The organism is Streptomonospora arabica, from assembly GCF_039531585.1.
Classification (GTDB): domain Bacteria; phylum Actinomycetota; class Actinomycetes; order Streptosporangiales; family Streptosporangiaceae; genus Streptomonospora; species Streptomonospora halophila.
The window spans coordinates 1-55211 of sequence record NZ_BAAAQI010000016.1 but is presented as its reverse complement, the minus strand read 5'-3'; the positions used below and the strand labels follow the sequence as shown (position 1 = coordinate 55211).

The window sequence follows — 55211 nt, the reverse complement described above, 5'->3', positions numbered from 1 at the left end:
AGACGGCGTCGGGAAGCGACCCGGACCCCGACCGGATGGTCGCGGAGGTGGCGTTCAAGGTGGCCGGCCGGTGGGGAGTGCCCGTGCGGGCCGCGTTCAGCTGCCCGGAACCGCGCACCGTGGCCATGCACATCATCGAAGGCGAGGGCGAGGGGAGCGTGGTCGAGACCCACGCGACCCCCTTGGGCGTTCGCGGCGGTGTCCCCACGACAGCGGTCGTCGAGGCCACCATCGCCTCCTCCGAGCGGCCCGGTTTCGCCCTGGCCGCACGTGCCGCGCCGGTGGTGCGCCCCCTGATGCGCGCGGCCGCCCGGCGCCTGTGGCGCGACGACATCTCGTATGCGGAGCGGCGCTACGCGCTGCGGACGTCGGGCCACTGGCCCGGCTGAGCCCCGGCGCGCCCCCAGCGGGCCAGCGCCCGCATCGGCGCCCAGCGACCCCGGCTGGGCACGCTCCACAGCCGGTGACCGGGCAGTCCCCAGCCGGCGAGCAACTCGTTGGCGGCCATCAGCCCGCTGGTCGCGGCGCGCTCCATGAGGGCGACCGGGAGGTCCACACGGACGTGGTCGCCCGCTACCACCAGCCCGGGGTCGGGGGTGGCGGGGGCCAGCCGGTGCTCGTAGCCGCCCGGTGGGAAGAGGGCGCAGTCCGCGCGGAGTTCGTGGCGCTGGTCCACGACGCCCGCCCGCGCGGTCTCCGGGAAGACCCGGTGCAGTTGGGCGATCAGGCGCTGCTGCTCGACGTGTACGTCGCAGGATTCCGGCAGCGCGTAGGCGTGCAGCTCCACGACCGAACCGCCGGTGCGCCGCGCCCACTGGGCGGCCTCGTCCTCGAAGCGCTCCAGCACGCTGATGTTGTCGAGCGTGGGGTAGCCGGCGGTCCCCAGAAAACCGGGGCGTTCGGCGCGTACAGGCCGGTCCAGCCACAGCCGGCTCACCAGGAAGGGCGGGGCGCTGGGCGCGGCGAGGACGCGGCGGCGCCAGTCCTGTGCGCCCAAGGCGGGAGAGCCGGCGGTCAGCCGCCGCAGGCCGGCGATGTCCGTGGCGAGGACGACGGCGTCGAACTCCTCGGCGGCCCCGCCCTCCGGGTGGACGGCGAAGCGGCGCCGGATTCCCGGAGCGATCTCGGAGACGGGTGTCGAAAGCCGCTGCCCCACCCCGCGGCGTGCGAGGTAGGAGGACCAGGGATCCCAGAGGGCCTGGGGATAGGGCGCGTTGGCGACGTCGAACAGCAGGCCTTCACTGGAGCCGAGGAAGTACACATGGAACATGACGGCGAGCTCGGCCGCCGAGAGCCGCGCAGGGTCGGCGAAGAAGCTGCGCGAGAACACCTCGAAGGCCAGGTGCCGGGCGCGCGGAGGGAAGCGGATCGCCTCCAGCAGCGCGGGCGCGTCCCGGTGGTCCAGGCGCCGGTAGACGCCGGGGACGTCGACGTCGAGGAGCTGGAGGGCGGCGGCGAGGTTGACCCGGGCCAGTTCGCGGGCGGGAAAGCTCCGACTGCGCACCGCCAGCGCGAATGCGTTCAGCGGCGGGGAGGCCGGAAGCCCGGTAAAGCCGTCGCGGAGGCCGTTCGCGTGCACGAGCGGATAGTCGGGCAGAGGGCTGAGCATGCCCAGGGCGGGGTCCAGGCGTGCCAGCAGCGCCCGCAGGTTGTAGTACTGGCGGAAGAAGGCGTGGAAACCGCGGCTCATCGTCGCTTCGCTGCCGTCGCCGAGGGTGGTCGGCCACCCCCGCAGGCGCCCGCCGAGGCCGGGTTCGCGCTCGAAGACGGTGGTCGACACGCCGCGTTCGGACAGTCCCGTGGCCGCGGCCAGTCCCGCGATGCCGCCGCCCACGACCGCCGTTCTCGGAGCGGTTGCGGGCCGTGCTGCCCGGGGAGCGGCGGGGGCGACCTCCTCGGCCCGGGGGTCGGCCGGAGCCCACATCACCGGGAGCCGGAGGGAGCGGGCGCCGTGCCGGCGAAGGTGTGCACGATGCCTCGCTGCCAGCCGCCCAGCGCCTGGGTGCGGACGTTCTCCAGTCCCGCCTCGCGCATCCGTCGACGCAGGCGCGCGGCGCCGTCGAACTCCAGGACGCTGCGCCACAGGTAGCGGTACAGCGCGGACCGGCCGGTCGCGACGCATCCGAGGGGGATGATCACCCCCCAGCAGACCAGCGACCACACGCAGCGCGCCGCCACCGAGTCGGCGACGGAGTACTCGTGCAGCACGATTCCGCCCCCGGGCTTGAGCAGGTCGCGCACCGCCGCCAGAGCGGCATCGGTGTCGGGGCAGTTGCGCAGCAGGTAGGCGGCGAAGACCGCGTCGGAGGGGCCGCCCAGGGCGCCCGCGGCCAGGTCTTCGGCGCGGGCGTGCACGAAGCGGACCCGGGGTCCCCAGCGCTTGGCGCGGGCCCGGGCGAGCATGCCCTCGGACGCGTCAACACCGATGATCTCGGCACGGGGGTACTCGCGGGCGAGGGCGGCGGTGGAGGCGCCTGTTCCGCAGCCGAGGTCGAGTACGCGGAGCCCCTCCCCGCCCCGCGGGAGTCCGAGCCTGCGCGCCGACGCGCGCAGGTGCCGGTGGTACCCCGGGTTCGCCGCGACGAGCAGGTCGTAGGCTGCGGCGGCGCGGTCGAACTCGTCCCCCACCCGGCCGGCCTTCATCGCGCGGACCGTCTTTGCCATGATCCTCCGAGCCGAAGCGAAAGGAACCGGTCTTTGTGCCAGGCTAACCGCCATGCGGGTATTCGACTTGCTCATCGTCGGTGCCGGCGCGGCCGGCCTCAGCCTGGCCCACGCCGCCGCGGGGATCGTGCTGCCCGGCGTCGGCACGCCGCAGATCGCCCTCGTCGAACCGCCGGCGGGAGCGCCGCGTCCGAACGAGCGCACGTGGTGCTTCTGGGAGCACGGCGCCGGCCCGTGGGACGAGGTCCTGGCCGCCCGGTGGGACACCCTGTCGGTCGTCTCGCCCACGGGCGCCCGGCATGGGCAGTCGATCGGTCCCCAGTCCTACAAGATGCTCCGCTCCCGGGACTTCGAAGACCACGTCCGCGGGCGCATGGGGCCCGGCGTCCACGAGTACGCGGCGACGGTGGAGGCGATCGACGACGGTTTTGACCACGCGACGGTGCACGCGTCGCGAGCCGACGGTTCTCCGCTCTCGCTCACGGCGCGCCGGGTCTTCGACTCCCGCCCGCTGACTGCTCCGCCCGCCGCCCGCACGACGCTGCTGCAGCACTTCCGCGGATGGTTCGTGCACACCGGGCACGACGCCTTCGACCCCGGCTCCGCCGTGCTGATGGACCTGCGCACCGCCCAGCCGCGGCGCGGCGTCTCGTTCGGCTACGTGCTTCCGCTCTCTCCCCGGGAGGCGCTGGTGGAGTACACGGAGTTCACCCGCCGGGTCCTCGACGACGCGGGCTATGAAGCGGCTCTGCACCACTACACCGCGGAGGTGCTCGGCTTGGAGCGGTTCACGGTCTCGGCCTCCGAGCAAGGGGTCATCCCCATGACGGACGGCGGCTTCGCGACGCGGGCGGGGCGGCGCGTCTTCCGCATGGGTGCGGCCGGCGGTGCGACCCGACCGTCCACCGGCTACACCTTCAGCGGCATCCAGCGCCAGGTCGCCTCGGTGGTGCGCTCTCTGGAACGCGGCCGCCTGCCCCTGCCGCCGATCCCGCACAGCCGTCGGCACCTGGCCATGGACGCCGTGCTGCTGCGCGCCCTGGACTCCGGGCGCCTGGACGGCGCGGCGTTCTTCGCCCGGCTCTTCGCACGCAACGACATGCGCGACGTGCTGGACTTCTTGGATGGGCGGTCGGGGTTGGGGCGCGAGCTGCTCGTGGGGGCGACGGCCCCCGTCGTGCCGATGTCGGTGACGATGCTGGAGTGCGCGTTCCGTTCCCCGCGCCCGATGCGCAGTCCACCCTGACGGCGCGCCTTGCGGAGCGTGCACCGATGCCGCGCGCGGATGCCGACCGCCCAGGCGGCCACGCGACCGCCGGCTACGCGGGCTCCTCACCCAGGTAGAAGGCGGTGGTGCGGTCCGCGGCCGCGGCGGCGTCCTCCCGGGGTGTTCCGGTGCGCACCGACGCCTCGCCCCAGCGCTCGCTCGCGGCACGGATGAACCGCCGGACGGGCGCGGTCCGGGCGAAGGCGTCGGGATCGTCGGGGCGGTCCTCCCCGGCGACCAGGTGCAGCACCAGACCCAGCAGGGCGAGGTCCCAGCCCACCCCTGTCGCGCCCGGTCCGAAGCGGGCCCAGAACGCGGAGTCGGCGTCGCCGGTGTGCTGGTGCTCCAGGGTGAGCCGTACCCGGTCCCCCTCCGGGGCGAGGTGCACGGCCACCTGGCTGGACTCCCCGGCGAACTCCCACGTCACCGTGAAGGACCGCGGCGGATCGCAGGCCACCACCTCGCCGGAGGCGTTGTCCTCGACCTGGTAGCGGCCTCCCAGCCGCAGGTCGCCGCTGACCGGTGCGAACCAGCGCCCGAGCCGGTCGGGCTGTGTGCAGGCCTCCCACAGGTCCTCCAGCGTGGTCGGATAGGACTGGCTGATGGTCTGAACCGTGTGCTGCCTGTTCCCCTCGCGATCGACGGCGAGGTCGCGGCGCACCTCCTCCGCCTGCGAGGCGATGATCTTGTCGGACGGCCCGGTCATGGCTGCTCCTCGTCGTCGGACGGCGCCGGCGTGGCGCCGTCTCGTCGTGCCTTCTTGCCGCGGGCGATCTCGGTGCCGAGCGCATCCAGGCGCGGTGCCCAGAATCGCCGGAACGGATCCAGCCACTCGTCGACGCTGCGCAGCGGCTCCGGGTCCAGCGAGTACACCCGGTGGGTCCCCTCGGCCCGCATGTCCGTGAACCCCGACTCCCGGAGCACCTTGAGGTGCTGGGACACCGCCGGCTGGCTGATCCCGAACTCTTCGCCGATCACGCGGACGACGTCGCCGGCCGGCATCTCGCCGCCGGCCAGCAGCTCGAGGATGCGTCTGCGGACAGGGTCACCGAGAACGTCGAAGGCGTGCACACGACCAGAATAAGCACCGCCCAATATAAGTCAAGGGTGATATTTCTACGCTGCGCGCGCCCGGCGGCCGCTCCGGGGCGCCGCGGTGGGATCTGCCCTGTTCAGCGGTGGCCGGCGCCCGCGGTGGTGCCGGACCCCGGCTGGGGCGTCGGGTCGAGGACGGCCCGCGACTCGTCGACCAGGCCGGTCAGGTGGGCGACCTCGGCCTCGGTCAGGTGCTCGGCGACCTCTGCGGCCGCGACGTTGGCGCGCAGATGGTCGGGGTTGGTCGTGCCGGGGATGGCGACCACGGCATCGGAGCGGCGCCTCCAGCGGTCCGCCCGTCCGGGGGTTCCGCGTTCCGGTCGGGAGGAGCGCGGCCGTGCGCGGCGCGTGACGAGCGCGGGCCGACCGGAGAACCGGACGGCCCGCGCCGCGGAGAGGCCGGGCGGAGGTCACACGGCCAGTTCTTCCTTGGCCGCCGGGCTGGAGTCGGGGTCGTACCGGCGCAGGCCGACCAGGACGAGTGCGCAGGTGGCGACCACCATGGCGGCACCGACGTAGAGCTGGGTCGCCGAGGCGCCGGCGTCGTTGAGCATGCCCGCGACGGTCGGGGACAGGATGGCTCCGATGCGCCCCATCCCGAGCGCCCAGCCCATGCCGACGCTGCGGATGTTGGCCGGGTAGAGCGCCGGGCCGACGGTGTACGCACCGGCGATGCAGCCGTTGATCAGGGCGCCGACGACGACGCCGATGCCGAACCCGAGCCACAGAGTCGAGGTGCTCAGGATGAAGACGACCATCATCGCGGCGGAGAGCAGGGAGAACCCGATCAGCACCACCCGCGGCGTACGCATCCGGGCGGCGACTCCGTAGAGGATCGAGCCGACGGTGCCGCCGATGGAGATCGCCATCCCGGCGGTCACGGCGGCGCCCTCGGAGAGGCCTTCCTCGACCAGCAGCGTGGGTGTCCAGCTGTTCACGAAGTAGAAGCCGAACATGATCGTGATGAAGGTGATCCAGAGCAGAACGGTCGGGGGCAGCCGCTGCTTGAGCCACCCCGAAGCGGCCCGCTCGCCTCCCGTGCGGGCGGCGGCGGCCTGGTCGAGGTCGGTGTCGGTGAGGACCTCCATCCGCATCCGGGCCAGTGTCCGGTTGATCCGTGCCAGGGCGCCGCTCGGGCGCTTCTGCTCGAGGAAGGCGACCGACTCGGGAAGGATGGCGGCGATGACGACCAGGGCGAGCAGGGTGCCGAAACCACCGGCGTAGAAGACGATCCGCCAGTCACCGCCGACCGCGGCCTTCGCGACCAGGCTCGCCACAGTGGCACCGATGCCGTACCCGGCGGTGTAGATGCCGATGGCCAAACCGCGGTTCCTGGCGTTGGAGAACTCGCTGGCCATCACGTTCGTGCTGGCCAGGATGCCGCCGACACCGATGCCGGTGACGAGGCGGAAGACGCCCATGACCGTCACCGAGGGCGCCATCGCCGCGCCGAACATGCCGATCGTGCCGAGGGCGAGGCTGAGCAGGATCAGCGGGCGCCGACCGACCAGGTCGGCGAACGGAGCGAGCAGCATCGAGCCGATCGCCATCCCGATCAGACCGACCGAGACCAGCAGCCCGAACTGCGATCCGGTCAGCCCGAACTCCTCGGTGACCGAGGGCCCCGTGAAGGCGACCGCCATCACGTCGAAGCCGTCCAGGCAGTTCATGAAGGTACAGAGGGCGATGATCAGCCATTGGTAGCCGCTCATCGGTGTCTGCGATATGCGTGCGGTGATGTTCATGGGGTGTCCAGGTGGTGGGGGTCCGGGTGCAGGCGGCGGCGCGCCGGGTCAGGTGAGGTGCAGGGAGAGGACGGCGGGACGGGCCTGGCCGCTGCCGGCCGCCGCCCGGGAGACGCAGAGGCACAGGCTGCTCGAGCGCTCCTTCTGGGACTCGCTCAGGAAGATGTCGCGGTGGTCGATGGTGCCGGTCGAGTTGACCACCTTGGCCAGGCACAACCCGCACTCGCCCTTGCGGCAGTCCGAGAGCGTGTCCACGCCGGCCGCCGCGAGGGCGTCGAGGATCGAGGTGTCGGGTGCGACGGTGATCTCCCGGTCGAGCTGGGGGAGGCGTACCACGAACTCCTCGGCCGGGTGCCGGCCGCTGGAACCGAACGTCTCGAAGCGCAGGTTGGTCGTCGGCAGGCCGTGCTCGGCCCAGGTCCGCGAGACGGCGTCCATGAGCCCGATCGGACCGCACATGTACAGCTCGGTGGTCGCGGCGGCGGGCGCCTGGGCGATCCCGGCGACGAGGCCGCCGACCGCCAGCGAGGTGCCCTCGTCGTCGACGTGGACACGCACCCGATCGCCGTGCTCGGCGACCAGGTCGTCGAGGTAGGCCATCACGGCGCGGCTGCGGCCGGCGAGCACCAGCTCGTAGTCGGCGCCGCGGCGGCGCAGCGCGGAGGCCATCGCCACCAGCGCGGTGACGCCGATACCGCCGGCCACGAGTACGTAGCGGGTGGCGCCGACCGCGAGCGGGAAGTTCTGGAGCGGTCCGGTGACGGCCACCTCGTCTGCGACCCGCAGCCGGTGCATCGCCGCGGAGCCGCCGCGCGAGGTCGGGGAGAGCTGCACACTGAGTGTCAGCCTGCGGCCGCCGTCCTCGGAGCGCACCACGGAGTAGGAGCGCACCCGGCGGGCGCCGCTGCCGGTCTCGACGTCGATGTGTGTGCCGGGCGCGGCGTGCTCGGGATGCTCGGGTTCGAGGACGATGCGGCGTACACCCTCGGCGGCGTCGGCGACCTCGACCACCCGGGCCCGTTGCCAGCGGGCCCGGGCCTGCACCGCCACCTCAAGCCCCTCGGCCGGAAGCCGGTGCGGAGGAGGGACGGCCTTCCGCCGCGAGCATGCGCTCCAGGATCTGGCGTACCCACATGCCGCCGGCGTCGATGTTGAGGCTGTAGAACTCGTGCTCGGGGTTGGCGTCGATGGCCCGCTGCTGCGCGCGCAGCATGTCCTCGTCCTCGCCGAAGACCCCGTGCACACCTTGGCGCAGCTGGGTGGTGATGGTCTGGCTGTCCAGGCGGTAGTTGCGCATGAACGCCCAGAAGTAGTGGCAGGAGCGGTCGGTCTCCGGGGTGATCGTGTTCATCACGTACCCGTTCACGCCCTGGCTGCGGTCGCCCTCGGGCGCACCGGTACCGGCCTTCGCCACACCGACGTCGATGCAGATCGTGCCCGGGGCCTCGAACCTGATGATCTGCCACCGGTCGACCCTGCCCTCGAACCCGGGGAACTTGTCGCGCATGTTCTTCAGCCAGAACGGCGGCGGCGCGATGTCGCGCATCCAGCGTGTGACCGTGACGGTGTCGCCCTCGTGGGTCACGTCGAACTCGGCCCCGGACAGCTCCTCCTGCCCGATGCTCGAAGAGTGCACGAACTCCTCGTGGGTGAGGTCCATCAGGTTGTCGAGGACGAGCTGGTAGTTGCACTCGGCGTGGATGGTCTCGCCGTCGCCGGCCCAGGCCGGGTCGTCCATCTGGTGCATGTCGGGCACGGCGGTCGGGTCGGCCAGGTCCGGGTCTCCGACCCACACCCAGACGTACCGGTAGCGCTCGACAACGGGGTAGGAGGGGACGACCGCGCTGGGGTTGATCGTCTCCTGCGCCGGCATCCCCGTGCAGCGACCGCTCGCGTTGTAGCGCAGTCCGTGGTACGGGCACTGCAGTTCGTCGCCCAGGACCCTGCCCTTGGACAGCGGTGCGAGCCGGTGCCAGCAGGCGTCGGCGAGGGCGACGGCGCGGCCCTCGCTGTTGCGCCACAACGCCAGCGGAACGCCGGCGACGGTGCGCGCCAGCGGCTGCTTGCCGGTGACCTCGTGGTCCCAGGCCGCGACATACCAGGCGTTGCGGGGGTGGTTGAAGATCTTCGCCGCCGCGGCGGTCGGTGGGGCGGTGTCCGCCAGGGGAGAGGAGGCGGTGAGGGTCATGGAAACTCCCTATGAAGAGAGGTATGTGTTGCGCGGCTCACAAGCTACCTATGGATATAGTTAGTTGGCAAGGACGGACAGCGCCACCGAATCGGAGAGGCGGGGCCGGTGTCACTGCGTTACGCGCTGATCGCACTGCTCACAGGTCGGTCGATGACCGGGTACGACATCTCCAAGAGCTTCAGCCGCTCAGTGGCGCACGTCTGGCATGCGCCCGACTCGCAGATCTATCCCGAGCTCAACCGGATGGAGCGCGACGGGCTGCTCACGTCGGTCGAGGTGCCCTGGGGCAAGAAGGGGACGAAGAAGGAGTACCACGTCACCGACGCCGGGCTGGCCGACTTCCGCGCCTGGATGGAGTCGCCCCTGGTACCGCAGCGGCAGCGCGATCCGGCGTACCTGAAGGCGGCCTACTTCGACTTCGCCGATCCCGCGGCCGTGCGGGAGCAGCTGCGGCAGCAGCAGGCGTACTGGGAGGAGCAGCTGCGCATGCTCGAAGGCACCCGGGCCACCCTGCTCGACCGCAGCCACCCCACCCTGGCGGCTCGCCTCTCCACGCTGAACGAGCGGGATGCCGAGCTCGCGGTGCGCTACAAGGTGTACGCCTACGACGGCCTCATCGCCCGTGCCCGCACCGAGCTGGCCTGGATCGCGGACGGGTTCGCGCTTCTCGAGGAACTGCACGGCCGCTGACCCCCGAAGGCGCCGACCTGCCGCCACCGGCGCTTCCGGCCGGTGCGAACGAGGGGACGCCGATCGAGCCGCGCAGGTCGTCGTGCTCGGTGCCGGACTCGACACCCGCGCGCTGCGCCTCGCGCACGGCAGCGCGTTCGCTCCGGGGCGCCAGACCCTGGGCGACAACGCCTCCCCGGTCGACGAACTGATCGTCACCTGGTGAGAGCGGAGAATCCGATGCACGTGACCGGAGACCGGCGAGTCTGTGTGGGAGCGGGACAGTGCGTACTCGCCGCTCCCGACGTGTTCGACCAGGACGAGGACCACGGCCTCGTCCTGGTGCTGCAGGAGGAACCCGGCGACGACCAGCGTGAGGCCGTCGACCACGCGGAAGCCGCATGCCCGTCGGGCGCCGTGCACGTGGACTGATCACGGCAGGTCATGCGCGCGCAGAAGAGGGCGACCCCGACGCGGCGCGGGCGAGGATCCGCGTGCGGCGCCCCGGGATGTTAAAAATAGTTGACATCGTGTCTGTCCTGGTTTACATTCCTGGTGTCAAGTTCGTTTTACATCGGGGAGGGCACGTGTCACTCGAAGAGAGGCGGGTGTGGACGTACGCCGCCGTCACCCTGGTGGTGTCAGCGGTGTACGCCGCAGTCATCCTCGCGCGGGTCGCCGCAGGCCCCGTCGCCGATGTGGACTACGTCCGCCCGATGCTCCTGGCCATCGGCGCCGCGCTGGTACTGAACACGGTCGTCGGCCCGCATGGCCGGGAGCGGCGCGACGAGCGCGACGCCGAGATCTACCGGCACGGTGAGCACATCGGCTTCTACGTGCTCGCTGCGGTCGCCGCGGCGGCGCTGGTGCTGACCCTGGCCCAGTTCGCGCACTTCTGGATCGCCAACACGCTTTACCTGGCGTTCGTGCTGAACGCCCTCACGTCTTCGGCCGTGAAGATCTCCGCGTACCGGCGGGGTTTCTAGCATGGCCAAGCGCACCCGCGTCACCAACTCCATCCGCTCTCTGCGATTCGCCAGCGGCGAGATGACCCAGGCGGACCTGGCCGAACGCATCGGCGTCACCCGCCAGACCGTGATCGCCATCGAGCAGGGGCGCTACTCGCCCTCGCTGGAGGTCGCCTTCCAGATCGCACGGGTCTTCGGCACCCCGCTCGAAGAGGTCTTCCAGTATCCCGACGCGCCCGATGGCGACCACGCCTGAGCACGACCGCCCGGGCTCCGCCTTTTGCGCTCCCTTCCGCGGTCGCCGACCGCGCCCGCCGACCGTCTCGCCCGCATCGGGCGGAGAGGACTGCGCCATGTCCCCACAGCCATCCAGCGCCGCTCCCGCGACCACCATGAGAGCGGCCGTCTGCCGCCGCTACGGATCCCCCGACGTGCTGAGCGTCGCTGAGGTCCCCCGCCCGCGCCCCGGCGGCGGCGAGCTGCTGGTGCGGGTGCGCATCAGCGCCGTCACCCCCACCGACTGCGCCGCCCGCTCCGCCCGCCCCGCCTTCGCCCGGCTGGCCTTCGGGCTGCGCAAACCGCGCAACCCGGTCCTGGGCGGGCTCGTCGTCGGAACGGTCGCGGAGACCGGGCCCGGAGCCACGGGGTTCGCCCCGGGCGACGACGTCGTCGCCGAGACCGGCGCGGCGATGGGCGCCCACGCCGAGTACGCCCGCGTATCGGCTGCCGGGGCGCTGCACCGGCCGCCGGGCCTGCCCGAGGAGGACGCGGCCGCCGTGGCCGACGGCGGGCTGACCGCGCTGCCCTTCCTCCGCGACCACGCGCGCCTGGCGAGCGGTCAGCGCATCCTCGTCAACGGCGCCTCGGGGGCCGTCGGCAGCGCGGCCGTCCAGCTGGCCCGTTACTACGGCGCGGAGGTCACCGGTGTCTGCAGCGGCGCCAACGCCGAGCTCGTGTCCTCGCTGGGCGCCGGCGAGGTGATCGACTACACCGAGCAGGACTTCACTCGCGTCGGGGAGCGCTTCGACGTCGTCTTCGACGCCGTGGGCACCGGCTCCTACGGCCGGTGCCGTCGCCTGCTCCGTCCGGGCGGCGTCTACCTCACCACCGTGCCCGGTGCCGCGATCCTCCTGCACACCCTGCAGACGCGCCTGTTCGGCAACCGAAGGGCCCGCCTGGCGCTGACCGGGCTGCGCTCGCAGGCGGAGCGTGCCGCCGACCTCGCGGTGCTCACCCGTCTGGCGGTGGAGGGGCGGCTCGCGCCGGTCGTCGACGGCCGCTTCCCGCTCGACGGCATCCGGCAGGCCCACCGGCGCGTCGACTCGGGCCGCAAGCGCGGCACCGTCCTCCTCACGGTCCGTTAGATCCGATGCAGCCGGGTGGAAGTGAGGTGAATCGACGGACGGGCGAGGGGTAGCGGCCGTCGTCACCGGGCCCGCGTCCGAGCGGGCCGCCGCCGAGGCGGCCGCGCTGGCCGTTCACTTTCACAGGGGAGTCGTCCGTGTTCCGCCACACCAGTGATCTGCAGTTCGAAGCCAAGCCGGAAAAGCCCGACGCGCTGTATGCGATGAAGCTCCAGGAGCTCATCGGTGGCGCCTTCGGTGAGATGACAGTGACGATGCAGTACCTGTTCCAGGGCTGGAACTGCCGGATGGAGGGCAAGTACAAGGACCTGATCATGGACATCGCCACCGAGGAGATCGGGCATGTCGAGATGATCGCGACCATGGTGGGCCGCCTCCTCGAAGGGGCCCCGGACGACGTCACCGCCGAGGCCGTCAAGGAACCGGCCGTGGCGGCCGTGGTGGGCGGGATGAACCCGCAGCAGGCCATCGTCGGCGGCGGGGGCGCGCTGCCGGTCGACTCCGCGGGGACTCCGTGGAACGGCAAGTACATCGTGGCCAGCGGCAACCTGATGGCCGACTTCCGGGCCAACGTCGCCGCGGAGTCCCAGGGGCGGCTGCAGACGGCGCGGCTCTACCACATGACCGACGACCCGGGCGTGAAGGCGATGCTGCAGTTCAACCTGGCTCGGGACACCGTGCACCAGAACGAGTGGCTGGCCGCGATCGAGCAGCTGCAGGAGGACGGCCTGGAAGGTCCCGTGGCTCCCGACGACCTGTTCGAGGAGGAGAACCAGGCCCACGCCCGCACCCACTGGCACCTGTCCGACGGAGGCGAGGCCGACCAGGGGCCCTGGGCCTCGGGGCAGGCGCCCGACGGGCGGCACTCGTTCGAGTACATGGCCGATCCCGCCGCGCTGGGCGGCAAGGCCTCGGCGCCGGCGCCCCGGCCGCACCAGTACGTCACCTCGCGCACCGACGCCTCGGGCGGGCCCCACGTGCCGGGCCAGGCGCGCGGCGTCGCCGGCAGGATCAAGGACACCTTGCAGTAGCGGTAACGGAGAAGGAAGAGGGCCCGGGGTGCGGGCGGCCGCCCGCACCCCGGGCCGCGGATCGCGCGGTCGTCCCGGGCCGTCCGACCAGCGAGGGCATCGCAGACGGCGCGGATCGCGCGGTGGGCGTGCGCCCGCGTTGGACCGGGCCGACCACCGCGGGCGCACGCCGCCGAGCCCGGGTTCTGCCACGTCGCGCGGCGCGGATCGGCACCCGCTACGACAGGCTCCGTCGCGGTACCCCGCGGTGGAGCCGTGCTGAGGACGTGCTGGAGGCGATCGTCGCCCGGCTCGACGCTTTTTGGAGTCCCCAGGGGCAGGTGGGGGAGTCAGACCTGCCCGGCTCCGCCGTCGGCGGCGAGCGCGGAGCCGTTGACGTAGCTTGAGGCGTCCGAGGCCAGGAACGTGGCGGCTGCGGCGATCTCCTCCGGGGCGCCCATCCGTCCCAGAGGGATCATCTCCTTGGCCCGCTCCCGAGCCTCCGAGGGGACGAGGTCGAGCATGCCCGGGGTGGGGACCATGCCCGGCGAGAGCACGTTGACGCGGAAGCCGTACCGGCGCGAGCTGTGGGCCCAGCCGCGGGCCAGGTTGTGCACCGCGGCCTTGGACGCACCGTAGATCTCCAGGCCGTGCTGCGGGTGTGTCGCGGCGGTCGAGCCGGTCAAGATGATGGAGGCCCCTGCTCGAAGCAGCGGCAGCGCCTTCTGGACCGTGAAGATCGTTCCCTTGACGTTGGTGGCGAACAGGCCGTCGACCTGCTCTTCGGTCACTTCACCCAACCGGGTTGTCGTGCCGATGCCGGCGTTGGCGACCACGACGTCGACGTGTCCGGCCTGCTCGCGGACGGTCTCGTAGAGAGCGTCGAGATCGGCGGGCACGGAAGAGTCGCAGACCACGGCGGTCACGCCTTCGCCGAGCTCGGCGACTGCCGTGTCGAGCGATTCCTTGCGCCGGCCGGTGATGAACACCCTCGCGCCCTCGTCGCGGAAGGCCCGCGCGATCGCGAGCCCGATGCCGCTGCTGCCGCCGGTGACCACGGCCACCTTGCCTGTCAGGACGGCCACGCCGCCCACCTCCTTGAGTTATGGACTGGATCGTCCACAACTCTGTCCTATCTGGACTGATTGGTCAATATCTCGTGCAGTGGCTCGCCGAGCGGGGCTTCACGGCCTTGCTCGTCGGGCCACCCGGGGGCGCCCTGAAAGCGGGGCGAAAGCAGGGCGGCCGCGAAGCGGACCGCCGGTTGTGGCCCATCGGGTCCAGAACTCGTAGAGTTGGGTGATGCCTCGACCTCGGGAGTTCGACGAAGACCGCGTCGTCGTCGCTGTCCGCGACGAGTTCTGGAACAAGGGCTACGCAGCGACGTCGATGGACGACCTGCTGCGCGTGAGTGGGCTGGGCAAGGGCAGCCTTTACGGGGCCTTCGGGGACAAGCACAGCCTCTTCCTGCGGGTCCTACGCGACTACGACGACGCGAACCTGCTGATGCTGCGCGAGCGTCTGGAGTCCGCGCCACGAGGGGTCGACCTGGTGCGCGAGTTCGTGCTCAGCATGACCGGCGACCCGACCGGAGCGGCCGCGCGGCGGGGCTGCCTGCTGGCCAACAGCATCGCCGAACTCGCCGCCAGCGCCCCGGACGTCGCAGCCGAGGCCCGCCGCAGCTACGACGCGGTCATCACCGTCCTCACCGAGGCGCTCGAGCGCGCCCAGCGCGAAGGCGACGTCGACCCCGACGCCAACGCTGGCGAGGTTGCCCGCGCGGTCCTCGCCGCCCAACTCGGAGTCATCGCGCTCGGCCGTACCGGGATGGACGTCGAGGTGCTCACCGCAGTGGGGCAATCCGCCCTGAGCCGGTTGCTGCCCGCGCCGGCGCAGTAGCCGACCGGCCACCGACCTGTGTCGCGGGAACAGAGCGCTGAAGGCACCGCGCCCGCGGGAGTGCACCGATGCGCAACAGCACCGTGGTCGGGAACAGGTGCGGGTCCCGCACACGCGGGAGTGAAGCAGGAGCCGCCGCGCGTTTGTGGCGGGGGCCGCCCGCGAGGTTTTACATCGCGGTGAGCTTGGATCCAAGCTGAGCGCAGAGGTGGACTTCAGGTCTTCACGGCCCGTGGCCTGTGACCACTGCGCATCACGGAGCGAAAAAATCATCCTCCATGGGCCGCGGCGGCGGTGATGACGGCCTCCACACCGAAGCGCAGGCGTTCTTCAAAGGGCTCATTGACGGCTCGGGCACCCAGGCGGTGTAGGGACGGGTAATCCTGCTCGGAAAAGACGAGTCGTCCACCTGGAGGCATCCCGCTGCGACCGGCCTGCTCCTCCAGAGTCAGCCCCAACACCAGGTAGTGAATGCTCCAGACGCTTCGTGCAGCGGTTGCCTCATCGGCGGCGAGCTGCAGGGTGGCGGCGGCGAGGATGTCCGCGGCACGCAGCGTATTCGCCTGGAAGGCGTCGGTGCCGGCCACCAGTCGAGCCCCGTCACGCCGGGAGAGCATGACGGCGCGGAGTCCTGCGGCCAAGGCGTGGACTCGCTGCCGGGGGGCGTCAGGCAGGCCATCGAGGTCGAGGTCGCCGAGGACGGCGTCGGCCATCAGCTCGAACAGGTGCGCCTTGGTGCGCACCTGGTAAGAGACGGTGTTCAGGTGGGCATCGAGTCGTTTGGCGACGCCGCGCAGGGTGACCTTCTCGATGCCCTCTTCGTCCAGCAGATCCAGGGCCGCCTGGACCACCCCTTCTCTGTTGTGGCGCTGCTGAACCATGTGCTCCTCCGTTGGCCTTGTGCTCCACAGTAATCGGCCGCACGCCGCTCCCCGATTGAGACTTGGTCACCGACCAAGTACTTTGGGGGGCGAAAGAGCTCCGGCTTGTAGAGATCACGGCACTGAGGACGAAGGAGCGACTATGCGAATCCTGATCAACGGTGCAGGCGTGGCCGGACTGAGCGCCGGGATCGACCTGGCGCGCGTCGGGCACGAGGTCGAGATTGTCGAGCGGGCGAACCACCTGCGCACCAACGGCTCGCCCATCGATGTGCGTGGCGAGGCCATCGACACCGCGCGCAGCATGGGCATCCTCGACGCGGTGCAGGAACACCGGATCACCATGACCGAGGAGACGAAGTTCATCGACCGGTCCGGCGCGCCCGTCGCCCCCTTGGTCCGGCAGGAGATCGACGAATCCTCCGCAGACATCGAGATCCCCCGTGAGGATCTGATGAACATCCTGCACCGGGCCCTGCCCGAGCAGGTCAGCCTGCGCTTCGAGGAGTCCGTCCGGACGCTGGCCGATAGCGGGGACCGGGTCGCGGTCGCCTTCGCCTCCGGCCGCGAGGCCGCCTACGACATCGTCGTCGGCGCCGACGGGGTGCACTCGACGGTGCGTCGGCTGGTGTTCGGCCCCGAGAAGGAGTTCACCAAACACCTCGGGATGTACGTTGCGCTCGGGGATGCATCCGACCAGGCGACACCCGGCGACCGCACGACGGAGGTCCTCAACCTGCCGGGCCGCATGGCCGGCCTGGCCCGCTACCGCGACAAAGCTCTGGCACTCTTCCAGTTCCGCTCCGAACCGATCGACTACGACCACCGTGATCTGGCTGCGCAGAAGCGCATTCTGGCCGAGGCCTTCGCCGGCGTCGACGACTGGAAGGTCCCCACGCTGCTCAAGACCGCGCAGGACGACCCCGAGCTCTACTTCGACGCGATCGCCCAGATTCACATGTCGACCTGGCACCGCGGACGGGTCGTGCTGATCGGGGACGCCGCGCACTGCGCGACCCCGATGGCCGGGCGCGGCGCCTCATTGGCCATGCTCGGGGCGTGGATGCTCACCGAGGAGCTTGGACACCGGGGCGATGACCTCGAGGCGGCCTTCAGCGCCTACGAGCGGCGTCTGCGCCCGCACGCGGAGGCAGCCCAAGAGTTCGCGCTCAGCGGGGCCGACCTTGTGGTGCCCGCCTCATGGGAGGCCATCGAGGCGCGCAACACCCGGCTGCGGGCGGCGCAGTCGCTCTAGGCGGTCGTCCCTGGCCGACGAGGACCGCACGCGAGAACGGACCCGCCGAACTCTCCGGGGTCAGCACGAGCGGCCTCCACCGCGACCGGCAGGACCCCACCGGCGCTGGTCGCCGGTGTGCCCGTGACCTTCGCCGCCGACCTCGTCGGCTTCCGCGAAGACCCCTGCTATGAAACCGAGCCGGACCTGGATTTGCGCACCCCGCGGAAAAGGCTGAGTGCAGCTCGCGGCGCGGTCCTGGTCGCAGTATGGGCCCGCCCTGGTCCCTGTAGGCGGGGAGCTGGACCGGAAACACCGCATCGCGGTGTTCTGACCCGCGGATATGTGGCGCGCCTGGCAGGATTCGAACTTGCGGCCGTCGGATCAGCACCGGACCGGGACGCAGGGCGGTTCCCGGGGGTGCGCGGGTGCGCGGCCGATGTCCGCGCACCCGCGCACCAGGTCCGGATCGGTACTCCCGGGGTCTTACTCTTCGGCGCCGTGCGCCGGCGCCGGCCACCTGCCGAGATCCCGCCACCGCGGAGCGGGTTGGTGCCGGCGCTCTTCGGCAACATCCGGCGCGGTCCCGCCGCGCCTGGCCGCCGGGGTCGACGTCACGGTGGTCGCGGCCTATTCGGGCCGCTTCGCCACCGCCTTCCCCGCCGAGCGAAGTGTTCCAAGGCGCCGCAGACGGCGGCGACGGTCCGCACCGTCTACCAGGCGGACAGGTCCCGCGCTTCGGTGGTCGCGGAAACCGTATCGAACCGGCGGACCCGGCCGCCCTCTCCGAACCGCGGCCAGCCGGGGTCCCCGGTGCGGGCGAAGGCGGTCCACGCCGCATGCATCTCCTTGGCCAACGCTTCCGGCGGCTCCTCCGGCCCCGTCAATCCCTGCGCGCCGCGCAGCCCCGGAGTCTCCAGCCCGTCGAACACGAACGGCAGCTCCATCGCGTGCGCCGCCCCGAGCTGCGCGTCGAGAGCGGTCGACCGCCAGGCGAACTCGTAGACGTGAGCGCCGCCGTGCGCCTCGGCGAGCCTGCGGGAGCCCAAGCCGAACAGCGCGTCGCCGAGGATGGCCGACCGCAGCTCGCCGGGCCCGGCGTCCGGCCGCTGCGCCTGGTAGGCCGCGACGAGCCGGTCGGGGTCGCCGTGGGCGCGGGCCGCGGTCGCGTGCACGTCCTCGGCGGTCGAGGCGGGCAGGTCGCCATGCGGCGCGAGGTAGAGGTTGCCTTCCTCGGCGTTGGTTCCCACGAGCAGGTCGACATCGGCCAGGCGGCATTCGGCCGGTTGGCGGTCCAGCACCAGACTGAACGGGCTGAGTCCCATGAGCGGGTCGAAGCGGTCGGCGGTGCGCAGGTCGGTCCCGGCGAGTCGGGGGACGACCGCGACCAGGTCCTCGTCGGGGACCGCGGCGAAGCCCTCCGCGTCCGGTGCCACGCCCAGCGCCTCTGCGGCCGCTCGGGCCACCCGGGCGCCCTGCTCGGGGGAGAACGCGCCCAGTCCGCTGCCGCTCTGCACGATCGCCCGGTGGAACAGGCCTTCGGCCCGGGGATCGGCGAGCACACCGGCGACCGTGGTCGCGCCCGCCGACTGGCCGGCCAAGGTCACGTTTGCGGGGTCGCCGCCGAAGGCCGCGATGTTGCGCTGCACCCACTCCAGGGCCGCGAGCACGTCGAGCAGCCCTCGATTGCGCGGCGCCCCGGGCAGGTCCAGGAACCCGGCGACACCGAGCCGGTAGTTCAACGCAACCAGCACGACGCCGTCGCGGGCGAAGGCGGCGCCGTCGTGCACCGGTGCGCGGTTGGAGCCGGCGACGAACCCGCCACCGTGCACGAACACCAGCACCGGGCTGCGTTCGGCCCTGCGCGGGGCCCAGATGTTGACGGTCATGTACTCCTCCCCCTGCTCGTCGCCCCGCACCCAGCCGGGACCGAAGTAGGGCGCCATGTCGAGTCGTCCGAAGGAGTCCCGGCGGGGTTGCGGCGCGGTGGGCCCCGGCCGCGTCGCGTCGCGCACGTGCGTCCAGGGGCGGGGCGGCGAGGGCGGGGAGAACCGGTCGGCGCCGGCGGGCGGCGCCGCGTAGGGGACGGACAGGAAGCGGGCCGCGGAATCGTCGGCGTTGCCGCGGACTGCCCCCTCGGTGGTCGCCACGATCGGATCGGACACTGTGCACTCCCGTATCTGTTACTCGCTGGTGCCGGGTTCGGCGTCGCCGTTGTCGGTGCCGGCTCGCCGCGGCGAGCCGGTCGGGCGTCAGATCCGGGCGAACGGCGCCCACTCCTTGATCGCGAACTTGCCGCCGTCCCGGGCGACCTCCGCCCCACCGCGTCCGCCCAGGTGGGCGGGGAACACCAGCGCACGGGTGTCGGCGGCTTCGCCCAGCAGCCGGCGCCGGGTGGCGCGGGACTCCGCCGGGTTCTCGCAGAAGCAACTGTTGGTTTCGGGCTCCACGATCTGCAGCGCGGAGTGCACCAGGTCGCCGACGAACAGCGCCCGGTCGCCGCCCGAAGCCAGCCGCACCGCCGAGGAGCCCGGGGTGTGCCCCGGCGCGGGCTCCAGGCGAAGGTTGCCGTCGATGGTGTGGCCCTCCTCCCACAACTGCGCCTGCCCGGCCGCGTACACCGGGGCCACGCTGTCCTCGAACACGTTCTGGTTGCCGCGGCCCAGGTTCGGCGTGTGGCCGTTCGCGGGATTCCAGAAGTCGAAGTCCGCTTTCGGCATCAGGTAGGTGGCGTTGGGAAAGGTCGGCACCCACTCGCGGCCCGAGAGGCGTGTGTTCCAGCCCACATGGTCGACGTGGAGATGGGTGTTGACCACCAGGTCCACGTCCTCGGGCGCGACACCGGCCCGGGCCAGCTCGCCGAGGAACCCGCTCTCCCTGCGGCTCCAGACCGGCGAGTAGGGGCGTTCCTTGTGGTTGCCCACACCGGTGTCGATCAGGATGGTCCTGCCTTCGCTGCGCAGCAGCCAGGTCTGGATGGCGCTCACGACGACGTCGGAGTCGGCGTCGACGAAGTCGGGCGTGAGCCAGGGACCGTGTTTGCGCCAGGCGTCCTCCGGCGCCTCGGGGAAGAAGGTTCGCGGAGCGATGTCCACGGACCCGAAGTACTCCACGACTCGGGCGACCGTGACTTCACCCAGCACGACTTCCTGCTCCTGTTTCCGTTCCTGCATGTTGGTCCTGTTCGTGCTCGGCGTCGTTTCCCGGTCAGGATCCGGCGGCCTGTGTCGTGCCAGCCAGCCCTGTGATGTGCGTATCCACGGCAGGGTCAGGCTCGCGGCTCCATAGCCGGAGGGCCGTGCCTAGGCTGTTGCCATGACGACTTCTCAGGCGGCCGGGCAGACGGTCGCAGGTCGGATCGGCGACTTCCTACGGGCGCGGCGGGCGCGGTTGCAGCCCGACGACGCGGGTTTGGCGGCACTGCCCGGGCGCAGGCGCGTGGCCGGGCTGCGGCGTGAGGAGCTTGCGCAGTTGGCGGGGGTCAGCGTGTCGTACTACACGCGGCTGGAGCAGGGGCACTCGGTCAACGCGTCCGACGCCGTACTGGACGCGATCGCGCGGGCGCTGCGGTTGGACGAACACGAGGCCGAGCACCTGCGGGAACTCGCTGCGCGGCGCCCCCGGCACCTCAAGCAGCCGCCGCCGGAGCGGGTCGACTCCCCGACCCGCGAGCTGATGCGCTCGCTGGGCGACGTGCCCGCGATGGTCCTGGGCCGCCGCACCGACGTGCTCGCCTGGAACCCGATGGCCCGGGCTCTGCTCGCCGGGCACGTGGACCCCGCCGCGCCGGACCGCCTCGAGGACCGGCCGAACCTGGCACGGATGCTGTTCCTGGATCCCTACATCCGGGACCTGTACGTCGACTGGGAGTACAAGGCGCGAGCGGTTGTGGGGAGCCTGCGGCTGGTCGCGGGCCGCCACCCCGAGGACGCGCTGCTGGCCTCATTGGTCGGCGAGCTGTCAGCGCAGTCGCAGGAGTTCGCCGACCTGTGGGGCGACCACCGAGTCCAGCCCTGCGAGGCGGACCGCTACCGGCTGCGCCACCCGCTGGTCGGCGAACTCACCGTTACGCAGCAGCTCCTCGCGGTCGCCCGCTCACCCGAGCAGTCGGTGACGGTGGTGACCACGGAAGAGGGCTCCGCAGCGGCCGACTCGCTCAAGCTGCTGTCCCGGTTCGCGGGACCGGGCACCGATGGAAAAGCCGGAGCCGACCGCCCCTTGCGGTACCCGACGCAGGGATGACCGAAGCCGCCGACATGCCGTGCAGCTCCGCCCGGAAAGCGGGCTGCCCCTCGCGTATGCGGCACGAAAACCCCCGTCGAGGCACCCGATGCGAGGAGGGCCGGCCACCTGGCCGACGAGCGGCCGTCCCGCCGGCGGCGTCGTCGACGCCGCCGAGGCGGGCGCCAGGCTGCGCGAGCTGACGAAAACCTGATGGGGCGCCCCAGCGCACCTGTGCTACGGAATCCCGCAGGGAGGAACTCGATCCAGCATTCGAGCAGCAGTCGTTGGAGGCCGACCCAATGACTCGAAGTTTGACGTCGGGGGCGGATGCAGAACTGGCGCGGGGGCCCGCTTTGTCACCGGCGCGTGTAGCCGAAGCCTTCGCCCCCGGGACTCGGGGGTCGGTCCGGGGTAGCGGGCTTGGGTCCGTCCCCGGCGGATAGGCGGAGGAGCATCCATGCTGTCCCTGAAAAGATGCGTTGCGTACGCTTCCTGTGGACGTATCCGTAACCGTCGCGAAAGTGCCATGGCCCAGCTCCCTCCTTCGGCTCCCGCGGCAGGTCGGCGCCGAACACGGCGCGACCGGTCGGGGTCCGCGGCCCGCCACGTGCATGCCACGGATCGGCGCCGAACGACTCACCGGCGCCGACGGCCCCGGCGGTGCCCTCATCAGCCCCGGCGTCCTCGCCCGGTCTGCGGGCGTGGAGCCGGTCGCCCCGGCGGGGGCGGGACCCGCGCCGCCTGGGGCACGCTGCGCGACCGCACCGCCGCCTACGGCCCGCAGGCCATCACCGTCCGCGGCCGTGTGGCCGTCCCGGTGATGCGCCCACCGCCGCCGGGCTCGCCCACGGCTCGCCCGTGCCGGCGCCGAGGAGGTGCGCCTCACCGGCACCCCCCACGCGGACGGCCGGGCCCTGGCCTCCGGCAGCTACGCCCCGCGTGACGGCAGCGTGCTGCACATGCCCCGAACGCCGCCCCGCCGATACGTAAAGGAGGGTTGCGTGGCGACCATGATCTCCGACCTGCGCGACTGGATCCGCGACCACGACCCGCACGTGCGCGCCGCCGTGGAACTGCTCATCGCCCACAACGACGCCGTGTGGCTGCGCCGTGAGGACTTCGTGGACCGCTTCGTCGACGACGACGGCCACAACACCGTCATCGACTTCGCCACCCTGGCCGCCGCCCTGGAGGCCGGGACCGCCCCCGGCGCCTGTGAGACCGAGGCCGGCGTCCTGCGCCTGGCCGCCGACCTCGGCACCGACCGGTGGGGCATCCGCCAGATGTCCGACGCCGCGGTGCACCGGGTGCGCGTGGCCATCGCCGTCGCCACCGAGTAGCCCCGGCCGCCCCCGTTTCGAGCAGGGCCGCCGAGGCAGCGCACGCCTCGGCCACGCACAGTCGCAGATCCCCCTGTGCGGCCGGCCCACGCTCCGAAAGCGCGCCACGCCGGCTCAGCCGCGTTCCTCCGGTTCCCTCAACCAAGCTGCCTCGAACCGGCTGCTCGGCCGGTCCCCGGCACATCACCCCCCGGTAGCCGTGCCGGCCTCGACGGGCCCGCGCTCGACGCGCCCGTGACTGCCTCTGGGAGCCTGTCCTTCCCTCGCGAAGACCGGAAACTTATCGCGGCCGAAGTAGACACGCCTGGCTCGTGCTGCTAACTTTATTCCCGCGGCCGCAGAAGTACACGGCCGGACCGCCGGATAGGCCGGTGGAGAGCAGGACGGCCCGACGGTGTGCACGCGCATCACGGCACCGGGGCCGGTAGCAACGCAGTACAGAGGTAGAGCAGTAACGCACTACCGGATATCCCGCTCGCACAGGGGATTCCGCAGCAGAAGCAAGGTCGCGGTAAGGCTCGACCGGCGCGGGTGGTTGTACGGCGCCGGGGGCCGGTAGGACCGCAGTACAGAAGTAGAGCAGTGCACGAAACGAGAATCGAGAGGTAGGTGCCATCAGGATCGCCCGGACGCAGCACGATTCGCGCCCGGGTACCGCAGGGCCTTTGTTCGAAAGAAGGTGGTCCACGGTCATACAACCGCGATCCCCGCGATCCCGTCCCAGCCTGTCCTCGGGAAGCGGAAGACCGGCAGCGGCCGGTGGATGGTAGTGAACTCTCGGGCCCCAGCGCCGTGCGGCGCTGGGGCCCTCGACGTGCGTTCAGGAGAAGGAAGAGAGCGCTTGACTCGTCCCGACACCGGTGACCGGTTCGACGATGACGACTACCCCGCCTACACCGTGGGCAGCGCGGCCGAGATGATCGGCGCCACGCCGGCCTTCCTGCGCGCCCTGGGCCAGGCCCAGCTGATCGAGCCTCGGCGCTCGGAGGGTGGGCACCGCCGCTACTCCCGCTATCAGCTCCGACTCGCCGCGCGGGCGCGCGACCTCGTGGACGAGGGCACCTCGATCGAGGCCGCGTGCCGGATCATCGTCCTGGAGGACCAGCTGGAGGAGGCTCAGCGCATCAACGAGGAGCTACGCGCCACCGATCCGCCCACGGAGTGAGGCTGTGCCGCGCGCCGCGTCCCAAGCTCGCCGAAGCACCGACAGCCCTCGCCGCAATCGGCGCGCGGCCCGCATCCTCACGGGTTTGGCGCCGTGCTCAAGCCTGGGGGCCGTGGTGCCAGCGGGTGGTCGGAATCCGCCCTCCGGTCGCGGTGGTGCGGCGGGGACGCAGCGGGCAAAGCCCGCACCGGTGGCCGAACGCGCCCTTGCGCTGGCGGTGCCGCCCGCCCTCGGGCCCACCGAGCCACCGTGCCGCCAGGGCACCCTCAGGTGGCCGGTGGCACAAGAGCTATCGCCCAGCCCCCGTTCTGACAAAGAACAGATGAGCGTGAACTATTGGGGCATAAACCATGAACAAGGGGCCCGGTAAGGGAATTCCGATGGACGGAAGGACTCCTATATTCCCTGGCGTTCTGTTTGTGGTGGGGCTTAGCCAGGGCGGCCGGGACATCACATCCGGGGCGCCCGGTAGCGTGCGCACATCGTGGCGACGGCGTCGTCGACCGCAGCGTCCACCTCGGCCGGGGGCGGGGCCCAGTCGACGACGAGCAGTCGCGGCCAGAGGATGTAGTTCGAGATCATGCCCATGAACTGGGTGGTGGCCATGACCGGGTCCTCGATGCGGGCCGTCCCGGTGTCGTGCTCCGCGGCGAGGTAGCGCTGGACGGACTCGAAGAACGGCATCTTGCCGAGGTCGAAGTGGGTCGTGGCGAGCGCGGGGAATCGGGGCATCTCGGCGATGACGATTCGGTAGAGGCCGACCATCTCCGGTCGGGACATGAGCGCGGCGTACCGGCGGCCGTACTCCCGCAGCCCGCGCTCGAGGTCGCCGGGCCGGGGGGCGGGGCGCTGGTCGTCGTCCGTGCTCCAGTGCTCGGTGACCATGGCCTCGAACAGGTTCGCCTTGGTGGGGAACTGTTTGAAGAGGGTGGCCTTGGACACCTCCGCAGCCTCGGCGACCCGGGCTAGGGAGGTGCCGGCGTAGCCGTTGTCAAGGAACAGGCCTGTGGCCGCGCTGATGATCGCTGCTCGCTTCTGCTGCGCGAGCTGCTGGTGGTAGGTCCCGGTCCTCGTCGCCATGGGTCCATGATGCCCCACGTTGTGAGGTGAGTCGCTTGACTCACCTTTGTTCCGCACCTACCTTTGCGGTAAGGCGAGTCACTTGACTCATATCTAGCGAAGGGCGCGCTCATGCAGCGATTCGAGAACAGGACGGTCATCGTCACCGGTGCAGGGGGCGGGATGGGCAGCAGTCACGTGCGTGCCTTCCACGCTGAGGGGGCCAACGTCGTGGTGGCCGACCGGGACCCGGAACGCGGCGCGAAGCTCGCCGCAGAACTCGGTCCGCGGGCGATGGACGTGCGGCTGGACGTCACCAGCGAGACACAGTGGGCGGCAGCCGTCACGGCAGCCCAGGAACGCTTCGGACCGGTGTCTGTGCTGGTGAACAACGCGGGCATCCAGCAAGCGGCAGCGCCGGTCGAGCACACCGATCTGAGCACCTTCACGCGCGCCATGGACGTCAATGTGACGGGCCAGTTTCTCGGCATCCGCGCGGTGACGCCCTCGATGCGCGAGGCCGGGGGCTCGATCATCAACATCGCCTCGACCATGGCCAACGTGGGTACGCCGTACTACGCGGCCTACACGGCCAGCAAATGGGCCGTGCGCGGCTTGACCAGGACCGCGGCGCTGGAGCTCGGCCGGGACGGGATCCGGGTCAACGCGGTGCACCCCGGCGTGGTCTCGACACCGTTGATCAATACCCCGGCAGAGCCGGGTGAGCGCCCGATCTCGGACTTCTATTCGCCGGAGCCGTATGCGGTCCCGCGCATCGGCCGGCCCGAAGACGTCTCCCGCCTGCTCCTGTTCGTGGCGTCCGACGACGCGTCGTACGCGACCGGCTCGGAGTTCGTGGTCGACGGCGGGCTGCTGCTCGGGCCTGCTCTGCAGTACGGGGCGGCCTGAGGGACGCCGCGGTCCGGGCGGCGATCGGGATCGCGCCCGCGGCCACGACGCGGGAGGGGATCGTCGACATCACCGCGACCGGCCGACGTACCGGCCTGCCGCCGCATCGAACCGTCACGGTCCTCGCCCGAATCGTCGGCCACCAAGGCCGGCCGTTCGGTCGCTCATGTACTTCCGTGCGAGTACGCGTCGCCTCCCGCGGGCGGAGGCGGCCGCCGGCGGCCGTCGGCATCGTGGTGGACACCAACCACTCATCGGAGGTCTCGTGTCCCCACGTCCAGATTCCACGGTCGTCGATCAGCAGGCCGAAAGCGCGCTGTCACCCAACGCTGATGACGCTGCGGCCATGCTCGTCGGCGCAGTCAAGCGATACGGCTCCGGCCCGTCTGCCGTCGTCGCTCTCGACGACGTCACCATCGCGTTCCCGGCGGGGAAGTTCACGGCTGTGATGGGCCCGTCGGGTTCGGGAAAGTCGACGATGATGCACTGCGCCGCCGGGCTGGACCAACTGGCGTCGGGCCGCGCCTTCGTCGGCAACACCGATCTGTCGACCCTCGACGACCGCGAACTGACCCTGCTGCGCCGAGAACGGATCGGGTTCGTGTTCCAGACGCTCAATCTCGTTGGGACCCTCACGGCCGAGGAGAACATCCGCCTGCCGTTGACGTTGTCGGGCCGCCGGCCGAGCGATGGAGTGCTCGATCAGGTCGTGTCGATGCTGGGCCTCGGTGATCGCCTGCATCATCGGCCGACGGAGCTCTCAGGCGGCCAGCAACAGCGCGTCGCCATCGCCCGAGCGCTGGTCGCCCGGCCACACGTGGTGTTCGCCGACGAGCCCACCGGCAACCTCGACACCCGGTCCGGACAGGAGATCCTCGGATACCTGCGATCAGCGGTCGACAGGCATCATCAGTCGATCGTGATGGTCACGCACGATCCCAACGCCGCAGCCTGGGCGGACCACGTCGTGTTCGTCGTCGACGGCAGAGTGCACGACGTAATGGATCGCCCGTCGGCCGATTCGGTGCTCGACGTGATGAAGGGCCTGGGGCGATGAGCCAGATGGTGCGGAGCGCGGCCCGGAGCGTGTTCGCGAGCCGGGGTCGGTTCCTGCTCACAGGCACGGCGATCGCACTGTCGGTGGCGTTCCTCGTCGCGACGCTGGTGCTGTCCGACTCGATGCGCGGCCGAGCTGCCGGCGACATCGCCGAAGCGATGGCCGGGACGGACGCCGTGGTGCAGGGCGTTTCCCTCGGCGAACCCGGCGGAGGTCCGGGAGACCCTGCCAGGTCGGTTCGGCAATCACTGGATCCCGACATCACCGAGCGCGTGGCCGCGGTCGACGGCGTCGACGGGGCCGCCTCGCAATGGACCGGCTTCGCGAAGCTGGTCGTCGACGGATCGGCGGTCGGGGCCGGCACGGCTAACGACGTCGGTCGCAACTGGATCGCCGACCCGGCGCTCAATCCGTTCCGGCTCGCGAGCGGGCGACCACCGACCGGGGTCGGTGAGATCGTGATCGACCGCTCGCTCGCCGATGACGCAGGCGTGGCTCGGGGTGACGTCGTCAAGGTCCTGACCGCGTCGGGGATGCACGACGCGACCATCACCGGTATCGCGACGTTCGGGTCGGCGGACGCGGCGCCGCTGAAGCGAACGGTTCTGTTGCCCGACGGAGCGATGTCCGCCTGGCTCGACATGAACGCGCCGACCGAGGTGGTCGTCGACGTCGCGGAGAGTGCCGACCGCACCGGGGTGCTCGGCCGCCTGGCGGCGCTGTCCGACGCCGAGGTCGTCGACGGACGCGACTACATCCGGACGATGCAGAACGCCGCGACTTCACCGCTGCAGTTCCTGAACGTGTTCCTCCTGGCCTTCGCCGTGGTCGCGATTCTGATCGGCGTGACGATCATCTACAACACGTTCGCGCTCACCGTCGCCCGCCGCCGCCGGGAGTCGGGACTGCTGCGTGCGATCGGTGCGGAACGACGCCAAGTGCTCGGCGGAGTGGTGATCGAGGCGGTGTTCGTCGGAACGATCGCCACGCTCATCGGCCTCGTATGCGGGGTCGCGGGAGTGGACGCGCTGCGCTGGGTCGTCGGACTCACCGGGGTCAGCCTGATCACCGGGCCGGCGATCGTGAGCCCGACCTCGATCGCGATCGCCGCGACCGTCGGTATCGGCACAACGATCCTCTCGGCATGGATCCCGGCCCGCCGCGCGGCGGCGACACCCCCGATCGAGGCACTGCGTGAGAGCGCGGCGGAACCCCGGGTCGTGAGCCGAGCGCGGACTGCAAGCGGACTCGTGCTCGCCGCGGCGGCGATCGCTGGAGGAGCTGCTGCTGTGGTTGGCTCGAACCCGGTGTGGCTCGTGCTCGCTACTGCCATTGTCCCGGCGCTCGTGCTGTGCGGCCCGGCGATCGTGACAGCTTCAGCACGTTGGAGCTCTCCAGCGGCCCGCCGCGCCGCCGGTGTGTCCGGCTCGATCGCAGCGGGCAACCTGGCTGCGAGCCCCCGCCGATCGGCATCGACGGCGCTCGCGCTCATGCTCGGAACCGCGATGGTGACGCTGTTCTCGATCTTCGCGAGCTCACTGGCGAGCGCGGTGGGAACGGACGTCCGTGAGGGGCTGCAGGCGGACCTGGTGGTCACGTCGGCGACCCCCGACTTCTCGACGATCGACCCCACCCTGGCCGACCGGATGGCAGCGCTGTCCGACGTCGACTCGGTAACTGCGCTGTCGATCGCCGAAGGGGTGGTGGCAGGGAAAGCCGAGGCGATCGGCGGTATCGACCCGACGGCGCTGCCCACCATGTACGACCTCGCCCCGATCGCCGGCGACCTCGCCGACCTGAGCTCGGGAGGCGTGGCCGTGGTCGGTGACGACCCGGCGCGGCTTGGCGAAACCCTGAGAATCGAGTTCGAACGATCGACCATCGAAGCGCCGATCGTTGCCGTGGTCGAAAGGAGCACCGGCGGTTTCGAAGCTCCGGCCTACTTCGTCGACCGTGCGACGCTCGACGCCTCGCTCGGTCATCTGCTCGATGCGCAGGTTTTCGTCGACCTCGCCGACGGAGCGGTGGCGGACGCCGAGGAAGACGTGCGGGCCCTGGTCCAAGATGCGCCCGGGTCGTTCCTGGCGACCCGGGAAGAACACATCGCCAGCAGCGGGAGCGACGTCGCTGCGTTCGGAAACTTCATCGACGGGATGCTCATTCTGGCGAGCCTCATCGCGCTTCTCGGAGTCGCCAACACAACAGCGCTCGCGATCAATGAACGCTTCGGAGAGATCGGGCTGCTGCGAGCGGTCGGGGCGTCTCGGCGGGAGCTGCGTCGCATCGTGCGGCTCGAGGCGGCACTCCTGTCGTTCGTTGCAGCATCGATCGGTATCGCCGTCGGAGCCGGCGTCGGCTGGGCGATGATCGATGTCACTGGAGGCGCGGAGATCCCGTACGTCATCGTACCCTGGCTCCGTCTGGCGGTGACGCTGATCGTCGCGGTCGCAGCGGGCGTGGTCGCTGCAGCGTGGCCCGCGTTCCGGGTCTCCCGGGTGCCCGTGCTCGAGCTGGTGAGCCGGGACCGCTGATGCCCCGAGGTCCAGTACCGGGACCGGGCGCTCCCGACCGGTCCCGGTACAGAGACCTCCTGTGGGAGTACGCGCACGCCATCGGTCGCGACGAGGATGGTGCCATGACGCTTACGGATCACCGCACCGGCCGCGCCGATCTCGCTGCGCTCGTCGCCGCGTTGGCGGTGTCGATCGGCGTGTTCGTCTTCGACCCGGACGTCCTGGCCGGACGGCAGCTCCTCGGCGTCGCGATCGCGGCCGTCGCCGCAGTGCTGCTCCTCGTCGCCGGCCGGTTCGGTCGGGTCACCGTCGTGGCGATCGGTGTGCTGACCGTCGTCACCTTCGTATGGACCTCCAGCCCGGTCGCGCTGGGACCGATGCTCGCCGTGGCGCTGTACCGCCTCGTGCGCCGAAGCGAGGATCGCTCTGCGGTCTGGTTCGGATCGTTCGTCGCGATCGTCGTCGCCGGCTTCGGGGCGCAGGCCGGCAATGAGCCGTTCTGGTTCGAATGGGTCACCTACTCAGCCGTTCTCCTGCTCCCGATCGCCGCCGCCGACGCCCGCCGCTCCAACCTGCGGCGTCGAGCCGACAGATGGGAACGCCAGGTCGCCGAGCGGCTCCAGGCGGAACGCCTTCGCATCGCGTACGACCTGCACGACATCGTCGCCCATTCGCTGTCGGCGATCACCGTCCAGTCCGGCATCGCCGCCCACGGGTTCGAGCGCGATCCCGCCGCCGCTCACACCGCGCTCGTCGAGATCAACGACGCAGGCAGACGATCGCTCGACGAGCTGAGATCCCTCCTCGGGCTCCTCCGGTCCGACGAGTCGGTCCCGCTTCGCCCGATACCGGCGGCCACCACCACCCTCGGCGACGTCGTCGCCGCCGCCGGGCACTCCAGGGAGGTCGAGGTGGTCGAGGACGGTCACTACCCCGCGGGCGTGACGGAGAGCACCGTGGTGACGGTGCACCGCATCGTGCACGAGTGCCTGGTCAACGTCGCCCGCCACGCCGGCGACGTCCCCACGATCGTCCGGCTCCGGCACGCAGACGGCGGGGTGCACGTCACCGTGTCGAACGACGCCCCGGCCACCGCACGCGTTACGACGGCGGGCACCGGCATCGGTCTGGTCGCGATCCGCGAGCGAGCGGAGCTCCTCGGTGGCACCGTCCACGCCGAACCCACCGACAACGGCGGGTTCGCGGTGCACGCGTTCGTGCCGTACCAGGTTCCCGGCGGGTGGGAGGCATGACCCCTCGGCTCGACGCGCCTGCCGTGGCGAGGCGCGACATCCGCGTGCTGCTCGCCGACGACCAGGAGTTGGTGCGCCGCGGGTTCGCATCACTGCTCGCCGGCGAACCCGGCATCGAGGTCGTCGGTGAGGTCGGCGACGGCGCGCAGGCGATCGCCGAGACCCGGCGGACACGCCCCGACGTCGTGCTGATGGACATCCGCATGCCTCGCATGGACGGGCTCGACGCGACGCGGGCGATCTGCGGCGACGAACGGCTCAACGCCACCAAGGTGCTCGTGCTCACCACTTTCGCGCTCGATGAGTACGTCTACGAGGCGCTCAGAGTCGGTGCCTCCGGTTTCCTGCTCAAGGACACCCCACCGCGACTTCTGCTCGAGGCCATCGCCGCCGCCGACGACGGGGACGTCCTCATCTCACCGGCGATGGCCAAGCGGTTGGTCGCCGACTTCGTTCGCCGACCGATCATGCGTCCCGGCGACTCGGGTCCTCTCGATGTCCTGAGCGAGCGAGAGCGCGAGGTACTCGCCGAGGTCGCACGCGGCAAGACCAACTCCGAGATCGGCGAGTCGCTCTACATGTCGCCGCTCACGGCGAAGACGCACGTCAGTCGCATCCTCGGCAAGCTGAACGCGCGCGACCGCGCCCAGCTCGTGATCATCGGATACGAGACCGGACTCGTCAGCCCCGGCGAGTGAGTCTCAATGAGGCGTGCGGGCCTGAGTCTTCAGAACCCTTACGAGCGCCGTGTCGGGTTCATCGGTTCGCGCCAGGGTGTGTCCCGGTGCCGGGAGCGATGAGTCGGTGGACGGCTTCGACCAGACAATCCTCACCCGCGCCGGGCGTATGGTCCGGGCCGCCCACGATGTTGCCGACGGCCAGTGCCTGGACGTGGTTCAGGAGAGCCGCGGCCGGGATCGAGGCCGTGATCTTGTCGGCCTGCTGTGCCTTCTTGATGGCGGCGGTCTTGGCGGCCACTGCTTCGGCGGCGCGGGGAAGGCCGGCGACCGACGTGCCGAGTTCCAGCCGCTGCCACAATGCGAGCCGCATCAGCACCGGGTTGTGCACGTAGAACTCTCTTAGCGCGACGGCATAGCCCGGCAGATCCTCGGCGTCGAGCGCGACAGCCTGTTGAGCGCGGACGACGTGCTCCTCGAGTACTGCTTCGAAGAGGCCGGCCTTGTTGCCGAAATGCGCGTAGAGCATCCGCTGGTTGCGGTCGGCTGCGGTGGCGATGCGGCCCACACGTGCGCCGGCGTAGCCATGTTCGGCGAACTCGACGGTCGCCGCGTCGAGAATGCGTTGTCGGGTACGTGCGGAGTCCCGCTCCGCCTTCTCCGGTTCGCTCATCCCTTCAGTCCTGAAGGCAATCTATGAGCCGAGCTCGCGCCAGCGGTCGTCCTCCGCGGCGAGGCGCTGACCGGCGGCGGCCTGAGCGAACTCGACACCGTCGGCACCGAGCGCGAGACGTCGGGGCGGGGCGTCCATCGTGGTGAGGCCGACGATGACGCGAGTAGCCTCGTCGGGATCTCCAGCTTGGTGGCCGCGTAGCGTGCCCGGGTAGCGTGCGCTCTCTCCCACGGTCTGATCGTACCGCTCGTTGAACGGCAGGACGGCCATGGAACCTTCGGAGAGGATCTCCGTGCGCAGGTTGCCTGGCTCCACGATCGAGAGCCTGAGGCCGAACGGGGCGATGTCCTCCGCGAGCGGCAGTGAGAAAGCTCGTGGCCGCTGCCTTCGCCGCCGGGTAGGAGGCCGGCACCGGCGTACCCATCTGGAAGCCGAGGGGCGGCACCTGGATGAATCGTCCGGTCGGCTCTGACGTACTACCGCCGGGTGCGCACTATGGACTATAGTAAGTATGAAGTTACTTACTTCAAGGAGGCTGACATGACAGACGTGGCCACGGAATTTTTGGCGCGCCTCGGGACGGGTGACGCGGCAGGCGCGATGCAGCTCACGACGGACGACTTCCATTGGACGGTGGGGGGCAAGCCGGGTGGCGGGTTCGCCCTTGCGGGGACTTACGATCGCGCCGGGTACCTGGAGATGCTGGGACGGGCTGCGGCGTCACTGCCGGCAGGCCCGCGGATCGAGGTCGTCTCCGCGACGCAGACGGAGGAGCGGGCCGTGGTCGAGACCCACGTGGTCGGTGTCTCTGCGGACGGAGTCGACTACGACAACCGGGTGGTGTGCGTCTTCGAGCTCAGCGGAGGCAAGATCGCCGCCGTCCGGGAATACTTGGACACGATCCACGCGGCCGCGGTGTTCACTCGCTGACCGGTGACGAGGGGCAGGCGCGTATCGCGGCCCGCCCTCGTTTTGGCTTTGTGACCAGCGCTGTCGTGCCCACTGCTACTCTGCAACCGCCCAGGGGCGGTGCCGGTCCTTCGACTACGCGGAGCACGATGAAAGGCGCTCGCTGCCGCACCGACGAGTCCTCGCCGCCGGGCCCGACCCGGCCGCAACATCGGCGGAAGTAGCGTCTCCAGCGCCAACGCTCTCCGCGGCGACTGACTTGTGGCTCAGCGACCACGCGAACGCAGTCGCAGACGTCGAAGGTATTCAGTTGGGGTGCACCCATGGTGTTTGCGGAAGGCTCGGACGAAGTGACTGCTGTCGGCGAACTGCCAGCGAGCCGCGACTTGCGTGACGGTGTATCCGGCGGCCAACTCACGACGGGCTTCCTCCAGGCGCCGGCGCCGCAGGTAGGAGCCGACCGATTCAGCGGTAGACGCGAACGCGCGGCTCAGTGTTCGCACGGAAACGTTCAGTTCGCGCGCTAGCATCCCAGGTGTCAGTTCCGACTGAGTGAGTCTCTGGTCGGCGATTTCGCGGGCGGCTAGAACAAGTGCCGGCGCAAAAGTCGGCTCGGCGCCGTCGACGTAACAGCGCACTACGCCTCGGGCCAACTCGATCAGTGCATTACGCGCCGCATTGAGGCCTACTTCGGTGAGGTCATTGATGGTGTCGAGCAGCACACTCGCGTAGGCCAACAGCAGACGCACCTCAGGCGCGGCGGCTGAACCGATGATCGACTCGGACGCTTCCTTCGCGATTTCCGCAGGCAATCCAACCGTCAAGCCCGATGTACGCGGAAGCATCTTGTAGCCGATCAGACCTGTGGAGCGGCGCAACATGAAGCGACATGCGCCGAGGGCGATCTCTCCCGAGCCGTATCGGAGCGTCCAGGCGCCGCGCCGCACAATGAACAAACGAAGAACGTCCTCGCCGTCCCGAGGCGTTTCCATATCCAACCCGATCGTCGTGGCGAAGTCGGTGACGGTGACATCCATGGCCTGAAACTCGCGAGTATGTACGTGGCTTTCCAGGTCACCATTCGCAATGGACACCCGCGCAGCGGCGCAATTGCTCGCCTGCTCGCCGACTGCTCGCATGGTTACCTCATCTCACCTGGCCCGGAGGTTCCACGACGTGGCTTCCAGGTCCAAGCTGTATACCAGCAGTGCTGTTTGACTGTTCCCTGCGCGAGACAGGAAGAAGGAGCATGCCTTGAACGAAGTCGAAGAATCCACCCACGGTGGTACCACAGTGGTGACGGTCAACAGCCATGATGCCGCTCGACAGGCACTGTCCGAGCGAGCTGTCACCAAAAACCTTGACGCCTCCGCGATGGGTCTGACACAAGACCTGTATGACGCCACGATACGCCACATGCTGTTCCTGGACCCGCCAGACCACACTCGCCTGCGCCGCTTGATCTCGACGGCCCTCACCTCACAACGGATCGAAACGATGCGTCCGCGCGTCGAGCAGATTGCACACGAACTGCTCGACGCAATAGAGGGCCGCGAGACGGTCGACCTCATCCCGGCCTACGCGTGGCCGCTGCCGTTCCAGGTCATTTGCGACCTGCTCGGCATCCCCTCCAGCAGCCGCGACGAGTTCCGCACCTGGACCGACATCGCGGCTGACCCTGCTCAACAGTCAGCACGGGCCGTCCAGTTGACCCGGTTGCTCGCGGTCATCCGGGAACTCGTCGCTGACCAGCGCGCACACCCGGGCGACGGCCTGCTCAGTGAGTTGATCGCGGCTCGTGACGGCCAAGAACGGCTTTCGGAGAACGAGCTGACCTCGATGGTCTTCATGTTGATGGTCGCCGGGACCGAGACCACCATCAACCTGATCGGCAACGGCGTATACCGACTGCTTGAGGACCGAAGCCGGTGGGACCGGGCGCGTGTGGACCCGCGACTGCTGACCACCGCGATCGAGGAGTTCGTGCGATTCGACTCACCCGCCGCCTCGACCACCTCCCGAATCGCCACCGAGACGTTCGATCTCGCGGGCCACATCGTCCAGGCCGGCACCCCCGTCGTCGTTAGCCTGGAAAAAGCGAATCGAGACGAAAACCGATTCCCCAGTGCGGACCAGCTACAGCTCGATCGTCGTCAGAACCCGCACCTCGGCTTCGGGCACGGGATCCACTACTGCCTCGGTGCACCGTTGGCCCGTCTGGAGGCCGAGGTCGCGTACACCGTGCTGATGACACGTTTCCCCAGTCTCGACCTAGCTGTCCCGGCGTCCGAACTGACTTGGCGCCACGACTTCATGCACTGCCTGCACCGCCTACCTGTCCGAGTACGAGCGACACCCGGTAAATGACGGAATCCGACCCACTATTGCGCCATAGCCGTCGTACCTCATCCGGTTTCCGTCCATCACGCCTGTCCTCCCACCGGCTGGCACAATCGCCGACCTCGGAAGTGATCGCGACGCCATTGGCTCGAGCTCGGCACCGGCGGTCGGCAGACCCACGACCGAGGGCAATCGCTCCGTGAACCATGGGAGTCACGGGCTTCGCCTGAGTGCTAAGCGCTCTGAGTCGCCCTCTTCCGGGTCGCCGCCAGGCGGAAGAACCTCCCGGTGAGTCGTGCGACCGTCCGGGTCCAGGACCTCTACCGGGCCGGCCTTCCCTCCGAGGTCATCCGCGAGGTCATTCCGTGCATCGGGCCGGAGCCGCCCCAGGATGAGGATGTGTGCGCCGCGCTCGTCGATCGCGTCCGACACATTCGCGACCAGTTGGCCTATCAGGAACGGCAGCTCGCCGAGCGACGCGAGATGCTTGAGCGCTACCTTTCAGGCGCCGCAACCCCGACCGGCCTTGCCGCCACCGCCCGTGCTTCTCACCCATCGTGTAGCCCGGCACCGGATCACGAGGTCCGCCTGCCAGAGTAGTGACCTGCCTACTCGCCGACATTCTCGGCTTGATTAGCTGAGGTGGTCAGCTTTGCACCGTAGGGCGGACGACGACTTCGCTGACGTCGATGCCGTCGGGTTGCTCTATCGCGTATCCGATGGCGGAGGCGATGGCGGAGGGTGGCATGGCGATCTCGTCGCGTTGCTTGATCATCGCCGTCGCCGTTTCAGGGCTCGCCCCTTTACCTACGCCCTCCGTGTTGGTGAAACCCGGCGAGACGAGGGTGACCCGCAGATCAGGACCGGCCTCCTGCCGCAGCCCTTCGGTCAGCACTTTCACCGCGGTCTTGGTGGCCGCGTAAACGGCTTGGGGAGACTTCACGATGTAGGCCGCAGTGGAGGCGACGTTGACAAAATGGCCAGAACGCTGCTGCCGGAAGATGGGCAGCGCCGCCCCGATGCCGTTCAGCAGGCCCGTGATGTGAGTGGCGACCATGGAGTCCCAGTCATCTTGACGCAGTTCGTCGAATGGCGAGACTGCCATCGTGCCGGCGTTGGAGACCAGAACATCGAGGCGACCGAAGCGATCGAGTGCTGCATCGGTCAGTCGCTTCAGGTCGTCGCGACGGGTGACATCGACGATGACCCCGACGGCCGAGCCGCCTTGCGCCGTGATGCGATCCACCACAGCCTGCAGCCGGGCCTCTCGCCGCGCTCCGAGCACCAGGTGAGCGCCTTGTGTCGCTAAATGGATCGCCGTCGCCTCCCCGATGCCACTGCTGGCACCCGTGAGCGCGACGACCTTACCTCTAATGCCTGACAAAGCCACTTCCTTCGCGAGGAGCATGCGGGTCCATGCGGTCACCTATAGTGATGTGGGGGCTCGCCCACTTTAATAGTGTAAGTGGGTGCGCCTCCACTTAGCAAGCGGGTGAGACGTCGGAAGGCGGCAAGTAGTCATGGCGGACGCAGCGCAGCGACGGTTGCCCAGGGCCGATGCACGGCGCAACCGGGAGAGGATCCTCGCGGCCGCGGTACGCGTGTTCACAACGGACGGCCTTGACGCTCATCTGGAGCGCATCGCCAAAGAGGCAGGAGTGGGCAGTGCCACGCTGTACCGCAACTTTCCCACCCGCGAAGCACTGATCGAGGCCACCTACCGCCACGAGGTCGCCGAGCTGTGCGACGCGGTGCCCGACTTGCTGGCAACGAAGCCGCCTTTCGAGGCACTTCGCGCCTGGACACGTCTGTTCCTGGACTACGCGACTGCCAAGTACGGCATGATCGACGCACTGCGCGCGATTGCCGCCAAGGGCAACAATCCTTATGGCAACAGCCGGGAAATGATCCAGGCCGCACTGAACTCCCTCATGGATGCCTGCGCGACCGCCACGACGATCCGCACCGACGTCACCTCTATCGATGTCGCCGCTGCACTCGAAGGTATCGCCCTCACCTCGGCTGGTCCCGAACACCGGCAACGGGCCGAACGTTTGCTCGATCTGACCCTGGACGGCCTGCAAGCACGCCCTTCGCCGAGAATCTCTGACTAGTGGTGATGTGTCGGCACGCTGGTAACAGCCGACACGCCTGCGGCAGCGGTTGAACAAGAAGAGGGCCTTCTGATCCCGGTGCGGATTGCGACATCTACGCCGATACTCAGCAGGCCCTCGTGTGCCACCGCAACGCCCCGCTGACCCCCGCCGGCAGACTCCGCCTGGCCCGGTGCGTCGAAGAGGACGGCTGAGGCCGCCGCCAAGCGGCCGAACGCCTCTGCCTCGGCTATCTCAACCCCACCGCCTATGAAGCCACCCGATACCAGTCAGTCGATCAGGTAGCGCGATCACACCTCATCGACCTTGGCCGTCAAAACGGGGCAACCCCACAGCCGGATCGCCATGTCGGTGCCCCCGTCGAGCGTCGGCCGCGCCGGCCCTGTCCTTTACCGGTGCTGGCGCGGTCGCCTCCTCGCTCGCACTCGCGCGCGACGTGGACGTGCGGGCCCACCCCCACCCCGACTTGCGGTCGTGGCTCGCCGGTCCTCACTCGTCGCTGTCAGACTGAGCCTTCAAACGTGGGTTGTGGACAGGGTCCACCAGCGTGACCTCCTCGATCACCTCGAATCTGCCGTCCGGCGCAAGACTGCCGAATACGTAGGACTCACGCGTTTGCCGGGTTCCGTCATTCATCTCGATCGTAAGCACGTGGCGGTCCGCGTATGCATATCCGTCGACCAACTCGTCCAGCAGTTCAATCGTCGCCAGACGAACCATTGTTCGGATGCGGGCGAGATTCTGCGCGATCGCCGGCCACTCAGCCCAGACGCCGTCGGTCCGCTGCCGATAGGCGGGGACGAAATGTCTGGCCATCACCTCTTCTACCGGGGTCTCCCGTTCGTTCAGAAGCTCCTCGACCACGATCGCCATACTTCTCATCGATCTCCTCCAACAGTGGCGCATACCGGGTATGCCATTGACTTAACCACCACCCGAATAGCGACACCATGCGCGACCAGCCCGGTTACATACGCGGAAGGCTCAACCAACGCGAACTAACATGATGGTCGTGGACACAATCAGCAGCGCCCTCAGCAGCGTTCGCGCGGGAAGGGCCAACGGTCGCCGACTGCGCGGGTCGGGTGCTTGGGGCATGCGGTTCCCGAGCTTCGCCGGGATCGGGTTCCACGTTCTCCTTCGCGGCGAAGCATGGCTGGTCGCCGCAGGGACACCACCTGCCCGTCTGCGTCCGGGCGACCTCGTTATCGCACCGAACGGCGCTGAGCATGGCCTCGGTCACGCACCGACCCGGCTGGACAAGCTGCCGGTGTTCCCGGCCACCGACCTTCCTGCGCCTCGGTCGGCGGACACTGAGTTCCTGTGCGGCGCGTACCGACTCGACCATGGCCGGCTCCATCCGGTACTGCGCGGACTGCCCAAAACCATCGTGGTGTCGCCAGACCGCACCCATCACCCAGAACTCGCGACGCTCGTGAGCCTGCTGGAAAACGACGTCGCACAGGTCCGGCAGGGCAACTGGGTGACCCGGTCCGCGCTGGTCGATCTCGTACTGGTCCACGCCCTACGCCACTGGTACGACGCCCCCGACGCCACGGGCATGACGGCGACGGCCGACCCGGCCATCGCCGCAGCTTTGGACCGGATCCACGAGCGCCCTCAACATGCATGGGGCGTCGAACAGCTCGCCGGCGTGGCGGGCATGTCGCGCACGTCGTTCAACCGGCGTTTCACCCTCCAGGTCGGACTGCCACCGATGACCTACGTGACCTACTGGCGGCTCGCCTGCGCCGCCCGCTTGCTCAGACAGACCACCTTCGGGCTGGCCACGATCGCCCGTCAGGTCGGCTACTCCAACGAGTTCGCATTCGCCACCGCGTTCAGCCGCGAGTACGGTCTCGCTCCCGGCCGATTCCGCAATCACCCGGACCCACTTCCGAGATGACCACGCAAACTGCAAACGAAAGACCACGACGCATTGCGCGCCAATCTCATCTCCCCATCTCGTGTGCTCGAACGCGTCGGCGACACACGGATTTCATTTTGCGAGTCCAGATCACAGCCTCGTACTGACCCCGCGAAACCGTCCCTGACACAAAGAAGTCCCTGGTAAGTGAGTTGACGACCAAGAAAACCGCCACCAGGGACTTTGATGCTGTTCCACCGCGCCTGCCTGCCGTTGTCACCCCCGACGCCGAATCTCGCCGCCTGCACCCGCAAACCACCGCCGAACGGCCCGGTCGCGGCGGCGCCGACTCGATCCGGCCCAGCACGCTCTATTCGTGGGCGAGGGCCAGAAGTCCGGTGTCGCGGTCGAACCACGCCGCGGCGGGGGGAACCGTGACCGATGCGGCACAATTGCAATGTGACTCACGTCACCTTTCAGTGAGAACCGATCGCGGATCCGCCGCGTCTTGCCAAACGTGAGAAAAACGCGGGGAGGGATCGAGTCGGCCGACGAAGCCGACCTCGTCCGCTTGGTTGCCAAGGGGGACCGGGCGGCTTTCGAGGAGCTGTACCGCCGGACCTCGCCATGGCTGGCCCTACGCTTGCGGCGCCGATGCAGCGATGAGCAGATCGTGGCCGATGTGCTGCAGGAGTCCTACCTCGCCGTATGGCGGGCGGCGGGAAGTTTTGCCGGGACAGCGGTGGACGGCAGCGCCGCGGGGTGGCTGTGGACCATCGCCGCGCGTCGGCTCGTGGACGCGTTCCGGCGCCGTGCGCGGTATGTGCATCCGCCTCCGGAAGCCGCCGAACCGGTGGCCGCCCCAGCCGCGGAGGACGAAGCGCTGGCCGGAGCGGTCAGCGGCGAATTGGGAAGCGCGTTGAACACGCTGGCACCCGAACTGCGGCAGGTGCTGCAGGCCATGGTGCTCGACGGGCTGTCGGTGCGGGAGACCTCCGTGCTGCTGGGACTGCCGGAGGGAACCGTGAAGACTCGGGCGCGCCGGGCGCGGATCATCATGCGGGAGGCACTGTCATGAACGACCAGCACAAGGCGCATGCTTCCATCGAGCTGATCCGCCGCTACGCGCGCGCTGACGCGATCGCCAGCGAGGTGCTGTGGTCGCTGGAATCGCATCTGGAATCCTGCCCGTCCTGTCGCGCCCGCCTCGCCGAGGAGGTGCCCGGCCAGGCGCCCCGGACGGCGGCGCTGGTCGATCGAACCTGGGAAGCACTGGCACCGTCCCTGACCACCGGCCCGCCCGTACCCCGCCGGGGGCGGCTGGCACGGTTGGCGGGCTGGACCTCGCCGGTGATGCTTCCGTGGGTCGTCGGTGCGGCACTGGTGGCAGTGCTGGCTGTGGCCGTCGATTCGTTCTTCGCTGTCCCCGGAGGCCGTCCGCTGGTGCTGCTGCTGGCCCCGGTCGTTCCGGTGCTCGGCATCGCCGCAGTATGGACGAAAAGTCTCGATCCGGCATATGAACTGGTGGCCGCGACCCCGCGAGCAGGGCTTTATCTGCTGCTGCGGCGCACGGTAGCCGTGCTGGCAGTGGTGATGCCGGTGCTGGTCGTCGCGGGCCTCACCCTAGGCACGTCATCGGTGGTCTGGTTACTGCCGTGTCTGGCCTGCACGGCCGTAACCCTCGCGCTCGGCAGCGTCATCAGGTTGGAGCGCGCTGCCGTTGTGGTCGTGACGCTGTGGTCGCTGGGTGTGCTCGCCCCCGGCCTGCTGACGTCGCAACTGCCGGTAGCGGTCGCCCCGGTGGCCGTTCCGGTGTGGGGCGCCGTCTTCGCGGTCGCAGCCGCGGTGCTGATACTGCGCGCCAGGTCGTTCGCCCGGGTGTGAGAGCAGCCGGAATCCAAGCCCGTATCCAAGTCGGAAACCCAGCAGGTGGAGAAGACAGGAGAGATGTGATGGCACGCGTGGTGGGGGCGGCCGAGACCGCCCCGGCGAACCACGCCTGGGAGATCCGCGCCGAAGGGCTGCGGGTCGCCGCCGGGCGGCGGATGGCCGTGGACGGGATCGATCTGGCGTTCGGCACGGGAGTGCATGGCCTACTGGGTCCCAATGGGGCAGGCAAGACCACTTTGATGCGGGCGCTGGCCACGGTACTGCGCCCGGCAGGCGGTGGCCTGGAGCTGCTCGGCGAGTCCGTCAGAGGGCGCGTCGATCTGCGCCGCATACGGCGCCAGATCGGGTATCTGCCGCAAGACTTCGGTTTCTACCGCAGGTTCACCGTCCGCGAGTTCGTCGAGTACATGGCATGGCTCAAGGAGGTACCCAAGAGCGGTATAGCCGATGCGGTGCAGCATGCCATCGAAAAAGTCGGTATGGCAGACCGGGCCGATGACCGGATGAAAACGCTCTCTGGCGGCATGGCGCGCCGGGCCGGAATCGCCCAGGCCATCGTGAACGGCCCGCGGGTCCTGCTGCTCGATGAGCCGACCGCGGGCCTGGACCCATCGCAGCGCATGCAGTTCAGGCAGTTGCTGCGCGGGCTGAGCGAGGACACCTGCACGGTGGTGTCGACGCACCTGGTGGAGGACGTCGCCACCGTGTGCACCGATGTGGCACTTGTCGATGAGGGGCGCCTGGTGTTCCAAGGGCGAGCGGCCGATCTCGCCGCTGCGGGCAGCGGCACCGATTCCGGTGACAGCCCGAGCGAGCGCGGATATTCGGCCCTGCTGGCCCGCCACCACGCCACCGGGGAGGGAGCACGATGAGCGCGAGGATTCTGCGCACCGAGCTGCGCCGCTCAACCGCACCGTGGATCTGCTTGGCCTTGGCCGTGCTCACACTGGCCCTGCTGTACCTGCTCCCCGGCCCCTGGGCCAAGGGGACCGGCGCGTGGGACCAGCAGTGGCAGGGACTCGTGCAATGGCAGCGGTTCATGCTCATGTTCACCTGGCCGGTGGTGGTCGGCCTCGGTGCCTGGCAGGGCACTCGGCAGCACCGTTCGCGGATGGACGAGGTACTTTCCAGCACGCCGCGATCCCCGTGGCAGCGCTCGGCGACGCTCGCGGCAGCGGTGGCGATCGGCTTGACCGTCGCCTGCACAGCGATATTCGCGGTAGGGGCGGCGCAGGTGGCCTCGGCCACCAGCTATTTCTCGCTCTCCTGGCTGGCCGTGTTCGCCGTCGGTGTTCTCGCGCTGGTCGCGGGGAGCCTGCTGGGAATGGGGCTCGGCCACCTCTTGCCGTATATGGTGACGCCGCCGCTCGTGGCGGTCGGCGGCTACGCGCTGGTCATGATGCTGCTGAATATCGGGATTTCCGTAGAGGCCGGTTCCGACCCGTGGCGCATGAAAGTGGCGCTGCTTTCACCGGCACTCGACGGTGCCGAGAGCGCCTACAGGCTGGTGGCCCACCAGGTGAGCCTTGCCCAGGCGCTGTGGTTCCTCGGTATCGCCGCGACCGGGTTCGTCCTGCTGGCGGCGCGGGGTTCCTGGACAAGGATCGCCTCAGCGGTGCCCGGTCTCCTCGGCGGTGTGCTGGCCATGGTCCTGCTACCGGGCCAGGCGAGCGCGGCCTACCCCCACGACACCCAAGCGGCGGCGCTGGTGTGCGACGAGGACGGGCCGCGGGTGTGCGTAACCCGGGCGCACGAGCACCTGCTGGACGATTTCGCCGGTACCGCCGGGCAGGCGCTCGCCAAGCTCGCAGTCCTGCCGGAAGCGCCGACCTCGGTGGAGGAAGTACCCGCTTTCGGTAATGAGGAGCGGGCTTCGCTGCCACGGACCGCGGACACGGTCTCGGTGAGCTCCGACATACTGATGCGGTTCGAGCAGAGTGGAGAAGGGGAGTCCGATGGTGGGGACGGGCTGCTTAGGGCGCTCCTCGCCGGCGCCGGAACCCCGGCCTGCGGCGTTGAGGAGACGGAGATCTCCGCGCGCATCGTCACGGCCAACTGGCTGCTGGGTGCGGAACTACAGCCGATACCGATCCTGTACCCGTGGATCTCCGAGGACAGCTCCGCCTATCAGGAGATGGTGCGCCCGGCCTGGGAAACGCTGCGGTCCCTACCGCGCGAGGAGCAGGTACGCCGGGTCGCCGCCGTGCGCGAGGCCGGACTCACCTGCGAGGGCGACCAGCTCGATCTCCTCACCCAAGGGGTGAACCCTCGATGAGATGGGTGACCCTCTATACCCGGTCCCGGCAGCTACCGATCGCACTGCTCGGGTTCCTGGCCGGGGCCGTCCTTCTGTGGGGACTCACCCTCTGGTGGGGGGCCGACCAGACCGGTAGCCGACTGATGAGCGTGACGATGGTACTGGGGGTGGCCGCGGCTTCGGCCGGTCTGTGCGGGTTCGATGCCGCATGTGAGCGTACGGCTTCCTTCACCTGGCCGCCCCGGCGTGCCGCGCACCTGGTCGCCCTCGCCGCGATGGCAGCGGCCGGCCCCCTTGCGGTGGACGTATTGGCCGATTCCCATCTGCAGACCGAGGCGATCGTCAGAGACGCCGCCGGTCTGGCCGGTCTGGCCGGGGTCGGCGCGGTTCTGGCCGGCGGTTCGTTCGGCTGGTGCTTTCCCTTCGGGGCAACCCTACTGGCGAACGTGCCGATCGAGGCGGACTCGGATGCGCTGCGGGTACTGACCTGGCTGGTGCAGCCCGCGGACAGCGCCGCGGCGATGACCACCGCACTCGTGTTCGCCGCCGTGGGGGTGATCGGTTACGCGGCATGGGGGCCTCGACCTGCATGAGCGTCACACTCACCCTTTGACGGCCCCAGCCGTCGTCCCGCCGATTGCGCGGCGCGGCTGGGCATCGGTCAACGACGTCGAGCTCGCTCTCGCCGAGTACGTCGACTGGTACAACCACCGGCGCCTCCACGGCGAGCTGGGCCAGCGCGCTCCCGCCGAGGTCGAGGCCGCTCACCGCATGAGCGGCTACGATCAGTCCGCCGAGCCCGCACGGGCCGGCTGACAGTCAACGACGCCTGCAACAAACTCAGGGCGCAACACCTGCACCGCCCGTGCTGCTGCCCACACCGCTGGCCAACGACGCCACCAAAGGCAGCACGGGACGGCGGGGCTCGCGGGGCGATCCCACCCTGGCCGCAGCGGTCGCGCTGCTGCCCATCGCCACCACTGCTCGCTGACCCGCCCGGCCACCGCCGACCGGGCCGCGCCCGGCCGCACCCACGGGCACCGCACCGACACGGCGTGGGGCCCCTACGCCCCCGCCATCGCGTCCTGGGCCGCCGTGGTCGGGCGCGGCGCCCCCGCCCCCACCGAGCCCTGCCGCACCGGAAATCCGCGGCTGGCCGCCGACTTCGTCGAATGGATGATGGGCCTGGACACGGGCTGGGTCACCGACCCCGACCTGGGCCTGTCCCGCCGGGCGCAGCTGCGCGCCCTGGGCAACGGCGTCGTATCCCTGCAGGCCGCCCACGCCCTCGCACGGCTGCTGAGCGACCAGCGATCGGCGAGCCCATCGGTGCACTGAGCACACCCCCACCGCACCGCGCCCATCGGCTAGCCCTCTGCCCGCCGTGACCGCTTCGCCGGGCCGCGCCCGCGGCCCGGCGCCACCGACAAGGGACGCCCCAATGCGAATCGCTGATGCCCCAGCCCGCGCGCGCATCACCGCCGACCTGCACGCCCTCGCCGACTTCCTGCAGACCCGCCCTGCGGTTCCCGTGCCCGAGATCACCCGCCTCGAGCTGGCCTACTTCCCCTCCGGCTCCGACAGCGACCAGATCATCGAGGTCGACCGGGCGGCCGAGGCGCTAGGCACCGTCGCCCGGTGGCAGGGCGCGCACTACGTCGCCCACCACCGCATCGGCGCGGCCGCCTACCGGGCCGTGGCCATCCCCAGCAAGGCCTGCCGCGCCCACGAGGCCCTCATGAGCTACCACGGCGCCATCGACCCCGCCCCCTTCATCTAGATGGTTAATTCCAGGGGGTCCCGGGCCTGAACATGAGACGAGGGAGTTCAATGCCGAGTCGTGACACAAGACCTGAACTCCCTCGCCCGATCACTCTACGACACCATCGACCACCTGATCAGCCAGCACCCGGACCTGGCACCCCGGCGCCCCGGCACCGGCTTCCAACCCCGCCTCAGCGACGCCGGCGCGCCAAAGCCGACGAGCGCACCACCCTGACCGGGATGCTGGAGGCCGAGACCGACCTGGTCTCCCGCCGCCCCGGCCAAACGCTGATCGCCGACAAGAACTACTACGGACGCGCGTTCGAGCAGGAGCTGGGCCAGGCCGGCCTGAGCTTGCTGCGTCCGGCCCGCAAGGGCGAGCCCCCGCGGGCCGGATCGAGGTTGTTCCGGCCGCTGCGGCAGGTCATCGAGTCCATCAACCAGACGTTCAAGGGCCGGTTGGACCTGGAGCGCCACGGCGGCCGCACGCCGGGCGGGGTCATCGTCCGGGTGCTTCAGCGCATTTTCGCTCTGACTGCCGCCGTCTGGCACAACGACCGCACCGGGCAGCCCGTCCTACGGTCGTTGACCGCCTACGATCACTAACCCCCTGGAATTACTCATCTAGCCCGAGAGCGACCGCTTCGCCGAGCGGGCCCGGGAGCGCGACGCCGCGATCCCGCCCTGCCCCACCCCCTCCCCGCGGGGCACCGGCGGGCGCCACCCAACGTAGGCGCGCGCCCGCCGGGCCCCTTTCGCCACTGTCACCCGGCCGCTGAGGAGGAGCGTGTCCACCGAGCTGCAGCGCATCCAGCGCGCAGGACGCACCCTCGACTACGCCCTAACCGCGGTCGCCGCAGGAGCCCTGGCGTTTTCGACTGTCAACGTCGCCCTGCTGGCCATCGCCCACGGCGTGCCCGCCTGGATCGCCTGGCTGCTGGAGCCCCTGGTCGGCATCGCCCTGTGGGCGGTGCTCTCCTCCGACGCGGTCCTTTCCCGCTACGGCCGCAGCGCTGGCGCCTGGGCGTGGTGCCTGCGCACCTTCGCCGGCGTGGCCACCCTGACCCTCAACGTGTGGAGCTCGGTGTTCTCCGGTTTCGGGCGCCACCTGGTCTGGGCGCCGGATCCGGCCGGGATCCTGCTGCACGCAATCGCGCCGCTGCTGCTAATCCTGCTGGCCGAGGCGGCGCCCCGCTACCGGGCGGCCTTCGCCGCCATCACCGCCGAGCTGACCGTCCCCGCCCCGGTCCCGCAGCCGCCGGCGGCCCCACCCGCCGCCGGCGCCAAGACCGCACCATTCGAAGCGCCCGAAGCCCCCCGCCACGCTTCCGCCTCGTCTCGGTCCTCCCTCCCTTCCCTGGACGCGGGGGAGCAATTGGTCGATCCCGCCTCTCCCCGCACCGGTCTCCACCCTCCCCCCGACGCTTCGGGCCCCGCCCCCTCGCGGCGCAGCCGCCGCGAGCGCACCGACGCCCGCGCCCGCGCGATCCTCCTGCTCGAGCCCGACATCACCGGTGCCGACCTCGCCCGCCGCCTGGGCGTGGCCCCGCGCAGCGGCCAACGCATCCTCGAACGCATCACCGCGGAGGAAACATGACCCCTCGTCGTGCCCCCGGCCCGGGCACCCGCCGCACCAACGCTTTCCCGGGATCCCGCATTCGACTCGCCCATCGGCTTGCGTCACAGGCCCAAGGCGCGCCTGAATCCCATCGGGCCCCGGCCGGGCCCGCCACCCGGCCTCACCCCCATCTGCGGGGACGGGGGTGAGGCCGGTGGTGCCCGAGCCGCTCACCGCCGAGGAGCTGGCCCAGCTGCCGACGGTGCTGGATCCGCCCGCCGCCGGGCGCCTGCTGGGCATCGGGCGCACCAGCACCTACACCCTGCTGGCCACCGGCCAGTTCCCCGCACCCGCATTCAAAGCGGGCCGGCGCTGGCGCATCCCCGCCGCCGGGGTGTGCCGTTTGCTCGGCCTGACCTACCCGCCCGACGCGACCGACAAGGAGGATTAGGTATGCCCCGGAACCGCGACGGCAGCGTGTTCAAACGCTGCAGCTGCACCCACCCGCACACCGGCACCCGGCTGGGAGCGGGCTGCCCCAAGCTCAAGCGCGCCAACGGCGCCTGGAGCCCCACCCACGGCACGTGGGGCTATCAGATCGAGCTGCCGCCCACACACGCCGGCACCCGGCGCCAAGCCCGCCGCGCGGGGCTGGCCACCCGTGAGGAGGCCGCCGAGGCCCTGCAGCACGTCGCCACCCTGCTGGACCTGGCCGACGACGAGCACATCGCCGTCCAGGTCGCCGACCTCATTCAGAAAACCCTGCGCGAGCGCCGGGAGTTGCCCGCCACCGCCGAGGTGCGGCGCCGCCTGCTGGGCGGGGCCGACCCCGCCGCCGAGGCGCCCACCGTGCAGCAGTGGCTGACCGAGTGGGTGGCCACCCACGAGTTGGCGGAAAGCACCCGGCGCGCCTATCAGAGCCACATCACCCACTACTTCATCCCGCACCTGGGGCCCATCCGGCTGGACCGGCTGCGCTCCCTCCACGTCCAGGCCGTCTTCGACGCGATTCAGGAACGCAACGACCACATCCGCGCCTGCCGCGGCTCCGAGGATGAGAAGGCCCGCGCCCGGGTCCGCGGGATGCGGATCGCCACACCGGCCACCCAGCAGCGCATTCGCGCCACTCTGCGCAGCGCCCTCAACGCCGCCCTGGCCCGCCCCGACATCCCGCTGCAGCACAATCCGGCCTGCCACCTCAGCCTGCCCAGCGCGCCGCGCCCGCGCCCGCGGGTGTGGACCCGGGCACGCCTGGAGCAGTGGCGCCGCACCGGCGAGGTCCCCTCGCCGGTGATGCTGTGGACCCCCGAGCAGACCGCCGCGTTCCTGCGCGCCGCCGGGGACCAGCGGCTGTACGCCCTGTTTCACCTGCTGGTGCACCGCGGGCTGCGCCGCGGCGAGGCGGTCGGGCTGCCCTGGGCCGAGACCCGGCTGGAAGAGGCGGCCATCGACATTCGCACCGCCGTGGTCGAGCTGGACTGGGACATGCTCACCACGGTTCCCAAGACCCCGGCCGGGGAGCGCACCGTCACCCTGGATGAGGCCACCACCGTCCTACTGCAGCGCTGGCGCGCCCGCCAGGCCGAAGAACGCCTGGCTGCGGGGCCGGGCTGGCACGACAGCGGGCTGGTGTTCACCAACCCCGACGGCACCGGGCTGCGCCCCTCCTGGGTCAGCGACGAGTTCGCCCGCATCGTCGCCCGCGCCGATCTCCCGCCGATCCGCCTGCACGACCTGCGCCACGGCGCCGCCTCGCTGGGCCTGGCGGCGGGGGTCGACATCAAGGTGGTCTCGGCCGAGCTGGGCCATTCCACTACCACGTTCACCCAGGACACCTACCAGACCGTGTTCCCCGAGGTCGCGCGGGAGGCCGCCGAGGCCACCGCCGGGCTCCTCGCCAACACGGCCACGGCCGGTGCGCGCCCGCGCTGAGATGTCCGCGGCGCGCCCGCCCCCCGGGGTGGGGCCGACGCCTCGCCCCTACGCGCGTTGTCGATCCCGACTGGAAGGAGACGCCCATGGCTGCCGCTTCCCGCAGCGTGCATCTGAGCGATCCCGTCCTCGCTCAGGACATCCTGCTGGCCATCCTCGTCGACTCCATCGCCGGCCACCCCTGCGAGCGGCTCCTGGCCGCCCTGGCGCGGATGGTTACCGCCCACGTCAACGACCGCCTGCCACCGGGCTACACCTGGGTGCCGGTCTATGCCGCCCTGATCGGCCCCTACGGCGAGCGCTCCGGCCCCACTTTTGAGGAGATGGAGCGGCTCATTCGCCACAGCTTCGCCGACTTCCAACTCCTCATGCCCGGCAGCCGCGACCGCTGACACCCCCGCCCCCACCGCCGATTGCGGTCGGGGCGGACCCAGCAGGCCGCCCACGACCTGCAGGAGGCGCGGCTCACCCCCGCTTGCGCGGGGCGGACACTTCACGCTTGGCCTGGGCTTCCGCGACGCCGCTGGGTGTGACCTGGATCAACAAATCGGCCCGGGGAGTCTTGACGCGGGCAACCGCGAAACCTACGGTTGACGTCCAAGAACTTGAAACGTTTCAAATTTTAAATCGCCCTTCAGGCATCCTTCTGAGCTGCGACGTTCTTGTGAGACCGGTTCAAGGAACGTGTAAGGACCCCCTCCGTGACTCGACACGTCCACCCCGCGCCCGCCCCCGCGGCGTCTCCGCCCGTGAAGCTGGCGCCCGCCCGAGCCTCCCGCCGGCCGCCGCCGGTAGGCCGCGTCCCCTGGTACTTCCTGATGCCCGCCCTACTGTTCTACGCCTTCGTGCTGCTGGTCCCCAGCGGCCAAGGCGCGGTCTACGCCTTCACCGACTGGGATGGCCTCAGCCGTGACTTCTCCTTCGTGGGGCTGGCCAACTTCCGCGAGCTGCTCGATGACGACGCCGCCCGGGGCGCCGTCGTCAACACGGTTCTGATCGCGTTCGCCGTCACCCTCGTGCAGAACGCCGTCGGCCTGCTGCTCGCACTTGGCGTCGACAGCCTGATCAAGACCCGCAACGTGCTGCGCATCCTGTTCTTCGCACCCGCGGTGATGACGCCGGTGGTCACCAGCTACCTGTGGCGCTACCTCTACGCCCCCAACGGCGCGATCAACTCCACGCTGGAGGGGCTGGGCCTCGGCGCGCTCACGCAGAACTGGCTGGGTGATCCTGATTTGGCGATCTGGTCGGTCATCGCCACGGTGATCTGGCAGTTCTCCGGCTACTCCATGGTGATCTTCCTGGCCGGGCTACAGGGCGTGCCCCGAGAGCTGCGCGAGGCCGCGGCCGTGGACGGCGCTGGACCCGCGCGCCGGTTCTGGTACGTCATCCGGCCCCTGCTGCTGCCCGCGCTGACCATCAACCTGATGCTGTCGATGATCAACAGCCTGAAGATGTTCGACCAGGTCTGGGTGCTCACCGGAGGCGGTCCCGGCCAGGCCACCGAGACCATGTCGACCCTAATCTACCGCAACGCCTTCCAATTCGGCGAGTACGCCTACAGCACCGCTGTAGCCCTCGTGCTGACCGCCCTGGTCGCGGTGATCTCCGTAGTCCAGTACCGCGCGATGGCGCGGCAGGAGCGTGCTGCCCGATGAACCGCTACACCTGGCGCACCCTGGTTCTCGAGGCGGTCATGATCGCCGCCGCCGCGGTCTTCGCCTTCCCCCTGTACATCCTCGTCAACCTGTCGCTGCGCGAACCGGGCGATCCAGCCCCGGCGATGGTGCCCACCGCCGACCCGACGCTGGGCAACTACGCCGACGCCTGGCAGCAGGCCGGCCTGGGCGGCGCCATCGTCAACAGCGCAGTGGTCACCGTGCTGAGCGTGCTGGTCATCGTGACCGTCTCCGCGCTGGCGGCCTACCCGCTGGCGCGGGTCAGCGCCGCCTGGTCGCGGGTGACGTTCGTGCTGGTGATGTTCGGGCTGCTGCTGCCCTTCCAACTCGCGCTGATCCCGCTGTATCAGACGATGCGCGACCTCGGCCTGCTCGGGACGGTCTGGTCGCTGGTGCTGTTCTACTCCGGGCTGCAGGTGCCGTTCTCGGTCTTCCTCTACACCGGGTTCCTGCGGGCGCTGCCGCGCGACTACGAGGAGGCGGCGCTGATCGACGGGTGCGGCCCGCTGACCGCGTTCCGCAGCGTGGTGTTCCCGCTGCTGAGGCCCATCACCGGCACCGTCGTCATTCTGAACACGATCTTCGTCTGGAACGACTTCTTGACCCCGCTGCTCTACCTCAGCGGCAGCACGCAGCAGACCATTCCGGTCGCGATCTTCGGATTCGTCGGCCAGTACACCTCGCAGTGGCAGCTCGTCTTCGCCGGGTTGGTGATCGGCGTCGCGCCGATCCTGGCCGCCTACTTCCTCATGCAACGCCACATCATCAAGGGATTCGCCGGAGGGATCAAAGGTTGACCACGTCTTCTAGCGCGCTCGCGCCCTACCACCTGCAGTGCGAGCAGCGCAGCGAACCGCTCGGCCTGGGCGAGCCGCATCCCCGCCTGCGGTGGCGGCTGCGCTCCGACCGCCGCGGCGACGCGCCCGCAGCCTACCGGCTGCGTGTGTGGCGGTGCCGCCCCGACGGCGAGGCCGACCGGCCGGTGTGGGAGCCGGACTGGACCGGCTCCGAAGACAGCACCGGCGCGTCCTACGACGGGCAGCCGCTGGAGTCGTCCACCCGCTACGGGTGGAGCGTGCAGGTGCGCGACACCGACGGCGGCGAAAGCGCGCCGGTCACCTCCTGGTTCGAGACCGGTCTGCTGCACGCCGACGAGTGGAGCGCCTCCTGGATCGGGCGCGCCCCCCGCACCGCGCCGAAGATGGAACCTCCGCAGGACGTGCCGATCTCGGCGGCGCTGGCCGACATCGATCCGGCCGCCCACCTGCGCCGCGACTACTACAGCGAGCAGACTCCGGTCCGGGCGCGCGCCTACGTCACCGCCCGCGGCCTCTACGAACTGCGCATCAACGGCGAGCGCGTGGGCGACGCCGAACTCGCGCCCGGCTGGGTGGACTACCGCTACCGCCAGCCCTACCAGTCCTACGACGTCACCCACTTGGTCGCCGAAGGCGCCAATACCGTCGCGGCCGTGCTGGCGGACGGCTGGTGGAGCGGCTACGTCGGCATGGAGCGGCGCCGCCAGGGCCGCCACTACGGCCCGGCGCCGCGGCTGCTCGTCCAGCTCGTGATCGACTACGCCGACGGCTCCCGCCGGGCCGTGGTCAGCGACGGCGACTGGACGGAGTCGCCCGGCGACGTTGTGGCCGCGGACCTGCTGATGGGCGAGTACCGCGATGCCCGGCTCGAACCCCGCGGCTGGGACCGCCCTGGATTCGACGACACCGACTGGGTCCCCGCCGGCGTCTTCGGCCGCGATCACGGCCTGCTGGTGGCCGAGCGCGACGAGCCCGTCCGCGTGACCGAGGAGCTTCCCGCCGTGAGCATCCAGCGTCTCGGCCCCGACCGGTGGATCGCCGACTTCGGCCAGAACGCGGTGGGACGCGTCCGGCTGAGGTTGCGCGAGCCGGAGGGGACCCGCGTGGTGCTGCGCCATGCCGAGGTCCTCGACGAGAAGGGGGAGCTGTACACCGCCAACCTGCGCACTGCCGAGGCCGTCGACACTTACGTCTGCGCCGGTGAGGCCGGCGGCGAGGTGTTCGAGCCCTCGTTCACGGTCCACGGGTTCCGCTACGCCGAGATCAGCGGACCGTCGCGCGCACCCGAGGCTTTTGAGGTCACAGCCCGGGTGCTGCACAACCAGCTCGACTGGACCGGGGAGTTCGCCTGCTCCGACGCCACGGTCGACCGGTTGATGCGCAACATCCGCTGGGGCCAGCGGGGCAACTTCGTCGCGGTGCCCACCGACTGCCCGCAACGCGACGAACGTCTCGGCTGGACCGCCGACGCGCAGATCTTCGCGCCCACCGCCTGCCTCAACGCCGACGCCGGCGCCTTCTTCGCCCGTTGGATGGACGACGTCGTCGACGCCCAGACCGCCGAGGGAGCCTTCACCGACGTCGCCCCGCTGCTACTGCTGGAGCGGGAGGGAGCACCGGCCTGGGGTGACGCCGGGGTCATCCTCCCCTGGCACCTATACCGCGCCTACGGCGACGCGCGCCTGCTGGAGCGCTGCTATCCGGCGATGACCCGCTGGGTCGAGCACATCCGCCGCGACAACCCCGACCTGATCTGGCGCAACTCCACCGGCAACCACTACGGCGACTGGTTGCAGGTCGGCGTGCACACGGCACGCGACGTGCTCGCCACCGCCTACTTTGCCAACAGCGCACACCTGGTCTCCCGCGCCGCGGCGGCCACCGGCCGCGACGACGACGCCCGCCGCTACGCGGACCTCGCCGCCCGGATCACCGCCGCGTTCCGCGCAGCATTCGTCACCGCCGACGGCCGGATCGAGGGCGAGACCCAGACCGCCTACCTGCTGGCGCTGGCCTTCGACCTGCTCACCCCCGAGCAGGGGGAGGCGGCCGCCGGGCATCTGGTCGCCGACATCGAGGCCCGCGGTCGCTCGCTGACCACCGGGTTCGTCGGGGTGGCACTGCTGTGCCCGGTGCTGGTCGAGATCGGGCGCGCGGACCTGGCCTATGCGCTGCTGCACGACGACCGCTACCCCTCTTGGGGCTACTCCATCGCCCACGGCGCCACCACGATCTGGGAGCGCTGGGACGGCTGGACCGACGAGGGCGGGTTCCAGTCGGCCGAGATGAACTCGTTCAACCACTACTCGCTCGGCTCCATCGGGGCCTGGCTCTACCGGCACGTCGCCGGAATCGACCAGACCGCCGACTCGGTCGGCTACGCCGAGCTGCTCCTCGCCCCGCGCCCCGGGGGGCGGCTCACCTGGGCCCGCGCATCCTACGAATCGGTGCGCGGCCGCGTCGAGTCCCACTGGCGCATCGACGGCGACACCCTCACCCTCGACGTCCTCGTCCCGCCCGGTGCCCGGGCGACCGTCCGCGTCCCCACCCACGCCCCCGATCAGGTCGCCGAATCCGGGGTGCCCGTGGAGGAGCAGGCGGGCATTGCCGTCCTGGGAGAGGGCCCCGACCACCTCCTGCTCGGCGCCGGATCCGGCGCCTACACGTTCACCGCACCCGCACCCGCACCCGCCGCCGCGTGATGCCCACGCGCCGGCTCCGTCCCCTCCCGACACAGCACTACGGAGATCCCCATGAGAACGCGCCGACTCCTTCCCGCGGCGGCCCTGGCGCCGCTGGTCCTGGCCAGCGCCTGCGCCGCCGGTCCCGACGCATCGCAGGAAAACGCCCCCAACAGCCTTAAGATCGCCTCGGTGGCCACCGACCGCGCTTCCACCGAAGCCGTCATCGAGGCGTTCCAGAAAGCCAACCCCGACGTCGAGATCGAGACCAGCTTCGCCGATACCGACCAGTATCAGGCCACCCTGCGCACCCAGCTCTCCTCGGGAACTGCGCCCGACGTGTTCTTCGCCTGGCCCGGCAACGGCAACCCCGGCGCGGTAGCGTCGATCGCACCGGACGGTTACCTGGCCGACCTCTCCGACGCCTCCTGGGCCGGGAAGATCCCCGACGGGTTCCGCTCGGTCACGCAGGTCGACGGTAAGACCTACATCCTGCCGATGACCGCTGCCGGCATCGGCGCCCTCTACAACAAGGAGGCGATGGAGGCCATCGGCACCGAACCCCCCGAGACCTGGTCGCAGGTGCTCGACATGTGCTCCGCCGCCCAGGACGAGGGCAAGGTCGCCTTCGCGCTGGGCGCACAAACCCCGTGGGTGACCCAGCTCGTGGACTACGCGCTGGCCGCAACCCTCGTCTACGGCGAGACCCCCGACTTCGCCGAGCGCATGCAGCAGGGTGACGCCACCTTCACCGGATCGGCGTGGCAGACCGCCATGGAACAGTACCTGCAGATGAAAGAGGAGGGCTGCTTCAACGAGGACCCGGTGGGCACCAGCTTCGAGAACTCCCTCCAACAGGTCGCCACCGGCGACGCGGTCGCGGTCGTGCAGGTCACCTCCAGCCTCAACCAGCTGCGCTCCCAGGCCAAGGACACCGAGTTCGGCATGTTCGCCTTGCCCGCCACTGACGATCCCGACGAGACGCTGATGCCCGGAGCGGCCGGCGGCGCCTACGGGGCCAACGCCGAGGCCGCCAACCCCGAATTGGCCGAGCGGTTCCTGGACTTCATGGCCAAGCCCGAAAGCGTGGCGCTGTATGCGGAGACCGCCGGCGCCCTGCCCGGGATGCCCACCGACGCCTACGAGCTCGACCCGGTTCTTGCGCCGACGCAGGAGTTCCAGGACTCCGGTCGCACGGTGCCGTTCATGGACCAGCGCTGGCCCAACGCCGAGGTGCAGTCGGTGCACCTGACCGGCGTCCAGGAACTGCTCACCGGCCAGGCCAACCCCAACGCGGTGCTGGCCGACATGGACGACGCCTACACCGAGGAGTAGCTCCGTGAGGTCGGCGTACAGCGCCGCCTCCTGCAGCAGCGGGCCGCAACCCCCGTCCGGCGGGGGTGCGGCCCGCTGCCCGTTGCAGCAGAGGTGCGCCCGACCGTGGGGAGCCGCCGCGTCGATGGGAGCGCCAGCATCCCGGACCGGCATTTCGCCGGTGCGGGATGCGCCTTGCCCCGTCGGAGAGCACCACGAACGGGCATGAGG

The 55211-nt window shown here is 70.2% G+C and carries 60 protein-coding genes and 1 pseudogene (1 of these 61 running past the window's edge); 43 read left to right on the top strand and 18 right to left on the bottom strand.

Translation table 11 applies throughout. The features are described 5' to 3' along the window. Positions 1 to 389, top strand: partial view of a DUF5914 domain-containing protein gene (locus ABD284_RS20745; protein ID WP_344146188.1) — the end only. Its footprint begins 610 nt before the window's first position; 389 of the gene's 999 nt are visible here — the last part of the coding sequence; the start codon falls outside the window, past its left edge; the stop codon is at positions 387 to 389. Here the strand turns inward: ABD284_RS20745 and ABD284_RS20740 are convergent. Continuing rightward, positions 353 to 1924 (bottom strand): FAD-dependent oxidoreductase, encoded by a 1572-nt coding sequence (locus ABD284_RS20740; protein ID WP_344146185.1) that lies wholly within the window; start codon positions 1922 to 1924, stop codon positions 353 to 355. The two genes, ABD284_RS20745 and ABD284_RS20740, sit on opposite strands and share 37 nt — an antisense overlap. Next, positions 1924 to 2664 (bottom strand): class I SAM-dependent methyltransferase, encoded by a 741-nt coding sequence (locus ABD284_RS20735; protein WP_344146182.1) that lies wholly within the window; start codon positions 2662 to 2664, stop codon positions 1924 to 1926. Before ABD284_RS20735 ends, ABD284_RS20740 begins: the two co-directional genes overlap by 1 nt. A 52-nt stretch (positions 2665 to 2716) precedes the next feature. Here ABD284_RS20735 and ABD284_RS20730 point away from each other — a divergent pair, with 52 nt between their 5' ends. Then, entirely contained in the window at positions 2717 to 3910 is a 1194-nt protein-coding gene (locus tag ABD284_RS20730) for a lycopene cyclase family protein (RefSeq protein ID WP_344146179.1), read from the top strand. A 73-nt stretch (positions 3911 to 3983) separates the two neighbouring features. On the opposite strand, the gene ABD284_RS20725 is transcribed toward ABD284_RS20730, so the two are convergent. The 6 genes from ABD284_RS20725 to ABD284_RS20700 all read right to left on the bottom strand — a co-directional run bounded on the left by ABD284_RS20725 (position 3984) and on the right by ABD284_RS20700 (position 8959). After that, positions 3984 to 4637, bottom strand: a complete 654-nt coding sequence (locus tag ABD284_RS20725; protein ID WP_344146176.1) for an SRPBCC family protein — start codon at positions 4635 to 4637, stop codon at positions 3984 to 3986. Beyond that, positions 4634 to 5002: an ArsR/SmtB family transcription factor gene (locus ABD284_RS20720; RefSeq protein WP_344146173.1), complete on the bottom strand. Its 369-nt coding sequence runs from the start codon at positions 5000 to 5002 to the stop codon at positions 4634 to 4636. The genes ABD284_RS20725 and ABD284_RS20720 overlap by 4 nt, the downstream gene beginning before the upstream one ends. A gap of 101 nt (positions 5003 to 5103) precedes the next feature. Further along, positions 5104 to 5292 (bottom strand): hypothetical protein, encoded by a 189-nt coding sequence (locus ABD284_RS20715; protein WP_344146170.1) that lies wholly within the window; start codon positions 5290 to 5292, stop codon positions 5104 to 5106. 144 nt (positions 5293 to 5436) lie between these two features. Further along, a complete protein-coding gene (locus tag ABD284_RS20710; RefSeq protein ID WP_344146167.1) occupies positions 5437 to 6771 on the bottom strand; it encodes an MFS transporter in 1335 nt (444 codons plus the stop codon). 48 nt (positions 6772 to 6819) lie between these two features. After that, positions 6820 to 7821 carry a PDR/VanB family oxidoreductase gene (locus tag ABD284_RS20705; protein ID WP_344146164.1) on the bottom strand — a complete coding sequence of 334 codons (1002 nt, stop codon included), beginning with the start codon at positions 7819 to 7821 and terminating at the stop codon, positions 6820 to 6822. Between the two features lies 1 nt (position 7822). Then, complete coding sequence (locus ABD284_RS20700) at positions 7823 to 8959, bottom strand: aromatic ring-hydroxylating dioxygenase subunit alpha (protein WP_344146161.1); 1137 nt, start codon at positions 8957 to 8959, stop codon at positions 7823 to 7825. Between the two features lie 108 nt (positions 8960 to 9067). On the opposite strand from ABD284_RS20700, the gene ABD284_RS20695 reads away from it, so the two are divergent. From ABD284_RS20695 to ABD284_RS20665, 7 genes are all read left to right on the top strand, one after another. Further along, the gene (locus ABD284_RS20695; RefSeq protein WP_344146158.1) at positions 9068 to 9652 is read left to right on the top strand and encodes a PadR family transcriptional regulator; all 585 of its coding nucleotides are present in this window, start codon (positions 9068 to 9070) and stop codon (positions 9650 to 9652) included. Then, a complete protein-coding gene (locus tag ABD284_RS20690; RefSeq protein WP_344146155.1) occupies positions 9585 to 9857 on the top strand; it encodes a class I SAM-dependent methyltransferase in 273 nt (90 codons plus the stop codon). Before ABD284_RS20695 ends, ABD284_RS20690 begins: the two co-directional genes overlap by 68 nt. 14 nt (positions 9858 to 9871) lie before the next feature. Then, positions 9872 to 10063: a ferredoxin gene (locus ABD284_RS20685; RefSeq protein WP_344146152.1), complete on the top strand. Its 192-nt coding sequence runs from the start codon at positions 9872 to 9874 to the stop codon at positions 10061 to 10063. A 155-nt stretch (positions 10064 to 10218) separates the two neighbouring features. Beyond that, positions 10219 to 10617: a hypothetical protein gene (locus ABD284_RS20680; protein ID WP_344146149.1), complete on the top strand. Its 399-nt coding sequence runs from the start codon at positions 10219 to 10221 to the stop codon at positions 10615 to 10617. A 1-nt stretch (position 10618) separates the two neighbouring features. Next, a complete protein-coding gene (locus ABD284_RS20675; RefSeq protein WP_344146146.1) occupies positions 10619 to 10855 on the top strand; it encodes a helix-turn-helix transcriptional regulator in 237 nt (78 codons plus the stop codon). Positions 10856 to 10952: 97 nt separating this feature from the next. Then, positions 10953 to 11963 (top strand): NAD(P)-dependent alcohol dehydrogenase, encoded by a 1011-nt coding sequence (locus ABD284_RS20670; protein WP_344146143.1) that lies wholly within the window; start codon positions 10953 to 10955, stop codon positions 11961 to 11963. Between the two features lie 137 nt (positions 11964 to 12100). Beyond that, on the top strand, positions 12101 to 12994 hold the full coding sequence (locus ABD284_RS20665) for a manganese catalase (protein ID WP_344146140.1): 894 nt from the start codon (positions 12101 to 12103) through the stop codon (positions 12992 to 12994). A 329-nt stretch (positions 12995 to 13323) separates the two neighbouring features. On the opposite strand, the gene ABD284_RS20660 is transcribed toward ABD284_RS20665, so the two are convergent. Next, complete coding sequence (locus tag ABD284_RS20660; RefSeq protein WP_344146137.1) at positions 13324 to 14058, bottom strand: SDR family NAD(P)-dependent oxidoreductase; 735 nt, start codon at positions 14056 to 14058, stop codon at positions 13324 to 13326. A 217-nt stretch (positions 14059 to 14275) separates the two neighbouring features. Between ABD284_RS20660 and ABD284_RS20655 the strand changes: the two genes are divergently transcribed. Then, positions 14276 to 14872 (top strand): TetR/AcrR family transcriptional regulator, encoded by a 597-nt coding sequence (locus ABD284_RS20655; RefSeq protein ID WP_344146134.1) that lies wholly within the window; start codon positions 14276 to 14278, stop codon positions 14870 to 14872. A gap of 269 nt (positions 14873 to 15141) precedes the next feature. Here the strand turns inward: ABD284_RS20655 and ABD284_RS20650 are convergent, their stop codons facing one another. Then, positions 15142 to 15753 (bottom strand): TetR/AcrR family transcriptional regulator C-terminal domain-containing protein, encoded by a 612-nt coding sequence (locus tag ABD284_RS20650; RefSeq protein ID WP_344146131.1) that lies wholly within the window; start codon positions 15751 to 15753, stop codon positions 15142 to 15144. Between the two features lie 142 nt (positions 15754 to 15895). On the opposite strand from ABD284_RS20650, the gene ABD284_RS20645 reads away from it, so the two are divergent. After that, entirely contained in the window at positions 15896 to 17008 is a 1113-nt protein-coding gene (locus ABD284_RS20645; RefSeq protein ID WP_344146128.1) for an FAD-dependent monooxygenase, read from the top strand. A gap of 692 nt (positions 17009 to 17700) precedes the next feature. Here the strand turns inward: ABD284_RS20645 and ABD284_RS20640 are convergent. Continuing rightward, on the bottom strand, positions 17701 to 19152 hold the full coding sequence (locus tag ABD284_RS20640) for a carboxylesterase/lipase family protein (RefSeq protein ID WP_344146125.1): 1452 nt from the start codon (positions 19150 to 19152) through the stop codon (positions 17701 to 17703). 87 nt (positions 19153 to 19239) lie between these two features. Beyond that, positions 19240 to 20160 carry an MBL fold metallo-hydrolase gene (locus ABD284_RS20635; RefSeq protein ID WP_344146122.1) on the bottom strand — a complete coding sequence of 307 codons (921 nt, stop codon included), beginning with the start codon at positions 20158 to 20160 and terminating at the stop codon, positions 19240 to 19242. Positions 20161 to 20302: 142 nt separating this feature from the next. On the opposite strand from ABD284_RS20635, the gene ABD284_RS20630 reads away from it, so the two are divergent. From ABD284_RS20630 to ABD284_RS20620, 3 genes are all read left to right on the top strand, one after another. Beyond that, complete coding sequence (locus ABD284_RS20630; RefSeq protein WP_344146119.1) at positions 20303 to 21229, top strand: helix-turn-helix domain-containing protein; 927 nt, start codon at positions 20303 to 20305, stop codon at positions 21227 to 21229. Positions 21230 to 22212: 983 nt separating this feature from the next. Next, positions 22213 to 22551, top strand: coding sequence for a hypothetical protein (locus tag ABD284_RS20625; RefSeq protein WP_344146116.1), 339 nt, complete (start codon positions 22213 to 22215; stop codon positions 22549 to 22551). Between the two features lie 841 nt (positions 22552 to 23392). Continuing rightward, entirely contained in the window at positions 23393 to 23716 is a 324-nt protein-coding gene (locus tag ABD284_RS20620) for a MerR family transcriptional regulator (protein ID WP_344146113.1), read from the top strand. A 450-nt stretch (positions 23717 to 24166) separates the two neighbouring features. On the opposite strand, the gene ABD284_RS20615 is transcribed toward ABD284_RS20620, so the two are convergent. Further along, positions 24167 to 24796, bottom strand: a complete 630-nt coding sequence (locus tag ABD284_RS20615) for a TetR/AcrR family transcriptional regulator (protein WP_344146110.1) — start codon at positions 24794 to 24796, stop codon at positions 24167 to 24169. 111 nt (positions 24797 to 24907) lie between these two features. On the opposite strand from ABD284_RS20615, the gene ABD284_RS20610 reads away from it, so the two are divergent. From ABD284_RS20610 to ABD284_RS20590, 5 genes are all read left to right on the top strand, one after another. Continuing rightward, complete coding sequence (locus ABD284_RS20610; protein ID WP_344146107.1) at positions 24908 to 25684, top strand: glucose 1-dehydrogenase; 777 nt, start codon at positions 24908 to 24910, stop codon at positions 25682 to 25684. 346 nt (positions 25685 to 26030) lie between these two features. Further along, entirely contained in the window at positions 26031 to 26741 is a 711-nt protein-coding gene (locus ABD284_RS20605; RefSeq protein WP_344146397.1) for an ABC transporter ATP-binding protein, read from the top strand. Then, a complete protein-coding gene (locus ABD284_RS20600; protein WP_344146104.1) occupies positions 26738 to 29272 on the top strand; it encodes an FtsX-like permease family protein in 2535 nt (844 codons plus the stop codon). The genes ABD284_RS20605 and ABD284_RS20600 overlap by 4 nt, the downstream gene beginning before the upstream one ends. Positions 29273 to 29376: 104 nt before the next feature. Beyond that, complete coding sequence (locus tag ABD284_RS20595; RefSeq protein ID WP_344146101.1) at positions 29377 to 30507, top strand: sensor histidine kinase; 1131 nt, start codon at positions 29377 to 29379, stop codon at positions 30505 to 30507. Beyond that, on the top strand, positions 30504 to 31205 hold the full coding sequence (locus ABD284_RS20590; protein ID WP_344146098.1) for a response regulator transcription factor: 702 nt from the start codon (positions 30504 to 30506) through the stop codon (positions 31203 to 31205). The genes ABD284_RS20595 and ABD284_RS20590 overlap by 4 nt, the downstream gene beginning before the upstream one ends. A gap of 58 nt (positions 31206 to 31263) precedes the next feature. Here ABD284_RS20590 and ABD284_RS20585 read toward each other — a convergent pair whose 3' ends face one another. Further along, on the bottom strand, positions 31264 to 31857 hold the full coding sequence (locus ABD284_RS20585; RefSeq protein ID WP_344146095.1) for a TetR/AcrR family transcriptional regulator: 594 nt from the start codon (positions 31855 to 31857) through the stop codon (positions 31264 to 31266). Between the two features lie 21 nt (positions 31858 to 31878). Continuing rightward, the gene (locus ABD284_RS20580) at positions 31879 to 32172 is read right to left on the bottom strand and encodes a Rossmann-fold NAD(P)-binding domain-containing protein (protein WP_344146092.1); all 294 of its coding nucleotides are present in this window, start codon (positions 32170 to 32172) and stop codon (positions 31879 to 31881) included. 225 nt (positions 32173 to 32397) lie between these two features. Between ABD284_RS20580 and ABD284_RS20575 the strand changes: the two genes are divergently transcribed. Continuing rightward, positions 32398 to 32787, top strand: coding sequence for a nuclear transport factor 2 family protein (locus tag ABD284_RS20575; protein WP_344146089.1), 390 nt, complete (start codon positions 32398 to 32400; stop codon positions 32785 to 32787). Between the two features lie 245 nt (positions 32788 to 33032). Here ABD284_RS20575 and ABD284_RS20570 read toward each other — a convergent pair whose 3' ends face one another. Then, the gene (locus ABD284_RS20570; protein ID WP_344146086.1) at positions 33033 to 33905 is read right to left on the bottom strand and encodes a helix-turn-helix domain-containing protein; all 873 of its coding nucleotides are present in this window, start codon (positions 33903 to 33905) and stop codon (positions 33033 to 33035) included. 115 nt (positions 33906 to 34020) lie between these two features. On the opposite strand from ABD284_RS20570, the gene ABD284_RS20565 reads away from it, so the two are divergent. Further along, positions 34021 to 35133 carry a cytochrome P450 family protein gene (locus ABD284_RS20565; RefSeq protein WP_344146083.1) on the top strand — a complete coding sequence of 371 codons (1113 nt, stop codon included), beginning with the start codon at positions 34021 to 34023 and terminating at the stop codon, positions 35131 to 35133. Between the two features lie 261 nt (positions 35134 to 35394). Further along, on the top strand, positions 35395 to 35706 hold the full coding sequence (locus ABD284_RS20560; RefSeq protein ID WP_344146080.1) for a MerR family transcriptional regulator: 312 nt from the start codon (positions 35395 to 35397) through the stop codon (positions 35704 to 35706). Between the two features lie 46 nt (positions 35707 to 35752). Here ABD284_RS20560 and ABD284_RS20555 read toward each other — a convergent pair whose 3' ends face one another. After that, a complete protein-coding gene (locus ABD284_RS20555) occupies positions 35753 to 36514 on the bottom strand; it encodes an SDR family oxidoreductase (protein WP_344146077.1) in 762 nt (253 codons plus the stop codon). A 112-nt stretch (positions 36515 to 36626) separates the two neighbouring features. Here ABD284_RS20555 and ABD284_RS20550 point away from each other — a divergent pair, with 112 nt between their 5' ends. Further along, positions 36627 to 37220 (top strand): TetR/AcrR family transcriptional regulator, encoded by a 594-nt coding sequence (locus tag ABD284_RS20550; protein ID WP_344146074.1) that lies wholly within the window; start codon positions 36627 to 36629, stop codon positions 37218 to 37220. A gap of 489 nt (positions 37221 to 37709) precedes the next feature. On the opposite strand, the gene ABD284_RS20545 is transcribed toward ABD284_RS20550, so the two are convergent. Beyond that, the gene (locus ABD284_RS20545; protein ID WP_344146071.1) at positions 37710 to 38093 is read right to left on the bottom strand and encodes a hypothetical protein; all 384 of its coding nucleotides are present in this window, start codon (positions 38091 to 38093) and stop codon (positions 37710 to 37712) included. Between the two features lie 139 nt (positions 38094 to 38232). On the opposite strand from ABD284_RS20545, the gene ABD284_RS20540 reads away from it, so the two are divergent. The 20 genes and pseudogenes from ABD284_RS20540 (at position 38233) to ABD284_RS20445 (ending at position 55001) form a co-directional block, all read left to right on the top strand. Continuing rightward, the gene (locus ABD284_RS20540) at positions 38233 to 39126 is read left to right on the top strand and encodes an AraC family transcriptional regulator (RefSeq protein WP_344146068.1); all 894 of its coding nucleotides are present in this window, start codon (positions 38233 to 38235) and stop codon (positions 39124 to 39126) included. Positions 39127 to 39604: 478 nt separating this feature from the next. Further along, the gene (locus tag ABD284_RS20535; protein ID WP_344146394.1) at positions 39605 to 40165 is read left to right on the top strand and encodes an RNA polymerase sigma factor; all 561 of its coding nucleotides are present in this window, start codon (positions 39605 to 39607) and stop codon (positions 40163 to 40165) included. Continuing rightward, positions 40162 to 40971, top strand: coding sequence for a hypothetical protein (locus ABD284_RS20530; protein WP_344146065.1), 810 nt, complete (start codon positions 40162 to 40164; stop codon positions 40969 to 40971). The genes ABD284_RS20535 and ABD284_RS20530 overlap by 4 nt, the downstream gene beginning before the upstream one ends. A 68-nt stretch (positions 40972 to 41039) precedes the next feature. Further along, positions 41040 to 41849 (top strand): ABC transporter ATP-binding protein, encoded by an 810-nt coding sequence (locus tag ABD284_RS20525; protein ID WP_344146062.1) that lies wholly within the window; start codon positions 41040 to 41042, stop codon positions 41847 to 41849. Then, entirely contained in the window at positions 41846 to 43252 is a 1407-nt protein-coding gene (locus ABD284_RS20520) for a hypothetical protein (RefSeq protein ID WP_344146059.1), read from the top strand. The genes ABD284_RS20525 and ABD284_RS20520 overlap by 4 nt, the downstream gene beginning before the upstream one ends. Continuing rightward, entirely contained in the window at positions 43249 to 43827 is a 579-nt protein-coding gene (locus ABD284_RS20515; protein ID WP_344146056.1) for a hypothetical protein, read from the top strand. Before ABD284_RS20520 ends, ABD284_RS20515 begins: the two co-directional genes overlap by 4 nt. Beyond that, entirely contained in the window at positions 43820 to 44050 is a 231-nt protein-coding gene (locus ABD284_RS20510) for an integrase core domain-containing protein (RefSeq protein ID WP_386699617.1), read from the top strand. Before ABD284_RS20515 ends, ABD284_RS20510 begins: the two co-directional genes overlap by 8 nt. A gap of 49 nt (positions 44051 to 44099) precedes the next feature. Continuing rightward, positions 44100 to 44225 carry a hypothetical protein gene (locus ABD284_RS20505; protein ID WP_344146050.1) on the top strand — a complete coding sequence of 42 codons (126 nt, stop codon included), beginning with the start codon at positions 44100 to 44102 and terminating at the stop codon, positions 44223 to 44225. Positions 44226 to 44329: 104 nt separating this feature from the next. After that, positions 44330 to 44572, top strand: coding sequence for a hypothetical protein (locus tag ABD284_RS20500; protein WP_344146047.1), 243 nt, complete (start codon positions 44330 to 44332; stop codon positions 44570 to 44572). 103 nt (positions 44573 to 44675) lie between these two features. Further along, the gene (locus ABD284_RS20495; RefSeq protein WP_344146043.1) at positions 44676 to 45014 is read left to right on the top strand and encodes a hypothetical protein; all 339 of its coding nucleotides are present in this window, start codon (positions 44676 to 44678) and stop codon (positions 45012 to 45014) included. A gap of 60 nt (positions 45015 to 45074) precedes the next feature. Next, entirely contained in the window at positions 45075 to 45233 is a 159-nt protein-coding gene (locus ABD284_RS20490; RefSeq protein ID WP_344146040.1) for a hypothetical protein, read from the top strand. After that, positions 45206 to 45604 (top strand): annotated as a pseudogene (locus tag ABD284_RS20485) (IS982 family transposase); the annotation flags it as partial. The gene ABD284_RS20490 and the pseudogene ABD284_RS20485, both read left to right, overlap by 28 nt. Before the next feature lie 181 nt (positions 45605 to 45785). Then, positions 45786 to 46595 (top strand): hypothetical protein, encoded by an 810-nt coding sequence (locus ABD284_RS20480; protein ID WP_344146034.1) that lies wholly within the window; start codon positions 45786 to 45788, stop codon positions 46593 to 46595. Between the two features lie 178 nt (positions 46596 to 46773). Next, positions 46774 to 47007, top strand: coding sequence for a helix-turn-helix domain-containing protein (locus ABD284_RS20475; RefSeq protein ID WP_344146031.1), 234 nt, complete (start codon positions 46774 to 46776; stop codon positions 47005 to 47007). Positions 47008 to 47009: 2 nt separating this feature from the next. Beyond that, on the top strand, positions 47010 to 48488 hold the full coding sequence (locus tag ABD284_RS20470) for a tyrosine-type recombinase/integrase (protein WP_344146028.1): 1479 nt from the start codon (positions 47010 to 47012) through the stop codon (positions 48486 to 48488). 86 nt (positions 48489 to 48574) lie between these two features. Then, positions 48575 to 48880, top strand: coding sequence for a hypothetical protein (locus tag ABD284_RS20465; protein WP_344146025.1), 306 nt, complete (start codon positions 48575 to 48577; stop codon positions 48878 to 48880). A gap of 309 nt (positions 48881 to 49189) precedes the next feature. Beyond that, entirely contained in the window at positions 49190 to 50146 is a 957-nt protein-coding gene (locus ABD284_RS20460) for a carbohydrate ABC transporter permease (RefSeq protein WP_344146022.1), read from the top strand. Then, the gene (locus tag ABD284_RS20455) at positions 50143 to 50964 is read left to right on the top strand and encodes a carbohydrate ABC transporter permease (RefSeq protein WP_344146019.1); all 822 of its coding nucleotides are present in this window, start codon (positions 50143 to 50145) and stop codon (positions 50962 to 50964) included. Before ABD284_RS20460 ends, ABD284_RS20455 begins: the two co-directional genes overlap by 4 nt. Next, positions 50961 to 53687, top strand: a complete 2727-nt coding sequence (locus ABD284_RS20450) for an alpha-L-rhamnosidase (protein WP_344146016.1) — start codon at positions 50961 to 50963, stop codon at positions 53685 to 53687. Before ABD284_RS20455 ends, ABD284_RS20450 begins: the two co-directional genes overlap by 4 nt. A 51-nt stretch (positions 53688 to 53738) precedes the next feature. Then, positions 53739 to 55001: an ABC transporter substrate-binding protein gene (locus ABD284_RS20445; RefSeq protein WP_344146013.1), complete on the top strand. Its 1263-nt coding sequence runs from the start codon at positions 53739 to 53741 to the stop codon at positions 54999 to 55001. Positions 55002 to 55211 lie beyond the last annotated feature (210 nt).

Excerpts from the sequence above, each read along its gene's own strand:
- ABD284_RS20740 (WP_344146185.1), bottom strand. The coding sequence starts at position 1,924 with ATGTGGGCTCCGGCCGACCCCCGGGCCGAGGAGGTCGCCCCCGCCGCT.
- ABD284_RS20735 (WP_344146182.1), bottom strand. The coding sequence starts at position 2,664 with ATGGCAAAGACGGTCCGCGCGATGAAGGCCGGCCGGGTGGGGGACGAG.
- ABD284_RS20730 (WP_344146179.1), top strand. The coding sequence starts at position 2,717 with ATGCGGGTATTCGACTTGCTCATCGTCGGTGCCGGCGCGGCCGGCCTC.
- ABD284_RS20725 (WP_344146176.1), bottom strand. The coding sequence starts at position 4,637 with ATGACCGGGCCGTCCGACAAGATCATCGCCTCGCAGGCGGAGGAGGTG.
- ABD284_RS20710 (WP_344146167.1), bottom strand. The coding sequence starts at position 6,771 with ATGAACATCACCGCACGCATATCGCAGACACCGATGAGCGGCTACCAA.
- ABD284_RS20700 (WP_344146161.1), bottom strand. The coding sequence starts at position 8,959 with ATGACCCTCACCGCCTCCTCTCCCCTGGCGGACACCGCCCCACCGACC.
- ABD284_RS20685 (WP_344146152.1), top strand. The coding sequence starts at position 9,872 with ATGCACGTGACCGGAGACCGGCGAGTCTGTGTGGGAGCGGGACAGTGC.
- ABD284_RS20675 (WP_344146146.1), top strand. The coding sequence starts at position 10,619 with ATGGCCAAGCGCACCCGCGTCACCAACTCCATCCGCTCTCTGCGATTC.
- ABD284_RS20670 (WP_344146143.1), top strand. The coding sequence starts at position 10,953 with ATGTCCCCACAGCCATCCAGCGCCGCTCCCGCGACCACCATGAGAGCG.
- ABD284_RS20655 (WP_344146134.1), top strand. The coding sequence starts at position 14,276 with ATGCCTCGACCTCGGGAGTTCGACGAAGACCGCGTCGTCGTCGCTGTC.
- ABD284_RS20650 (WP_344146131.1), bottom strand. The coding sequence starts at position 15,753 with ATGGTTCAGCAGCGCCACAACAGAGAAGGGGTGGTCCAGGCGGCCCTG.
- ABD284_RS20645 (WP_344146128.1), top strand. The coding sequence starts at position 15,896 with ATGCGAATCCTGATCAACGGTGCAGGCGTGGCCGGACTGAGCGCCGGG.
- ABD284_RS20635 (WP_344146122.1), bottom strand. The coding sequence starts at position 20,160 with ATGCAGGAACGGAAACAGGAGCAGGAAGTCGTGCTGGGTGAAGTCACG.
- ABD284_RS20630 (WP_344146119.1), top strand. The coding sequence starts at position 20,303 with ATGACGACTTCTCAGGCGGCCGGGCAGACGGTCGCAGGTCGGATCGGC.
- ABD284_RS20615 (WP_344146110.1), bottom strand. The coding sequence starts at position 24,796 with ATGGCGACGAGGACCGGGACCTACCACCAGCAGCTCGCGCAGCAGAAG.
- ABD284_RS20610 (WP_344146107.1), top strand. The coding sequence starts at position 24,908 with ATGCAGCGATTCGAGAACAGGACGGTCATCGTCACCGGTGCAGGGGGC.
- ABD284_RS20605 (WP_344146397.1), top strand. The coding sequence starts at position 26,031 with ATGCTCGTCGGCGCAGTCAAGCGATACGGCTCCGGCCCGTCTGCCGTC.
- ABD284_RS20600 (WP_344146104.1), top strand. The coding sequence starts at position 26,738 with ATGAGCCAGATGGTGCGGAGCGCGGCCCGGAGCGTGTTCGCGAGCCGG.
- ABD284_RS20595 (WP_344146101.1), top strand. The coding sequence starts at position 29,377 with ATGACGCTTACGGATCACCGCACCGGCCGCGCCGATCTCGCTGCGCTC.
- ABD284_RS20590 (WP_344146098.1), top strand. The coding sequence starts at position 30,504 with ATGACCCCTCGGCTCGACGCGCCTGCCGTGGCGAGGCGCGACATCCGC.
- ABD284_RS20585 (WP_344146095.1), bottom strand. The coding sequence starts at position 31,857 with ATGAGCGAACCGGAGAAGGCGGAGCGGGACTCCGCACGTACCCGACAA.
- ABD284_RS20575 (WP_344146089.1), top strand. The coding sequence starts at position 32,398 with ATGACAGACGTGGCCACGGAATTTTTGGCGCGCCTCGGGACGGGTGAC.
- ABD284_RS20570 (WP_344146086.1), bottom strand. The coding sequence starts at position 33,905 with ATGCGAGCAGTCGGCGAGCAGGCGAGCAATTGCGCCGCTGCGCGGGTG.
- ABD284_RS20555 (WP_344146077.1), bottom strand. The coding sequence starts at position 36,514 with ATGCTCCTCGCGAAGGAAGTGGCTTTGTCAGGCATTAGAGGTAAGGTC.
- ABD284_RS20550 (WP_344146074.1), top strand. The coding sequence starts at position 36,627 with ATGGCGGACGCAGCGCAGCGACGGTTGCCCAGGGCCGATGCACGGCGC.
- ABD284_RS20545 (WP_344146071.1), bottom strand. The coding sequence starts at position 38,093 with ATGGCGATCGTGGTCGAGGAGCTTCTGAACGAACGGGAGACCCCGGTA.
- ABD284_RS20530 (WP_344146065.1), top strand. The coding sequence starts at position 40,162 with ATGAACGACCAGCACAAGGCGCATGCTTCCATCGAGCTGATCCGCCGC.
- ABD284_RS20525 (WP_344146062.1), top strand. The coding sequence starts at position 41,040 with ATGGCACGCGTGGTGGGGGCGGCCGAGACCGCCCCGGCGAACCACGCC.
- ABD284_RS20520 (WP_344146059.1), top strand. The coding sequence starts at position 41,846 with ATGAGCGCGAGGATTCTGCGCACCGAGCTGCGCCGCTCAACCGCACCG.
- ABD284_RS20515 (WP_344146056.1), top strand. The coding sequence starts at position 43,249 with ATGAGATGGGTGACCCTCTATACCCGGTCCCGGCAGCTACCGATCGCA.
- ABD284_RS20495 (WP_344146043.1), top strand. The coding sequence starts at position 44,676 with ATGCGAATCGCTGATGCCCCAGCCCGCGCGCGCATCACCGCCGACCTG.
- ABD284_RS20470 (WP_344146028.1), top strand. The coding sequence starts at position 47,010 with ATGCCCCGGAACCGCGACGGCAGCGTGTTCAAACGCTGCAGCTGCACC.
- ABD284_RS20465 (WP_344146025.1), top strand. The coding sequence starts at position 48,575 with ATGGCTGCCGCTTCCCGCAGCGTGCATCTGAGCGATCCCGTCCTCGCT.
- ABD284_RS20455 (WP_344146019.1), top strand. The coding sequence starts at position 50,143 with ATGAACCGCTACACCTGGCGCACCCTGGTTCTCGAGGCGGTCATGATC.
- ABD284_RS20445 (WP_344146013.1), top strand. The coding sequence starts at position 53,739 with ATGAGAACGCGCCGACTCCTTCCCGCGGCGGCCCTGGCGCCGCTGGTC.